The sequence below is a fragment of the Janthinobacterium sp. 344 genome (assembly GCF_900112025.1).
In the GTDB taxonomy this organism is placed as follows: Bacteria; Pseudomonadota; Gammaproteobacteria; order Burkholderiales; family Burkholderiaceae_D; genus Janthinobacterium.
Genome location: NZ_FOKL01000004.1, coordinates 188687 through 246357 on the forward strand (window position 1 = coordinate 188687; position 57671 = coordinate 246357).

Annotated in this window: 47 protein-coding genes and 1 pseudogene (2 of these 48 running past the window's edge); 21 read left to right on the forward strand and 27 right to left on the reverse strand. The window is 65.5% G+C overall.

All coding sequences use genetic code 11. The annotated features are described in order from the left end of the window. Positions 1–343, reverse strand: partial view of a malonic semialdehyde reductase gene (locus BM193_RS13180; protein ID WP_092796416.1) — the 5' portion only. 239 nt of this gene lie to the left of the window's left edge; only the first 343 of its 582 coding nucleotides appear in the window; it begins with the start codon at positions 341–343; the stop codon falls past the left edge of the window. 107 nt (positions 344–450) lie between these two features. Between BM193_RS13180 and BM193_RS13185 the strand changes: the two genes are divergently transcribed. From BM193_RS13185 to BM193_RS13200, 4 genes are read left to right on the forward strand one after another with little or no spacing between them, the layout of a single operon-like run. Continuing rightward, entirely contained in the window at positions 451–873 is a 423-nt protein-coding gene (locus BM193_RS13185) for a DUF1841 family protein (RefSeq protein ID WP_092796418.1), read from the forward strand. Positions 874–919: 46 nt separating this feature from the next. Beyond that, positions 920–2029: a saccharopine dehydrogenase family protein gene (locus BM193_RS13190; RefSeq protein WP_092796420.1), complete on the forward strand. Its 1110-nt coding sequence runs from the start codon at positions 920–922 to the stop codon at positions 2027–2029. Continuing rightward, positions 2026–2496, forward strand: a complete 471-nt coding sequence (locus tag BM193_RS13195) for a DUF2269 family protein (RefSeq protein ID WP_092796422.1) — start codon at positions 2026–2028, stop codon at positions 2494–2496. Before BM193_RS13190 ends, BM193_RS13195 begins: the two co-directional genes overlap by 4 nt. Further along, complete coding sequence (locus BM193_RS13200; RefSeq protein ID WP_092796424.1) at positions 2493–2876, forward strand: DoxX-like family protein; 384 nt, start codon at positions 2493–2495, stop codon at positions 2874–2876. The genes BM193_RS13195 and BM193_RS13200 overlap by 4 nt, the downstream gene beginning before the upstream one ends. 29 nt (positions 2877–2905) lie before the next feature. Here the strand turns inward: BM193_RS13200 and BM193_RS13205 are convergent, their stop codons facing one another. Continuing rightward, on the reverse strand, positions 2906–3247 hold the full coding sequence (locus tag BM193_RS13205) for a c-type cytochrome (protein ID WP_092796426.1): 342 nt from the start codon (positions 3245–3247) through the stop codon (positions 2906–2908). A gap of 11 nt (positions 3248–3258) precedes the next feature. Next, positions 3259–3588: a c-type cytochrome gene (locus tag BM193_RS13210; protein WP_092796428.1), complete on the reverse strand. Its 330-nt coding sequence runs from the start codon at positions 3586–3588 to the stop codon at positions 3259–3261. A 232-nt stretch (positions 3589–3820) separates the two neighbouring features. On the opposite strand from BM193_RS13210, the gene BM193_RS13215 reads away from it, so the two are divergent. The 8 genes and pseudogenes from BM193_RS13215 (at position 3821) to BM193_RS13245 (ending at position 13371) form a co-directional block, all read left to right on the forward strand. Further along, complete coding sequence (locus BM193_RS13215) at positions 3821–4690, forward strand: AAA family ATPase (RefSeq protein WP_092796430.1); 870 nt, start codon at positions 3821–3823, stop codon at positions 4688–4690. A 9-nt stretch (positions 4691–4699) separates the two neighbouring features. Continuing rightward, positions 4700–5338, forward strand: coding sequence for a GNAT family N-acetyltransferase (locus tag BM193_RS13220; protein ID WP_092796432.1), 639 nt, complete (start codon positions 4700–4702; stop codon positions 5336–5338). Continuing rightward, on the forward strand, positions 5332–6501 hold the full coding sequence (locus tag BM193_RS13225) for a vWA domain-containing protein (RefSeq protein WP_092796434.1): 1170 nt from the start codon (positions 5332–5334) through the stop codon (positions 6499–6501). The genes BM193_RS13220 and BM193_RS13225 overlap by 7 nt, the downstream gene beginning before the upstream one ends. A 306-nt stretch (positions 6502–6807) precedes the next feature. Then, positions 6808–7995 carry a cation:proton antiporter gene (locus BM193_RS13230; RefSeq protein WP_175533272.1) on the forward strand — a complete coding sequence of 396 codons (1188 nt, stop codon included), beginning with the start codon at positions 6808–6810 and terminating at the stop codon, positions 7993–7995. Continuing rightward, entirely contained in the window at positions 7996–9126 is a 1131-nt protein-coding gene (locus BM193_RS13235) for a YbdK family carboxylate-amine ligase (RefSeq protein ID WP_092796438.1), read from the forward strand. It begins immediately after the preceding gene. Between the two features lie 362 nt (positions 9127–9488). After that, positions 9489–9971, forward strand: a pseudogene (locus tag BM193_RS29120) (sigma-70 family RNA polymerase sigma factor); the annotation flags it as partial. Between the two features lie 81 nt (positions 9972–10052). Beyond that, positions 10053–10805 (forward strand): FecR family protein, encoded by a 753-nt coding sequence (locus BM193_RS29125; RefSeq protein WP_302847641.1) that lies wholly within the window; start codon positions 10053–10055, stop codon positions 10803–10805. A 94-nt stretch (positions 10806–10899) separates the two neighbouring features. Next, on the forward strand, positions 10900–13371 hold the full coding sequence (locus tag BM193_RS13245) for a TonB-dependent siderophore receptor (RefSeq protein WP_092796440.1): 2472 nt from the start codon (positions 10900–10902) through the stop codon (positions 13369–13371). Here BM193_RS13245 and BM193_RS13250 read toward each other — a convergent pair whose 3' ends face one another. Further along, entirely contained in the window at positions 13372–14451 is a 1080-nt protein-coding gene (locus BM193_RS13250) for an alginate lyase family protein (RefSeq protein WP_092796442.1), read from the reverse strand. It abuts the gene before it with no gap. After that, the gene (locus BM193_RS13255; RefSeq protein ID WP_175533274.1) at positions 14448–15452 is read right to left on the reverse strand and encodes a gamma-glutamyl-gamma-aminobutyrate hydrolase family protein; all 1005 of its coding nucleotides are present in this window, start codon (positions 15450–15452) and stop codon (positions 14448–14450) included. The genes BM193_RS13250 and BM193_RS13255 overlap by 4 nt, the downstream gene beginning before the upstream one ends. Before the next feature lie 218 nt (positions 15453–15670). Here BM193_RS13255 and BM193_RS13260 point away from each other — a divergent pair, with 218 nt between their 5' ends. From BM193_RS13260 to BM193_RS13270, 3 genes are read left to right on the forward strand one after another with little or no spacing between them, the layout of a single operon-like run. Next, positions 15671–15982, forward strand: a complete 312-nt coding sequence (locus BM193_RS13260) for a hypothetical protein (protein ID WP_254786109.1) — start codon at positions 15671–15673, stop codon at positions 15980–15982. Then, a complete protein-coding gene (gene dapA / locus BM193_RS13265; protein ID WP_092796444.1) occupies positions 15979–17010 on the forward strand; it encodes a 4-hydroxy-tetrahydrodipicolinate synthase in 1032 nt (343 codons plus the stop codon). Before BM193_RS13260 ends, dapA begins: the two co-directional genes overlap by 4 nt. Beyond that, entirely contained in the window at positions 16988–17539 is a 552-nt protein-coding gene (locus BM193_RS13270) for a division plane positioning ATPase MipZ (protein ID WP_092796446.1), read from the forward strand. Before dapA ends, BM193_RS13270 begins: the two co-directional genes overlap by 23 nt. Before the next feature lie 91 nt (positions 17540–17630). On the opposite strand, the gene BM193_RS13275 is transcribed toward BM193_RS13270, so the two are convergent. From BM193_RS13275 to kdpF, 7 genes are all read right to left on the reverse strand, one after another. After that, positions 17631–18380, reverse strand: coding sequence for a TorF family putative porin (locus BM193_RS13275; protein ID WP_092796448.1), 750 nt, complete (start codon positions 18378–18380; stop codon positions 17631–17633). Positions 18381–18512: 132 nt separating this feature from the next. Next, positions 18513–19211 (reverse strand): two-component system response regulator KdpE, encoded by a 699-nt coding sequence (gene kdpE / locus BM193_RS13280; protein WP_092796450.1) that lies wholly within the window; start codon positions 19209–19211, stop codon positions 18513–18515. Continuing rightward, a complete protein-coding gene (locus BM193_RS13285) occupies positions 19208–21955 on the reverse strand; it encodes a DUF4118 domain-containing protein (protein WP_092796452.1) in 2748 nt (915 codons plus the stop codon). The genes kdpE and BM193_RS13285 overlap by 4 nt, the downstream gene beginning before the upstream one ends. Before the next feature lie 76 nt (positions 21956–22031). Further along, a complete protein-coding gene (kdpC, locus tag BM193_RS13290) occupies positions 22032–22607 on the reverse strand; it encodes a potassium-transporting ATPase subunit KdpC (RefSeq protein WP_092796454.1) in 576 nt (191 codons plus the stop codon). 10 nt (positions 22608–22617) lie between these two features. Further along, entirely contained in the window at positions 22618–24696 is a 2079-nt protein-coding gene (gene kdpB, locus BM193_RS13295) for a potassium-transporting ATPase subunit KdpB (protein ID WP_092796456.1), read from the reverse strand. Between the two features lie 9 nt (positions 24697–24705). Further along, complete coding sequence (gene kdpA / locus BM193_RS13300) at positions 24706–26511, reverse strand: potassium-transporting ATPase subunit KdpA (RefSeq protein WP_092796458.1); 1806 nt, start codon at positions 26509–26511, stop codon at positions 24706–24708. After that, entirely contained in the window at positions 26511–26600 is a 90-nt protein-coding gene (kdpF, locus tag BM193_RS13305) for a K(+)-transporting ATPase subunit F (protein ID WP_034746483.1), read from the reverse strand. Before kdpF ends, kdpA begins: the two co-directional genes overlap by 1 nt. Before the next feature lie 463 nt (positions 26601–27063). Here kdpF and BM193_RS13310 point away from each other — a divergent pair, with 463 nt between their 5' ends. From BM193_RS13310 to parC, 4 genes are read left to right on the forward strand one after another with little or no spacing between them, the layout of a single operon-like run. Next, complete coding sequence (locus BM193_RS13310; RefSeq protein WP_092796460.1) at positions 27064–29061, forward strand: DNA topoisomerase IV subunit B; 1998 nt, start codon at positions 27064–27066, stop codon at positions 29059–29061. Further along, positions 29061–30770 carry a molecular chaperone HscC gene (locus BM193_RS13315; RefSeq protein WP_092796462.1) on the forward strand — a complete coding sequence of 570 codons (1710 nt, stop codon included), beginning with the start codon at positions 29061–29063 and terminating at the stop codon, positions 30768–30770. Before BM193_RS13310 ends, BM193_RS13315 begins: the two co-directional genes overlap by 1 nt. Positions 30771–30782: 12 nt before the next feature. Next, entirely contained in the window at positions 30783–32654 is a 1872-nt protein-coding gene (locus BM193_RS13320; protein ID WP_139176041.1) for a J domain-containing protein, read from the forward strand. A gap of 48 nt (positions 32655–32702) precedes the next feature. Continuing rightward, entirely contained in the window at positions 32703–35057 is a 2355-nt protein-coding gene (gene parC / locus BM193_RS13325) for a DNA topoisomerase IV subunit A (protein ID WP_092796466.1), read from the forward strand. A gap of 75 nt (positions 35058–35132) precedes the next feature. Here parC and BM193_RS13330 read toward each other — a convergent pair whose 3' ends face one another. From BM193_RS13330 to BM193_RS13390, 13 genes are all read right to left on the reverse strand, one after another. Then, positions 35133–35498: a hypothetical protein gene (locus BM193_RS13330; protein WP_139176043.1), complete on the reverse strand. Its 366-nt coding sequence runs from the start codon at positions 35496–35498 to the stop codon at positions 35133–35135. A 31-nt stretch (positions 35499–35529) separates the two neighbouring features. After that, positions 35530–37875, reverse strand: a complete 2346-nt coding sequence (locus BM193_RS13335; RefSeq protein WP_302847635.1) for a DUF8189 domain-containing protein — start codon at positions 37873–37875, stop codon at positions 35530–35532. Between the two features lie 164 nt (positions 37876–38039). After that, positions 38040–38516 (reverse strand): hypothetical protein, encoded by a 477-nt coding sequence (locus BM193_RS13340; RefSeq protein WP_092796470.1) that lies wholly within the window; start codon positions 38514–38516, stop codon positions 38040–38042. 213 nt (positions 38517–38729) lie between these two features. Continuing rightward, on the reverse strand, positions 38730–39947 hold the full coding sequence (locus BM193_RS13345; protein WP_092796472.1) for an acetate/propionate family kinase: 1218 nt from the start codon (positions 39945–39947) through the stop codon (positions 38730–38732). Next, positions 39944–41359 carry a bifunctional enoyl-CoA hydratase/phosphate acetyltransferase gene (locus BM193_RS13350; protein WP_092796474.1) on the reverse strand — a complete coding sequence of 472 codons (1416 nt, stop codon included), beginning with the start codon at positions 41357–41359 and terminating at the stop codon, positions 39944–39946. The genes BM193_RS13345 and BM193_RS13350 overlap by 4 nt, the downstream gene beginning before the upstream one ends. A gap of 9 nt (positions 41360–41368) precedes the next feature. Next, entirely contained in the window at positions 41369–43609 is a 2241-nt protein-coding gene (locus tag BM193_RS13355) for a DUF3141 domain-containing protein (protein WP_254786162.1), read from the reverse strand. A 102-nt stretch (positions 43610–43711) separates the two neighbouring features. Next, on the reverse strand, positions 43712–44836 hold the full coding sequence (locus tag BM193_RS13360) for an ABC transporter permease (protein WP_092796478.1): 1125 nt from the start codon (positions 44834–44836) through the stop codon (positions 43712–43714). Between the two features lies 1 nt (position 44837). Beyond that, on the reverse strand, positions 44838–47585 hold the full coding sequence (gene rbbA / locus BM193_RS13365; protein ID WP_092796480.1) for a ribosome-associated ATPase/putative transporter RbbA: 2748 nt from the start codon (positions 47583–47585) through the stop codon (positions 44838–44840). Continuing rightward, entirely contained in the window at positions 47582–48655 is a 1074-nt protein-coding gene (locus tag BM193_RS13370; protein ID WP_092796482.1) for an HlyD family secretion protein, read from the reverse strand. Before BM193_RS13370 ends, rbbA begins: the two co-directional genes overlap by 4 nt. A gap of 17 nt (positions 48656–48672) precedes the next feature. Continuing rightward, complete coding sequence (locus BM193_RS13375) at positions 48673–50106, reverse strand: efflux transporter outer membrane subunit (RefSeq protein ID WP_092796484.1); 1434 nt, start codon at positions 50104–50106, stop codon at positions 48673–48675. A gap of 10 nt (positions 50107–50116) precedes the next feature. Next, positions 50117–50884 (reverse strand): enoyl-ACP reductase FabI, encoded by a 768-nt coding sequence (gene fabI / locus BM193_RS13380; protein ID WP_092796486.1) that lies wholly within the window; start codon positions 50882–50884, stop codon positions 50117–50119. Next, positions 50881–51066, reverse strand: a complete 186-nt coding sequence (locus BM193_RS13385) for a hypothetical protein (protein ID WP_092796488.1) — start codon at positions 51064–51066, stop codon at positions 50881–50883. Before BM193_RS13385 ends, fabI begins: the two co-directional genes overlap by 4 nt. Positions 51067–51501: 435 nt before the next feature. Then, the gene (locus tag BM193_RS13390; RefSeq protein ID WP_092796490.1) at positions 51502–52956 is read right to left on the reverse strand and encodes an IgA Peptidase M64; all 1455 of its coding nucleotides are present in this window, start codon (positions 52954–52956) and stop codon (positions 51502–51504) included. 206 nt (positions 52957–53162) lie between these two features. On the opposite strand from BM193_RS13390, the gene BM193_RS13395 reads away from it, so the two are divergent. Together BM193_RS13395 and BM193_RS13400 are read left to right on the forward strand one after the other, a co-directional pair. Further along, positions 53163–53765, forward strand: coding sequence for a TetR/AcrR family transcriptional regulator (locus BM193_RS13395; RefSeq protein WP_092796492.1), 603 nt, complete (start codon positions 53163–53165; stop codon positions 53763–53765). Next, the gene (locus BM193_RS13400; protein ID WP_092796494.1) at positions 53762–54973 is read left to right on the forward strand and encodes a DUF418 domain-containing protein; all 1212 of its coding nucleotides are present in this window, start codon (positions 53762–53764) and stop codon (positions 54971–54973) included. The genes BM193_RS13395 and BM193_RS13400 overlap by 4 nt, the downstream gene beginning before the upstream one ends. Here BM193_RS13400 and BM193_RS13405 read toward each other — a convergent pair. Both BM193_RS13405 and BM193_RS13410 read right to left on the reverse strand, forming a co-directional pair. Continuing rightward, on the reverse strand, positions 54964–56217 hold the full coding sequence (locus BM193_RS13405; protein WP_092797153.1) for a cyanophycinase: 1254 nt from the start codon (positions 56215–56217) through the stop codon (positions 54964–54966). The genes BM193_RS13400 and BM193_RS13405 overlap by 10 nt on opposite strands. A 162-nt stretch (positions 56218–56379) precedes the next feature. Further along, positions 56380–57671 carry the 3' end of a TonB-dependent receptor gene (locus tag BM193_RS13410; protein ID WP_092796496.1) on the reverse strand. The gene runs 1504 nt beyond the window's last position, so 1292 of the gene's 2796 nt are visible here — the last part of the coding sequence; the start codon falls outside the window, past its right edge; its stop codon occupies positions 56380–56382.

Below are 57671 nucleotides of genomic sequence, written 5' to 3' on the forward strand. Positions count from 1 at the left end.
CGGATAGCGCCGGGTTGCCCGCGAACCAGGCACGCGCGTCGACGTGCGGCGACAGCTTGGGCAATTGCTCATAAAACGCCATGTCCATGCCGATGATGGCCGTCACGGGCGCCTGCGCCACCTTGGCCGCATTGCCGGCCGACATGCACTCGACCAGGGTCGCCTTCGCCTCGGGCGATTTGACGAAGACAATGCGGATGGGCGAGCCATTGGCCGCAGTGGGCGCCCACTTCAATGTATCATACAGTTGCTTGAGCAAGTCATCGCTGACGGGGCGGTCTTGCCAGCCGTTGTGCGTGCGGGCGGCATAGAACAGGGTATCGAGGGCGGCGTCATTCAACATCGGGCAATCTCCAGGCAATTGGTGGAAGGATAGAAAAAGCTGGCTCAGGGTACACACATTGCGTACGCGGTACAATGCCGGCTGCCCTTTAGCCACTTCATCCAGCCATGTTCAACCCTTCTTCCGACGATGTACGCCGCTTCTTTTGCGAAACATTGCGCAAGCACCGAGCCCACGACATCCTCACGCCCATGGAAGCCATCGCGCTCGACTGGATCCTCGAACATCCCGAATACGAAAATGAACTCTCCGACGTGGAAGCGGCGCTGGCGCGCGATTACTCCGTCGAAGGGGGGCAAGCCAATCCCTTCCTGCACCTGTCCATGCATCTGTCGATCACGGAGCAGGTGCAGGTGGACCAGCCGCGCGGCATCCGCCCGGCCGTGCAGCAACTGACGCAGCGCCTCGATTCGGCCCACGCGGCCCACCATGAAGTGATGGAATGCCTGGGCCAGATGATCTGGGCTTCGCAGCGCTCGGGCTTGCCGCCGGACACGGACGCGTATATCGACTGCGTGCGCCGCCGCTGATCAGCTAGTATCATGTTGCCAAGACACGCATCAAGCGAAGGATATCTTGGCCCATCACACCCTCCTTGTACTCGGCGGTTACGGCTTTTTCGGCACGCGCATATGCCATGCGCTGGCCGGCAATAAGCATATTCATCTGCTGGTGGCCGGGCGCGATGCCGCCAGGGCCAGGGCATTGACGACGCAATTGGGCTTGCCTCCACGGCAAGCGCTGGCGCTCGACGCCCATGCGCCCGGCCTGGCGCCGCGCCTGGCCGAACTGGGCGTCGATACGCTGATCCATACCGCCGGTCCGTTCCAGGGCCAGGATTACCGCGTCGCCTGCGCCGCAATCGACGCCGGCGCCAACTATATCGATCTGGCCGACGGCCGCGATTTTGTCGCCGGCATCGCCAGCCTCGACGCGCGGGCGCGCCAGCGCGGCGTCTTCGTCACCAGCGGCGCCAGTTCGCTGCCGGCGCTGTCGTCGGCCGTGGTGGACCGCTACCTGCCGCGCTTCCGCCAGCTCACCTCGATCCGCCACGGCATCGCCTCCGGCGCCCGGGCACCGGGCCTCGCCACCATGACGGGCATCTTCTCGTATTGCGGCAAGCCGTTCCAGCGCCTCGTTGCCGGCCGCCAGGCACGCACGCACGGCTGGCTTGACCTGCAGCGCCACCGCTTTGCCGCGCCCGTGGGACGGCGCTTGCTGGGCAGTTGCGACGTGCCCGACCTGGCGCTGTTCCCGCAACGCTATCCGGGCCTGGAAACCGTCACGTTTCACGCCGGCTTTGCCGGCGCGCCCGGCCATCTGTTCGTCTGGGCCGCCGCGCAGCTGGTGCGGCTGGGCCTGTTGCGCAGCCTGGTCCCGCTGGCCAAGCCGCTGCACGCCATCAGCCACTGGCTGGAACCGCTGGTCAGCGACAAGGGCGCCATGTTCGTGACGATGCAAGGCGTGGGACTGGATGGCTTGCCCCTGACCTTGACATGGCAGTTGCTGGCGGCGCAAAACCACGGTCCGCACATCCCGTGCGGCGCGGCCATCGCGCTGGCGACACAACTGGCCAGCGATGGCGCGCCAGCACCGCGCGGCGCCATGCCCTGCGTCGGCCTGCTCACGGTGGAAGCTTATCTGGCCGCGCTGCAGGGCTACGACGTGACCGAGGTGCCGGCATGAGCTGCTACCTGTTCGTCAAATGGCTGCACATCCTCAGCGCCACCATCCTGTTTGGCACCGGCATCGGCATCGCCTTCTTCAAGTGGATCAACGACCGGGGCGGCGAGGTGCGCGCGATCCGCCTGTCGGCCGAAAAGACCGTGCTGGCCGACTGGCTGTTCACCACGCCCGCCGTCATTGTCCAGCCGCTGTCCGGACTGGCGCTGGCGCACCTGGCCGGCTACCCTATCCTCTCCGGCTGGGTCTTCGCCTCGCTGCTGCTGTATGCGCTGGCCGGCGCCTGCTGGCTGCCCGTGGTGTGGCTGCAGATCCGCATGCGCAGCCTGGCCCGCGTGGCCGACGACACGGGCGCGCCGCTGCCGCGCCTGTACTGGACCTATGCGCGCTGCTGGTTCTGGCTCGGCGTGCCGGCCTTTGTAGCGCTGATGCTGGTCTACTGGCTGATGGTGGCCAAGCCCACGCCATGACGCCGGCGAACCTGCAGCGGCTGTACTGGGCCATGCGCCTCGGCATGGCCTTCCTCTGGCTATGGACGGCATTTGTGTCCTGGTACCTGTATCCGCATGCGGAGTCGCTCGCCTGGCTGCGCCGCAGCGGCGTCACGCTATATGCCGAACAAGTGTTTGCCGCGTCCTGCCTGGCCGACCTGGCCATGGGCATCGCCTCGCTGCTCCATGCCAGGCCGTGGCTGTGGTGGACGCAGTGCGCGCTGGTGGCCGGCTATTCGCTGGTGATCGCCGTCTTCCTGCCGGAATTCCTGCTCCACCCTTTCGGACCGCTGACGAAAAACATCCCCGTGATCGCCGGCCTGGCATTCCTGGCCCTCTATGAGAAAAGCCACGGCTAGCGTGGCTTCGGCATGGGCATCGGGAACGCTCAGCGGTGAATCACCAGGGTCGTCGGCAGGCTGTGGAAATAGGCGGCCAGGTCCTTGATATCCTGGTTGCTCAGCGGCTTGACCTGGCCCGTCATGATGGCGTTGTTGCGGCCGTTCGGCTTGTCGCCCCGCTTGTAGGCGGTCAGCGCGTGTTCCAGATAATCCTTGTGCTGGCCTGCCAGCTTCGGATACGAAGGGTCGATGGGCGAGCCATAATCCTTGCCATGGCAGGTGGCGCAGCTGTATTTTTCCGCCAGGGCCTTGCCCGTGTTGATATTGCCGGCGGCGCTGGCGCCGAACGAGACGGTGGCGCAAACGAGGGCGGCGAGTAGTGTTTTCATCTGGCTAGTCCTCAGTTCGGCTTGGCTTGTTGCGCATAATAGGCGGCGACATCGGCGATATCCTGGTCCGACAGGCTGCTGGCGATGCCCTTCATGCTGGGGTGCTTGCGGTCGCCCTTCTTGTAGGCTTGCAGCGCGTTCTCGATATATTTGGCGGGCTGGCCGCCGATCATCGGCACCTGGAATACTTCGGGAAAGGTTGCCTTGTAGCCCGGAATGCCGTGGCAGCCGATACACATTTCCACCTTGGCAGTGGCTGCCTTGGCGTTTCCTACAATGTCAGCCGCTGTGACGGCATTGGCGATGCCGGCAAGCACGAGAAGTGCAAATATTTTTTTCATAGTGGCAAAGTGAACAAAGGTAATCGGAGAAACGCCAGAGCTGGTTTTTTTTGATTTTATGTGTTGACTTTAAATGTTGACAATTAAACTGTTGATTGCCGATTCTAACCAAGATGTTCTTGCAAGTCCACTCACAAAAAATCCACTGTCGCAGACGGGCACAGGCCGCCCGCGTGGCAGTGCGCCACAGTTCTGTTTATACTTGCCCTTTCCCTACTTTGGCAGACCGCTCATGCAAGCACAGCACCCCCAGCAAGGCCAACGCTTCGAAGGTTCCGACAGCTATGTCGCCACCGCCGACCTGAAACTGGCCGTGAATGCGGCGCTGACCCTGCAGCGCCCGCTGCTGATCAAGGGCGAGCCCGGCACGGGCAAGACCATGCTGGCCGAGGAAGTGGCCGCCGCGCTGAACATGCCGCTGATGCAGTGGCATATCAAATCGACCACCAAGGCGCAGCAGGGCCTGTACGAGTACGATGCCGTCTCGCGCCTGCGCGATTCGCAGCTGGGCGACGAGCGCGTGCGCGACATCCAGAACTATATCGTCAAGGGCGTGCTGTGGCAGGCGTTCACGGCGCCGGAGCCGGTGGTGCTCTTGATCGATGAAATCGACAAGGCCGACATCGAATTCCCCAACGACCTGCTGCGCGAATTGGACCGCATGGAATTCTATGTGTATGAAACGCGCGAAATGGTCACGGCGCGCCATCGCCCGCTCGTCATCATCACCTCGAACAACGAGAAGGAACTGCCGGACGCCTTCCTGCGCCGCTGCTTCTTCCATTACATCAAATTCCCCGACAAGGACACGATGGAGCAGATCGTCGCCGTCCACTACCCGCACCTGAAACAGGAGCTGCTGGCGCAGGCGCTGCAAACCTTCTATGCCGTGCGCGACGTGCCGGGCCTGAAGAAAAAACCGTCGACCTCGGAATTTCTCGACTGGCTCAAGCTGCTGCTGGCCGAAGACATTCCCGTTGAGGCGCTGCGCAGCCAGGACAACAAGACCATCGTGCCGCCCCTGCATGGGGCGCTGCTGAAAAACGAACAAGACGTGCACCTGTTCGAGCGCCTGATGTTCATGTCGCGCACCAACCGCTAGGACGCGTCGATGAACGACATCGTCCCGGACAAGGTCTTCGTCCCACTGGAATTGCACGGCATCCGCCTCGAAGCGCTGGCGCCGCATCACGCACCCGGCCTGCGCGCGGCCGCCGCCGATGGCGAACTGTGGAAGCTGCGCGTCACCTCCGTGCCCGAGCCGGACCAGGTGGAGCAGTACATCTTCAAGGGCATCGAGATGCGCCCTTCGCGCTTCGCCTTTGCCGTCATCGACAGCGCCAGCGGCGAGGTACTGGGCACCACCAGCTATCACGACGTGGTGCCCAGCATCGGCCGCCTGGAAATCGGCTACACCTGGTACGCCAAACGCTGCCAGCGCAGCCATGTCAACACCACCTGCAAATTGCTGCTGCTGACGCACGCCTTCGAGACGCTCGGCTGCGCGCTGGTGGGTTTTCGCACCGATAATTTCAACCACGCCTCGCAAGCGGCCATCGAGCGCCTGGGCGCGAAAAAGGATGGCGTGCTGCGCCACCACGCACTGCGCCGCGACGGCACCGTGCGCGACACGGTCATGTACAGCATCACGCGCGGCGAATGGCCGGAAATCGCCGCCCACCTGCGCTACAAGCTGGCGCAGCGGCCGATTCAAGCGCTGCCGCGCGCGGCAGAGGCGCCGCCATGCTGATCGACTTTTTCTTCACGCTCAAGGATGCCAAGATCCCCGTCTCGATCAAGGAATTTCTGACCTTGCTCGAAGCGCTGCAAAAGAATGTCATCGGCGCGTCGATGGATGATTTTTACTATCTGTCGCGCCTGACCCTGGTCAAGGATGAAGCGCATTTCGACAAGTTCGACCGCGCGTTCGCGCAGTACTTCAAGGGCGTCAATGCGGCCTTCGAAACGAATGCGGCGATTCCGCTCGACTGGCTGCTCAAGCGCATGCAGCGCGAGCTGTCCGACGAGCAGAAGGCGCAGCTGGAAAAATTCGGCTACGACAAGCTGATGGACCGCCTCAACGAGCTGCTGAAGGAACAGAAGGAACGCCACGAGGGCGGCAGCAAATGGATCGGCACGGGCGGCACTTCGCCGTTCGGCAATGGCGGCACGAATCCGGAAGGCATCCGCATCGGCGGCAAGGGCGGCAACCGCACGGCCGTGAAAGTATGGGAAGCGCGCAGCTACCAGGATTACGACGGCGAACGCGAGCTGGGCACGCGCAACCTGAAGGTGGCCTTGCGCCGCCTGCGCAAGTTCGCGCGCGAAGGCGCGGAAGACGAACTGGCGCTCGACGCCACCATCGCCGCCACGGCCAACAACGCGGGCTACCTGGACATCAGGATGCGGCCCGAGCGCAAGAACCGCATCAAGGTGCTGATGCTGTTCGACGTGGGCGGCAGCATGGACGACCATATCGAGCGCACGGAAGAACTGTTCTCGGCGGCGAAGACGGAATTCAAGAACATGGAATTCTTTTACTTCCACAACTGCGTCTACGACACCCTGTGGAAGAACAACCGGCGCCGCAACGCCGAGCGCTTTTCCACCTGGGACGTGCTGCGCAAATACCCGCCCGACACCAAGCTGATTTTCGTCGGCGACGCCACCATGAGCCCCTACGAGATCCTGCAGCCGGGCGGCAGCGTCGAATACAACAACGAGGAAGCGGGTTCCGTCTGGCTGGCCCGGTTTACCAGCGCCTTCCCGAAATTCATCTGGCTCAATCCCGAGCCGGAAGGCCTGTGGCAGTACCGCCAGTCCATCGGCGTGATGCGCCAGCTGATGAACGACCGCATGTTCCCCCTGTCGATCGACGGGCTGGAACGGGGCATGCGCTTGCTCAGTAAATAAAGTCGCGCAACAAAAAGTCCATGGCGGCATGCCGCCGCCATGTCGTACACTGCGGTAGAAACAAGCGTGCGGAGCATCTCCGCCACGGGCGGCGCGCCATCGATACCGGCATGCCCGCCCCGCTGCATCTTGTGGCCGGCCGCCATGGCCGTGGCACTGTTCGATTGCGCACATCGTGCGCGCCATCTGCTCCGGTAGAATCGGCGCATCGCGCTGCGCAAACAATGCACCATCGCTGCACCATGCCGTTGCCGCGCCAGCCTCCATGCTGCCGGCCGGTGCCAGCGCAATTTCAAAGGAATGAGCATGCAAAGTCTAATCTCGATCGCCGCCGACCTGTCCTGGCCGTTCGCCATTACCCTGGCCTGGGTCGTCGGCGAGTTCGGTCACCGCTGGACTGGTCTGCCGCGCATCAGTTTTTATGGCGTGATCGGTTTCATCCTGGCGCAAACCCAGGTCGGCATCCTGCCGCAGACGGACGCCGGCCCCATGCTCGTGCTGGCCGACGTGGCCTTTGGCCTGATCCTGTTCGAGGTCGGCTACCGCATCAACCTGCGCTGGCTGAAAAACAATCCCTGGATCGCCGTCACGGGCCTGGTCGAATCCTTTCTGACCTTTGGCGTCGTCTACTTCATCGGCATCGAATTCGGTTCCACCTCGATGACGGCGCTGCTGCTCGCCTCGCTGGCCATGTCCACTTCGCCCGCCACCATCATGCGCGTGATTAACGAGGAACGCAGCTCGGGCCAGGTCACGGAACGCATCGTCCACCTGACGGCCCTGAACTGCGTGCTGGCCGTCTTCATGTTCAATATCATCGTCGGCTTCTGGATGTTCCAGAGCTCCACGGACATGATCGAGGCGACCAGCAGCAGCGCCGCCGTGCTGGCCGCGTCCGTGGCCGCCGGCACCGTCTTCGGCATCGTCGTGCCGGCCATGCTGCGCCGCCTGGGCAACATGGCGCAGGATGCCACCGTGGCGTTCGCGCTGTCGGTGATGCTGCTCGTCGCCCTGACCTACACCACCAGCCTGTCGCCGCTGCTGGCCACCCTCACCTTCGGCCTGGTGGCGCGCCACCGCCGCGTCGCCTTCAGCCAGGCGCAGCGCAACTTCGGCGCGCTGGGCGAACTGCTGACGGTGCTGCTGTTCGTGTATGCCGCCTCGACCCTGGAATGGGCCAGCGTGACGGCCGGCGCGGGCCTGGCCCTGGCCGTCGTCGGCGGCCGCCTGCTGACGAAAGTGGTCGGCGTGGCCGCCTTCTCGCACGTCAGCGGCATTTCCTGGCGCAAGGGCGTGCTGACGGGCGTGGCGCTGACGCCCGTCTCCGTCTTCATCATCCTGCTGCTCGAACACGCGCGCCAGCACGGCGTGAACTTCGGCGACGAATTGAATGCGCTGGCCGCCGTCACCCTGGGCCTGGAACTGGTCGGCCCCGTGCTGGTGCAGCGCGTGCTGATGCTGGCAAAAGAAACCCACGAAATCAAGGAGCGCTAAATGCCGCTGGAACCCTTTGGCCAATCGGCCGCCCTGACGTTCGGCGTCGAACTCGAACTGCAACTGGTGAACCTGTCGGACTACGACCTGACGGCCGCCAGCCCCGACCTGCTGCATCTGCTGAACAAGAAACCGTTCCCCGGCAATGTCACGCCCGAGATCACCGAGAGCATGATCGAAATTAACTCGAGCGTGCATACGCATCACGGCCCGCTGCTGGAGCAGTTGCAGGAAATCCGCGACACCCTGGTGACGGCCGGCGACAAGCTCAATATCGGCATCGCCGGCGGCGGCACGCACCCGTTCCAGCAATGGTCTTCGCAAAAGATCTTTTCCAAGCCGCGCTTCCAGGAAATCTCGGAACTGTACGGCTACCTGGCCAAGCAGTTCACCATCTTCGGCCAGCACGTGCACATCGGCTGCGCCTCGGGCGACGACGCCATGTTTTTGCTGCATTCGCTGAACCGCTACATCCCTCACTTCATCGCCCTTTCGGCGTCCTCGCCCTACGTGCAGGGGCGCGACACCCTGTTCGATTCGGCCCGCCTGAACTCCGTGTTCGCCTTTCCCATGAGCGGCCGCGCGCCATTCACCCTGAGCTGGGAACAGTTCTCCAACGAGTATTTCGCCAAGATGGAGAACACGGGCATCATCAAGAGCATGAAGGATTTTTACTGGGATATCCGGCCCAAGCCGGAATTCGGCACCATCGAGCTGCGCGTGTGCGACACGCCGCTGACGGTGGAGCGGGCCGCCGCGCTGGCCGCCTACCTGCAGGCCCTGTGCCGCTATCTGCTGGAACAGAAGGAAGCGCCGCCCGTGGAAGACGATTACCTCGTGTACAACTACAACCGCTTCCAGGCCTGCCGCTTCGGCCTCGATGGCGCCATCACGCATCCGAAAACCTACGAGACGATGTCGCTGCGCGAAGACATCATGACCACCTTGCGCAAGATGGAGCCGCACGCCGAGGCGCTGGGCAGCACGCAGGCGCTGAAGCACCTGTCGGACGTGGCCAAGCAATGGAGCGACGCGCAATACCTGCGCAAGCAGCACAGCTTGCAGGGCAGCGCCGAAGGCATGGTCGATGCGGCGATCCGCTGCTTCCGAGGCGAACCCATGAATTACTGAAGATGCCTGGCCAAACCTGCTGCGCGTCGGCATAGGCGGCCTGCGATGCTCACCGTACCTGCGTACGGTTGCGCTTCTCAGCCACCTCTCCCTTCCGCTCGCGACGGTTTTGCCAGTCATCGTGACCTTTACCCCAGCAACGTGGCCCGTTCACTCCCGCCCCTCAGGGTCCGACCCCAGATCTTGCTTTTGGGGTGCAATCAGGCGCAACCACGCCAACCACGTCAACCCAAAAAACCACACCGCGTCTTCCCGTCATTTACAGCGCCCACCCCCGCTTGTTACAATAAGTGAGAATGATTCTTATTATTGTTTAAACCAACGATCCAGCCCAGCCGGGCCGGCCATGCAAGGGGAACGCGATGCCGCTGGCAGAGCCGCTACACCGCCAGGAAATCGCGACACTGTACGCCGACCACCACGGCTGGCTGCAAGGCTGGCTGCGCAAGAAGCTGGGCAGCACGGCGTGCGCGGCCGACGTGGCGCAGGACACCTTCGTGCGCCTGCTCGACCGCGAAGACGCCGTCGCCGCGCGCGAGCCGCGCGCCTTTCTCGCCACCGTCGCGCAGCGCGTGCTGTTCAACCACTACCGGCGGCAGAAACTCGAGGAAGCCTACCTGGAGGTGCTGGCCCAGTTGCCGCCCCTGCACGCCCCGTCGCCCGAGGACCGCGCGCTGCTGCTGGCGACCGTGTTTGAGCTCGACCGCATGCTCGATGGCTTGCCGCCGCCCGTCAAGCGGGCCTTTTTATTGCGCCAGCTCGACGAACTGCCGCAGGAGGACATCGCGCGCCAGCTCGGCATCTCGCTGGCGACCGTCAAACGCCACCTGCAGCGGGCCGGCAGCGCCACGCAGGCGTGGCAGCAGCTGCAACTGCAGCACGAACACCTGCCGCCCGCCCTGCACGCGACTTTGCTGCGCGCCTGCGTGCAGGCGAATGCGCCGCGCCGCCATGCCGTCAAGACCCTGGCACTGCTGCTGGCCTGCGGCGCCTCGCTGTACGCGTTCGAACGCCGCAGCCCGTGGCGCAGCTGGACGGCCGACTACCGCACCGGCATCAACCAGCGCCGCGTGGTAGCCCTGGCCGACGGCACGCAGCTCACGCTCAACACGGATAGCGCCGTGAATGTCGATTACAGCGGCGACCGGCGCCAGATTCAACTGCTGGCCGGCGAAATCTTCATCGCCACCGGCAAGGATGCGGCGCAGCGGCCGTTCTTCGTCGGCACGCCGCATGGCGGCCTGCAGGCGCTGGGCACGCGCTTCACGGTGCGCCTGCACGAACAATACGCCAGCACCGGCGTGCTCGAAGGCGCCGTCGCCGTGCTGGCCGGCGACGGCAGCGCGCGCCTGGTGCTGCGTCCCGGCGAAGGCGCGCATTTCGACAGTGACGGCTATCACCGCCAGGCCCTGGCGCCATACGGCGGCGCGTGGCTCAATGGCATGCTGGTGGCGCGCGACATGCGCCTGGCCGATTTCCTCGCCGAGCTGTCGCGCTACAGCGCTCATCCGCTGGGCTGCGCGCCGGCCAGCGCCGGCTTGCGCGTCTCCGGTTCCTACCCGCTGGCCGACGTCGATGCCGTCCTCGACGCCGTCAGCGCCAGCCTGCAGCTGCGGCGCCATACCGTCACGCGCTTCTGGGGCCGGCAAGTCGTCCGGATCGAACTGGCGCAGCGCTAGGAATATTTTCCGCAAAGTGAGCTGTTTGAGCGTGCTCGCGTGACCTGGAAGATAGGCAGTCTCCATCTTGCGCATCCACGAAAGGTTTTAGTCCATGCATCACGCTTCGCGTTCCCTCCTTACCCGCACCGTCCTCGCCTGCGCCCTGTCGCAGATCGGCATGGCCCTCACACTGCCGGCGCAGGCCCAGGCACAAAGCCAGCAGGTACGCGCCTACAGCATCCCCGCCGGCGCGCTGGGCGACGTGCTGACGCGCTTCGGCAGCGACAGCGCCATTTTATTGTCGTTCTCCAGCGAGGCCACGCAAGGCTTGCGCAGCGCCGGCCTGCAAGGCAGCTATGGCGTGCAAGACGGTTTCCGCGTGCTGCTGGCCGGCAGCGGCCTGCAAGCCGTGCCGCAGCCGAATGGCGGCTACCTGCTGCAGAAAATCCCCGCCAGCGCGGGCGCATCCACGGCGGACAGCCGCGGCGTGGCCGTCATGAGCGGCGTCACCGTGGTGGCGGCGGCCGAGCGCAGCGCCGCCACCAGCGGCACGGGCAGCTACACGGGCGGCCCCGCCAGCGGCGCCACGGGCCTGGCCCTGACGCAGCGCGAAACGCCGCAATCGCTGACCATTGTCACGCGCCAGCAGATGGATGACCAGAACAGCAACGCCGTGTCCGACGTCATGAAAAACGTCAATGGCGTGAGCGTGCAAAACTATGACAGCGACCGCTGGAGCTTCCAGGCGCGCGGCTTCGCCGTCACCAATTTCCAGTACGACGGCGTCTCGGCCATCTATGACGGCGTGTACGACTGGGGCACGACCAACAGCGACATGGCCATCTATGACCGCATCGAGGTGCTGAAAGGCGCCACGGGCCTGATGAGCGGCACGGGCGACCCGTCGGCCACCGTCAACATGGTGCGCAAGCGACCCACCGCCGAATTCGCGGGCGCGGCCACCCTGGGCGCCGGCTCGTGGGACAACTACCGCGGCGAGGTCGATGTCTCCGGGCCCTTGAACGCCAGCCGCACGGTGCGCGGCCGCCTGGTGGGCGCCTACCAGGACAGGCATTCCTACCTGGACCGCTACAAGCAGCGGAAGGCGGTCGCCTACGGCATCATCGAGGCGGACCTGACGCCCGTGACCCTGCTGACGGCCGGCTTCACGCACCAGGACTACAAGCCGCGCGGCTCGACCTGGACGGGCTTCCCCGTGCTGTTTTCCGATGGTTCGCGCACCGATTTCCCCACCTCATGGAACCCGGCCACGGACTGGAGCCGGCGCGACATGCAGAACACCACCCTGTTCTCGTCGCTGGAACACAGTTTCGCCAACGACTGGAAAATCAAGCTGAGCGCCAATCAGCTGCGCAGCAAGCATGACAGCGTGCTCGGTTCGGCCAGCGGCGGCAATCCCGACCCCGTCACGGGCGAAGGCGCGTATTTCTTCATGGGCAAATACAAGGGCGACCGCCGCCAGACCACCGTCAACGTGGATGCCAGCGGCCCGTTCACCGCCTTTGGCCGCCAGCATGAAGCCATGTTCGGCTACTCCCATTCCAGCGCGAAGCAGGATGGTCCGGTCTACGAATCGATCTATCCGCCCGTCGAAGGCAGCTATTTCGACTGGCGCGGCCAGTACGCGGAACCGGCCTTCAAGCGCCTGGGCAATGACAACGACAGCACGCGCCAGAGCGGCCTGTATGGCGCCGTGCGCCTGCATCCCGTCGATGCGCTGTCCGTCATCGTCGGCGCGCGCGTGAGCAGCTACCAGCAGGACCAGGACCGCAGCTTCTTCGACGGCACGACCAGCGACATCACCTCGCGCATCAAGGAGAGCAACGTCATCACGCCATATGCGGGCGTGGTCTACGATCTCGACAAGACATACTCGGTCTTTGGCAGCTACACGAGCATCTTCGCGCCGCAGAGCAACCGCGACGTGAACCGGCGGTTCCTCTCGCCCGTGCGCGGCAAGGGTTTCGAGGCGGGCGTCAAAGCTGAATATTTGGACGGCAAGGTCAATGCCAGCGCGGCCGTCTTCCAGATCCGCCAGAGCAATGTGGCCAGCTATGTGGGCAGCGTGAATGGCGAGGAAGCCTACGAGGCCATCGACGGCATCACCAGCCGTGGCCTGGAAATGGAAGTGACGGGCGAAGTGGCCAAGGACGTGAAACTGAGCGCCGGCTACACGTATTCGCACGTGCGCGATGCGGATGGCAAGGACGTGTTTTCCACCATGCTGCAAACCACGCAGCCGGCCCACCTGGTGCGCGTGCAAGGCAGCTGGCGCCTGCCCGCCAGCCTGGACAAGCTCACCGTGGGCGGCGGCATCAACTGGCAAAGCAGCTATTACGGCAAGCTGTGGAATCCGGCCGCCGAAGACTACACGCACGTCAAACAGGGCAGCTACGCGCTGGTCAACCTGCTGGCCCGCTACGAGATCAGCAAGAACGTCACGGCCAGCCTGAACGTGAACAACCTGATGGACAAGAAGTACCTGACGGGCCTGGGCCTGTTCGAAACGGGCTTCTACGGCGAACCGCGCAACGTGATGTTCACCGTGCGCACGAAGTTTTAATCAACTTGCATACAGCGCCAGCGCCCAGGCTGGCGGGCGCAGTTCCAGCGCCAGGGACAGGTAAGCGGGGTCGAAGCGCGCCGCCAGCAGGTAGACGTTGGCGGCGCCCTTCGGCTCCCAGTTCCCCGTAAAACCCTTTTCGCCGGCCGCCGCCCGCTTGCGGTCGAACGGCACGACGCTTTTCGCAAATTCCTCGTGCGTCTTTTTGCCCTGCGCATACGGCGACAGCCAGGCCAGCGCCTCGGCCAGGCGCTTCGCTTCCGGCGCGCCATACCAGTCATCGCCGTGCGCCTGCGCCATCAGCGCCGTCGTCAGCAGCGGCTCCAGGCTGTAGGTGGTGTAATGCAGGGCGTCGCGCTGCTCGAAGTCGAAGGGCACGCCGCCGGCGCCGATATTGCGCGGTATGTGCGCCAGGAAGCGCTCCCTGGCGCGCGCGATCAGCAGCGCCTCGCCCGTGGCATAGGCGGCGGCCGTGCCGATCTTGATGCGGTGGCTGTGCCAGTTATTGCGCGCTGTCGATGGCCCGCCCACCTTGACGGGATCACTGAGGTAGCCCTGTGCCAGGGTGCGGCAAAAGGCCCTTACCTGTTCGCGCTCCACGCCGTTCAGGCGTTCCTGTATCAGGTCAAAGCCCATCAGCAGGCTGGCCAGCTCCGTCTCGTCGACGGGACTGAACGAAGGTGCATAGCCGCTGCTCCAGGCCAGCACCAGCTGGCGCGCGCTCTCGAAGTACGTCATGTCGCCCGACAGCCGCCAGGCCAGCGCCTGCAGCCGCGCCTGGCGCCAGTCTTCCTGCGCCTGCTGGCTGGTCTCGCGCCCGCCCTCGCCCTTCAGCAGGCCGCCCGTGCGCACTTCCGCCATCAGGTGCACGGGCCGCGCCACATCCTTGCGGGCCGCCTTGAGCACCTGTCCGGCGATGGCCGGTTCCACGCGCGCCTTCAGCGTGCGGGCGCGCGCGGCGGACGTCAGCGCGAACGCCAGCGCTTCCTCGTGCGGGCGCGGCGCGGCGCGCAGCCCGGCCAGGGGCAGCGCCAGCAGGGCGGCCAGCACGGAGCGCCGGCGGAGCAGGTGCGCGCTCAAAACCGCGTCTCCCGCGCCGCGCGCAGAAAATTATCAAGGATGGGCGTGCAGTCGAGCAGCTCGACGCCGCCCGCCGAATGGAATTCCGGGTGCCACTGCAAGCCCATGACGAAGCGCGCCCGCTGGTAGCGGATGGCCTCGACGATATTGTCCCCTTGCGAATACGCTTCCACCGTGATGTCGCGCCCCAGGTCTTTCACAGACTGGTGGTGGATGGAATTGACCAGCGCCTCGCCCGTCTTCGGGAACAGGCCGGCCAGCGACGAGCCTTTCGGGAAGACGATGCTGTGGCGGTGGCGGGCATACAGGGCGTTGACGTGCGAGGTGGCGCCCTCGACGTCCGAGGCGATGTCCTGGTACAGGGTGCCGCCGAAGCCCACGTTGATCAATTGGCAGCCGCGGCAAATGCCCAGCACGGGCTTGCCCGCGTCGACGAATTCGTGCAGCAGTTCCAGCTCGTACAGGTCGCGCGCGCGGTCGCCGCTCCATTCGGGCCGCGTGGCCGTTTCGGAATACGTCTGCGGCGAGACGTCCGCGCCGCCCTGCAGCACCAGGCCATCCAGGTGGCGCGCATAGTGGCGCAGGGTGATGTTACTCGGGTGTAGCAGGCCGCTGGTATTGACGGTCGGGATCATGAACACCAGCACGTCGCGCGACATGACCCACTGGGCGATCGACTCTTCCAGGTACTGCAGATTCTTGCTGCGCAGGCCAGTGGCGCCCGGCTCCGGGTGGAAAATGCGCGCCGAGATGCCGATGCGCAGGGTGCGCCGCATGAAGTCGCGGCTGGCCTTGTCGCGCATGGAGCGGTAGCGCGAGGTGATCACCCGCCAGGCCAGCGCCAGCGGCGTGTCGTTATCCTTCAGGTAGCGCGGCGCCGCGTCGCGCGCGCGGTGCTCGTCATCGGTGGCGCGGCCGACCCGGTCGGGCCGCGCCGCTGCCGGCTCTGGCGCGGCGGGTTCGGGGGAAGGAGACAGCGGGGGATCTTTTTCGTCTGACATGGCGGGGCTGACTGAAAGCGGAGACGGTTTCAATATAAACCCCCGCCTTCGAAAGCACGATTCAATTTTGTAACAAAAGCGTACCCGCGGGGCATCCGCGCAACAGGCCAGCGCCCCCTGCATACAGCCCGTTTACGCCGGCGGCCGCGCTTTTTAGAGAATCTTTACGCCCCCGCTGCTAATCTTGAACGTACCTCAACCACCGCTGCAAAGCCGCCATGGAACCCGATACACGCCAAGCCATACGCCACACCGCCAGCCATCCTTTACCCCACCGCCATCCCCGCCTGCCCGTCTTTCTCATGCATATCACCGTCGACACGGCTTGCCTGGCCCAGCTGCGCCAGCTCGTCGTGCAGACCTGCGGCAGCATGCTGTCGTTCATGCGCGTCGAGGCGGTCGACCATGCCGAACGCATGAAAGTATGGCTGTGCGTGCCGGAACCGGCCCTGCGCCTGACCATGGATGCCGTCATGCGGCTGTTGCCAGCGGCGGAATTTGGCCGCATCAGCCAGGGGAAATCCGCATGAACCAGTACGCCAGCGAACATGCCATGTCCTGCTCGCGCATCACCGCGCACTTCCAGGGCATCTGGGTGCCGATGGTCACGCCATTCCGCTCGGGCGAACTCGATCTCGATGCGGCCCAGCAGCTGGCCAGCGACCTGGCCGCCAGCGGCATCGACGGCCTGGTGGTCTGCGGCACCACGGGCGAAGCGGCCATGCTGGACGCGCGCGAACACAGCCTGCTGTTAGACAGCGTGCTCGAAGCCGTCGGCCCCCGCCTCCCCGTCGTCATGGGCGTGGGCGGCAGCGATACGCGCCAGGTCGTCGCCACGGTGCAGCGCTACAACGACCATCCGCTGGCCGGCCTGCTGATCTCCGCGCCCGCGTATGTGCGCCCGTCGCAGGACGGCATCGTGCGCCACTTCCAGGCCATCGCCGGCGCCACCGACCAGTCCATCGTGCTGTACAACGTGCCGGCGCGCACGGGCGTGCAGATCATGCCGGCCACGGCCGCCCTGCTGGCGCGCGACTCGCACTTCGTCGCCATCAAGGAAGCGGGCGGCTCGCTGCAGCAGTTCGCCGAACTGCTGCTCGAGACGCGCCTGGACGTGCTGTGCGGCGACGATGCGCTGCTGCTGGCCAGCCTGTCCATGGGCGGCCACGGCGCCATGTCGGCCGCCGCCCAGGTGCGCCCCGACCTGTATGCGCAGCTGTACCACCTGGTCAGGCACGGCCGCCACGGCGCCGCCGGCGCCCTGTTCAAGGCCATGCTGCCCGTCATCCGCCTGCTGTTTTCCGAACCCAATCCCGCTCCCGTGAAGGCGGCGCTGGCCATGCAGGGCAAGGTGCGCGACGAGCTGCGCCTGCCGATGACGCCAATGTCGGCCGCAGGCCAGGCCGCGCTGGCCGACGCGCTGGAGCCGCTGATGGAGCTGCCCTTCTGGACGGCCAGCGACAAGGAGGAAGCACGCGAAGGCTGCCTGTTGCAGCTGGTTTCCGCCGCCAATATCATGCCAGCCGTGCGCCAAGATGATCATCGCCATCACGGATGAACGGGGAGGGATGGAAAAATCCATCATTGCCGGACGGCTGGCCGCCTCGCGCGCGCTGGCCGGACGCAAGGTGCTGCTGCTCGACGCCGATCCGCGCCAGACAGCCCTGGCGCAGGCAGGGACCCTGCGCGCCGGCGGCATGCGCGGCAGCGTGACGTCGCCCCGCCTGATGGCGCGCGCCATCAGCGCCAAGGGCTTGCAGCCGGAACTGGAGCACCTGGTGCACTGCTACCACGACATCGTCATCGACAGCGAAGGCCGCGACTCCATGGGCAGCCGCTCGGCCCTCTGCGCCGCGCGCGTGCTGGTGGTGCCGCTGGACGGTGCCGCGGACGCCGCCGCGCAGGCTGGCCTGGCGCGCCGCATCGCCCATGCGCGCAGCGTCAACCCGGACCTGCGCGTGCTGCTGGCCACCGACACGCACCCTGCCGCCGCCCATGCGCTGGCCGCGCGGATTCCGGCGGCCCGCGTGGTCGGCTTCGGACAACTGTATTGTGCCGTCTTCGACAACCATCACCGCGCAGCATAGCTCTCGACAGCTGGGGTCAGAACCGACGGGTCTGACCCCGTGGTGCAAAAAAAGGCGGCGCATGCGCCGCCTCCCGTCTCATCTCAGTCAGTTAAAACGTCTTGCTCACCGTCAGCTGCAACGCCGTCTTGCCCATGAATTTGCCATTCACGGGCGAGGCATAGGCGGCCTTGCCCGCGTTCGTGCCGATCACGGCCATCGCGCCCGAGACAAAACCGAAGTCGCGCGTCACGCCCACCTTCCAGTCCGTGTAGCTCGATGCATCATTGTTTTTGACCTTCTGGTGGCCCGCGTGCAGGTTGCCGGTCCAGCCATTCGTCAGGTCGATATTCGCGCCGATATCCAGATAGCCGCTGTTCTTGCTGTTGACGATGCCGAACAGGTTCGAGATGGCATGCGAATACTTGACGTAGGCGGGGCCGTACGACAGCTGGCCGTAGATTTCCTGCGTGTCCGCGTCGGCCAGGCCGGCGATATGCTTCAAGCCGTTGTCCGCATACACGTACGCCAGCACGCCCACGTCATAGCCGATCGCCTCGTTCAACTGGCCGCGCTTGCCCGCATACAGGTCCACTTCCACGTCGCCGCTGCCGCCCGCGTCCTTGGTCCACTTGATGGTCGAGGCCCAGGCGCCCGCATACAGGCCCGTCGGGTTGTTGACGTAATCCACGCCGCCCTGCAGGGCAGGCTTCAGGCGCGTCTGCGAAATGCCCCGATAGCGGTAATCGGACACGCCGGCCACGTTGAAACTGATTTCATTGTCCGGCTTGGCCTCGTCCGCGTGGGCCAGGCTGCCGGTAAAAGCGGTGGCGACGGCAAGTGCAAGTAGCATTTTGTTCATGGTTTTTCTTCTTCATGGGTGGTATGGGCCTTTGCCAACATGGCGCAGCTGGCCCGCCGCTGCAAAAAAAAGAGGTAAAGCGTCCCCCTGGCGCGCGCGGCGCCTGTTTGCAAACAGGGGAAATAAAAGGGGTTAGAGCGGCAGCAGCAAGCGGTAGCCGACCGCCGTTTCCGTCAGCAGGTACTGCGGCTGGGCCGGATCGGCTTCCAGCTTCTGGCGCAAATGCCCCATGTAGATGCGCAGGTAGTGGCCATTCTCGCCGTTCGACGGCCCCCACACCTCGCGCAGCAGCTGCGGATTGGTGACGACCCTGCCGGCGTTTTTCACGAGCACGGACAGCAGGCGGAATTCCGTCGGCGTCATGTGCACCAGTTGCTTGTTGCGCGTCACCAGGCGATCCTTCAGGTCCACGCGCACGTCGCCGAACTGCACCACGCCATCGTCGCTGGCGGCAGGCTGGCGCTGGCGACGCAAGGTGGCGCGCACGCGGGCCAGCAGTTCACCCACGCCGAACGGCTTGGTGAGATAGTCGTCCGCGCCCGCGTCGAGCGCGCGGATCTTGTCTTGCTCGTCGACGCGCGCCGACAGCACGATGATGGGCACGGCCGACCATTTGCGGATGTCGCTGATGAAATCGATGCCATCGCCGTCGGGCAAGCCCAGGTCCAGCACGATCAGGTCGGGCCGGCGCGTGCCCGCGTCGATCAGGCCCCGCTGCATGGTGGCCGACTCGAAAATCTGCCAGCCCTCTTCTTCCAGCGCGGCGCGCACGAAACGGCGGATTTGCGGTTCATCCTCGACCAGCAGGGCAGTGGCGGAAGGTTCATTCATGATGGTTTTCCTGTTTCAAAGTCGTTTGCCTCGTCCGGCTCCGTTTCCGGCAAGGCCGGAGGAGTCCCCAGCGGCAAGGTAAATACCAGGGCGGCGCCCTGTCCCGGCGCCGGCGGCTGCGCGTGGATGGTGCCGCCATGGGCCTCGACGATGGCGCGGCAAATGGCCAGTCCCAGCCCCACGCCCGGCTTGTTCGATTCGCGCTCGCCGCGCGTGAATTTTTCAAAAATGGCCTCTTCGCGGCCCGCTGGCAGGCCGGGGCCATCGTCAAGCACCGTCACCTGCAAAAACTGGCCGTGCGTCCTGGCCCCGATGGTGATGGTGCTGCCCGGCGGCGTGTACTTGGCCGCGTTTTCCAGCAGGTTGCACAGCACGCGCTCGACCAGCACGGCGTCATAGCGCACCAGCGGCAAGTCCGGCGCCAGCTGCGTCTGCACTGTGTGCTGCTGCAGTTGCGGACGGCTGGCGCGCAGCGCGCTGCCCACCACTTCCTCCAGCGCCTGCCATTGCAGGTTCAAGCGCACATTGCCGCTCTCGATGCGCGCCATGTCCAGCAAGTTCGCCACCAGGGCGCTCATGCGCACGGTCTCGGCCTGCAGCGAACGCGCCATGTCCAGCTGCGCGGGCGACAAGGCCGGCCGCGACAGGGCCAGCGATTCGGCCAGGCCGACCAGCGACGTCAAGGGCGTGCGCAAGTCGTGCGACAGGGCCGCCAGCAGCGAATTGCGCAGCCGTTCCGATTCCATCTGCAGCAGCGCGCCTTGCGCCACGTCGATGTAGTGCACGCGTTCGAGGGCGATGGCCGCCAGCGCGGCGAAGGTGTCGAGGTGCTGGCGCTGTTCCGGCACCAGCAGCCAGCGTCCGTGCTGCGGCGCCTGCAAGGGCAGCAGCGCCAGCACGCCGCGCGTGCGCATGGGCGCGATCAGCGGCAGATAGAAAATCGGCGAAGCGGGCAAGGTGTCGGTGCCCGTGCCGGCCGCCTGCGCATGGTCGAAGGCCCACTGGGCGATACCCATGTCCAGTTGCTCCGCACCGCCAGTGGACTGCAACCGTCCTTCATCGTCGGGCAGCAGCAGGGTGGCGCGCGCGCGGAAGGCCCGCTCGATGGCGTTTTTCGTGATGTCGAAGATCTGCTCCGTCTGCAGCACGCCGGACAATTCGCGCGAAAACTCGTACAGGGCACGGGCACGCGCTTCGCGGTGCGAGGCCACGCGCGCCTGGAAGCGCAGTCCCGCCGTCAGGTGGCCCGTGATCAGGCCCACGGCCAGCATCACGCCAAAGGTGATCACGTACTGGAAATCGCCGACGGCAAAGGAAAAGCGCGGCGGCACGAAGATGAAATCGAAGCAGGCCACGCCCACCAGGCTGGCCAATGCCGCCGGCCCGCGCCCCAGGCGCACGGCCACCAGCACCACCGTCAGCAAGGACAGCATGGCGATGTTGGCCAGGTCAAGATAGGGCTGCAGCGGCACGCAGGCGATGGCCGTGGCCAGGCTGGCGCCCGCTGCCAGGATGTAGCGCCAGTGGCGCGAAGGCCGGCGCGCGGCAGAGCCATCCGCGTCCGCACCGGGCCGGGGCGCACTGTCGGCGGGCGGCAAGCCCACTTCGACCAGGTCGATATCGGGCGCCAGGCTGGCCATGCGCACGGCCGGCGGCGCACTCCACAGGCGCGCCAGCGCACCGCCGCTGCCACGGCCACGTCCGACGATGACTTTCGAGATGTTCGCATTGCGCGCATACTCGACCACGGCGGCGGCGATGTCGCCCGCCGGTACAATGGCCGTGCGCGCGCCCAGGTCCTGCGCCAGCTTCAGGGTTTTCAGGATGCGTTCGCGTTCGGGCGCCGGCAGGCGCTGCAGACGCGGCGTTTCCACGTACAGCGCATGCCATTCGGCGTTCAGCTGGCTGGCCAGGCGCGCCGTGCTGCGGATTACGTGCTCGCCCCCGGCGCGCGGCCCCACGCAGGCCAGCAGCGCGGCGCCCGTCTTCCACACGGGATTGATCGATTTCTCGACGCGGTAAGCCTGCACGTCGTCCTGCACGCGGTCGGCCGTGCGACGCAAGGCCAGTTCGCGCAGGGCGATCAGATTGCCTTTGCGGAAAAAGTTTTGCGACGCCCGCTCGGCTTGCAGCGGCTGGTACACCTTGCCCTGCTTCAGGCGGCGCAGCAGTTCATCGGCGGGAATATCGACCAGCACCACTTCATCGGCGCGGTCGAACACCGTGTCGGGCAAGGTTTCGGCCACGCGCACGCCCGTGATCCCGCCCACCACGTCGTTGAGGCTTTCCAGGTGCTGCACGTTCACGGTGGACAGCACGTCGATGCCGGCGGCCAGCAATTCCTCGACATCCTGCCAGCGCTTCGGATGGCGCGAACCGGCCACGTTCGAGTGCGCCAGTTCATCCATCAGTATCAGGGGCGGCGCGCGGCGCAGCGCTTCGTCGAGGTCGAACTCGAACAGGGTCTTGCCGCGGTACTCGATGGCCTTCAAAGGCAGCACGGGCAAGCCATCGAGCAGGGCCGCCGTATCCTGGCGCCCGTGCGTCTCCACCACGCCCACCAGCAAGTCCTGGCCGTCGGCCAGCAGCTTGCGGGCGGCAGCCAGCATCGCGTAGGTCTTGCCCACGCCGGCCGAAGCGCCGAAATAAATGCGCAGCCTGCCGCGTGAGGCTTTCTTTTCCTGCGCCTGCACCTGTGCCAGCAGGGCGTCAGGGTCGGGGCGTTGGCTGTCGTTGGGGAGCATGGGGATCTTATAATTTTCGATTGGCCCAAGAACAAGGGCCGGGGTCAGACCCGACGGGTCTGACCCCGGTATCATCTTACTTTGCGGCCGCATCGAGCGCCAGATTCAATTCCAGCACATTCACGCGCGCTTCGCCGAAAAAGCCGATATACGCGGTTTTCTGCACCTTGGCGATGGCATTTTCCACCTGCGCCAGCGGCATGGCGCGCACGCGGGCCACGCGCGGCGCCTGGTACAGGGCGCCTGCCAGGCTGATTTCCGGGTCCAGGCCGCTGCCCGACGCCGTCACCAGGTCGACGGGAATCGGGTTGCGGTTGCCCGGATCGGCCGCCTGCAGGGCGGCGATGCGCGACTTGACGGCGTCCACCAGGGCCGGATTCGTCGGCCCCAGGTTGGAGCCGCCCGAACCGGCGCCATTATTCGCCATCGGCGCGGTGGCCGACGGGCGGCCCCAGAAGTACTTGGGCGAGGTGAACGACTGGCCGATCAGCAGCGAGCCGACGGGCTTGCCCCCGCGTTCGACGATGCTGCCATTGGCTTCGTCATGGAAAGCCAGCTGCCCGATGCCGGCCGTGGCAAACGGATAGACGACGCCGCAGATCACGGTCAGCGCGGCAAACAGGACCAGGGCGGGACGTACGATGGTGCTCATGATGGTTCCTTTAGACGAGATTGAGTGCGGACAGCAGCATGTCGATCAGCTTGATGCCGATGAAGGGCAGGATGATGCCGCCCACGCCATACACCAGCAGGTTGCGGCGCAACAGGCTGGCCGCGCCGATGGCCCGGTATTGCACGCCTTTCAAGGCCAGCGGGATCAGCACGACGATGATCAGCGCGTTGAAGATCACGGCCGACATGATGGCCGAGGCGGGGCTGGCCAGGTGCATGATGTCCAGCGCCTTCAATTGCGGATAGGTGCCGACAAACGCCGCCGGGATGATGGCGAAGTACTTGGCGATGTCGTTCGAAATCGAGAACGTCGTCAGCGAACCGCGCGTCATCAGCATCTGCTTGCCGATTTCGACGATTTCCAGCAGCTTGGTGGGATTCGAATCGAGGTCCACCATATTGCCCGCCTCCTTCGCCGCCTGCGTGCCCGAGTTCATGGCCACGGCCACGTCGGCCTGGGCCAGCGCGGGCGCGTCATTGGTGCCGTCGCCCGTCATCGCCACCAGCCGGCCTTCGGACTGGTAGCTGCGGATCAGTTTGAGCTTGTCTTCCGGCGTGGCCTCGGCAAGGAAGTCGTCCACGCCCGCCTCGGCGGCGATGGCGGCGGCCGTCAGCTTGTTATCGCCCGTGATCATGACGGTCTTGATGCCCATGCGGCGCAGTTCGGCGAAGCGCTCCTTGATGCCGCCCTTGACGATATCCTTCAGTTCCACGGCGCCCATGACGCGGCCATCGTCGACCACCACCAGCGGCGTGCTGCCGCGGCGCGCGATATCGTCGACGGCGCGCGCCACTTCGTCCGGATAGGCCTGGCCCAGCGCTTCCACGTATTTTTTCATGGAGTCGGCCGCCCCCTTGCGCAGCTGGCGCACCTGCTGTTCGCCCGCGATATCCACGCCGCTCATGCGCGTCTGCGCCGTGAAGGGCACGAAGGTGGCGTGCAGGCTGGCCATCTCGCGCTCGCGGATATTGAACTTCTGCTTGGCCAGCACGACGATGCTGCGCCCTTCCGGCGTTTCATCGGCCAGCGAGGCCAGCTGCGCCGCATCGGCCAGCTGCTGCTCCGTCACGCCGGGCGCCGGCACGAAGCTCGACGCCTGGCGGTTGCCCAGCGTGATGGTGCCCGTCTTATCGAGCAGCAGCACGTCGACGTCGCCGGCCGCTTCCACGGCGCGGCCCGACGTGGCGATCACATTGGCCTGCATCATGCGGCTCATGCCTGCCACGCCGATGGCGGACAGCAGGCCGCCGATGGTGGTCGGGATCAGGCACACCAGCAGCGCGATCAGCACGGTGATCGTCACCGGCGTGCCACTGCCTGCCGCCGCCACGGAAAACAGCGAATACGGCAGCAGGGTCACGGTAACGATCAGGAACACGATCGACAGGGCCACCAGTAAAATCGTCAGGGCGATCTCGTTCGGCGTCTTCTGGCGCTTGGCGCCTTCGACCATGGCGATCATGCGGTCGATGAAGGCTTCGCCAGGGTTGACGGAAACGCGCACCAGCAGCCAGTCCGACAGGACGCGGGTGCCGCCCGTGACGGCCGAAAAATCGCCGCCCGATTCCCGGATGACGGGCGCCGACTCGCCCGTGATGGCGCTTTCGTCGACGGAAGCCACGCCGGCCGTCACTTCGCCGTCGGCGGGAATCACGTCGCCCGCCTCGACCAGCACCGTCATGCCACGGCGCAGGTCGGTGGCCGGCGTGGGCAGCCAGGAGGTGCCGTATTTCGGCGTCTGCATTTTCTTCGCCATCACCGTCTGCTTGAGGGCGCGCAGCGAGGCCGCCTGGGCCTTGCTGCGCCCTTCGGCCAGCGCTTCGGCGAAGTTCGCGAACAGCACGGTAAACCACAGCCACACGGCGACGGCGACGATGAAGCCGAACGGCGCTTCACCCTGGCCATTCAGCGCCTGGATGGCCAGCAGGGTCGTGATGATGCTGCCCACGTAGACGACGAACATCACGGGGCTGCGCCACTGCGTGCGGGGGTGGAGCTTTTTGAACGCATCGACGACGGCGGGGCCGATCAGTGCGGAATCGAACAAAGTCAGGCTTGTGCGTGACATGGTAGCCTCTTATTTGATGAAAAGTTGCAGGTGTTCCACCACAGGGCCCAGGGCCAGCGCGGGAACGTAATTCAATACGCCGACCAGCACGACAACGCCGATCAGCAAGCCGATGAACATCGGGCCATGCGTGGGCATGGTGCCGGCATTGGCCGACAGGCGCTGCTTGCCCGCCAGCGAACCGGCCACCGCCAGCACGGGCACGATGACGGCGAAGCGGCCGAACCACATGGCGATCGCCAGCATCACGTTATAGAACGGCGTGTTGGCGGACAGTCCGGCAAATGCGCTGCCGTTGTTGTTGGCGGCCGACGTGAAGGCATACAGGATCTCGGAAAAACCATGCGCGCCCGGATTGGCCACGCCCACCGTGCCCGGTTCCACCATCACGGCGATGGCCGTACCCGTCAGCACCAGGGCCGGCGTCACCAGGATGGCCAGCGAGACCATCTTCATTTCATACGCCTGGATTTTCTTGCCCAGGTATTCCGGCGTGCGGCCGATCATCAGGCCGGCGATGAAGACGGCCAGGATGGCGAACATCAGCATGCCGTACAGGCCCGTGCCCACGCCGCCGAAGATCACTTCGCCGAACTGCATCAGCAGCAGCGGCACCATGCCGCCCAGGGGCATGTAGGAATCGTGCATGGAATTGACGGCGCCGCACGATGCCGCCGTCGTCACGGCCGCGAACAGGGTCGAGGAGCTGATGCCGAAGCGCGTCTCCTTGCCTTCCATATTGCCGCCCGACTGCAGGCTGCTGGCCTGCTGGTCCACGCCCAGCGCCTGCAGGGCGGGATTGGCTTGCTGCTCGGCGCTCATCACGCCGGCCGTCATGACGACGAAGATCACGGTCATGGCGGCCAGCACGGCCCAGCCCTGGCGCAGGTCACCCACCATGCGGCCAAAGGTGAAGCACAGGCCGGCGGGGATGAGGAAGATGGCCAGCATCTGCAGGAAGTTCGACAGCACGGTGGGGTTTTCATACGGATGGGCGGAATTGGCATTGAAGAAGCCGCCGCCGTTGGTGCCCAGCAGCTTGATCGATTCCTGCGAGGCGACGGGCCCCATGGCGATGGTCTGCGTGGTCGCCACTTGCGCTTCCATCACGGGCTTGCCGGCCGCGTCCAGCACGGCCTGGCCGTCGGCCTCGACCTTCGGCGTTGCATACGCCACCTGGTCGAGCAGGGTCACTTCCTTGTACGGGGAAAAATTCTGGATCATGCCTTCGCCCATGAAGACCACGGACAGGGCCAGGGAGAGCGGCAGCAGGATGTACAGGGTCGAGCGCACCAGGTCGACCCAGAAATTGCCGATCGACTTGCCCGAGCGCGAGGCAAAGCCGCGCACCAGTGCAAAGATCACGGCGATGCCGGTGGCGGCCGAGAAGAAGTTCTGGCACGCCATGCCCAGCATCTGCGTCAGGTAGCTCATGGTCTGCTCGCCGCCGTAGCCCTGCCAGTTGGTATTGGCGACGAAGCTGACGGTGGTATTGAACGAGGAATCGGGGCTGACGGCGCCCAGGCCCTGCGGGTTCAAGGGCAGGAAGCCCTGCAGGCGCTGCAAGCCATACACAAAAAAGGCGCCCACGGTGTTGAAGACGATCAGGGCGATGGCGTAGCTTTTCCAGCCCATGGCCTTGTCGGCAGACAGGCCGCACCAGCGGTACAGCATGTTTTCAAATGTTTGCAGCCAGCCCAGGCCGCGCACGGGGCCGTCGCCGGCCACCTTGGCCATGTACAGGCCCAGCGGATAGGCGGCGGCCAGCAGCACGAGCAGGAAAGCGGCCAGTAACAGCATCGATTGCGTCGTCATCACAGTTCCTCCGCCTTCAGCAGCGCCACCAGCAGATACACGAGCAGGCCGGCCGAGACGACGGCGCCCAGCACATAAAACGCATTCATTTGGCGCTCCCCAGTTTGTCGCAGGCGACGGCAAAGCCGGCCACCACGACGAAAAAAACGGCAATCAAGCCGAGATACACGATGTCCATTCCCACCCTCATTCAGGTTTGTTTTGATAGTGAGCAGATTAGCCAAAAGGGTCTAAAAAATTCGTAAAGACTGGGGAGGCGGCTGTAAACAAGATGTAAAAACGGCGGCTTTACCGCATAAAATCCTTCACAATGGGCGCCAAACCACGCGCGCGGCGCACTGTTGTTGCCCTGGAGTAGCGCTATTGCTCGCGGGACAAGATAGAATGCGCGAGCGTCCGCACAAGGACGCCTAGCCTGCCGCACTGCCCTCCCCCAGTGACGCTGGACGGGATATACTGTATATTCATACAGTTATCGCCGCCGCTGTCACTGCGCCGCGCAGTGCCCCGGCCTGGCGTTCCAACCCTAGTCTTTATTTAGCTTGAACACGTATGGCCACTAAAAAACCAGCATCCGACTACAGCGAATCATCCATCCGTGTCCTGAAGGGACTGGAACCCGTCAAGCAGCGCCCGGGGATGTACACCCGCACTGAAAATCCGCTGCACATCATTCAGGAAGTGATCGACAATGCCTCCGACGAGGCGCTGGGCGGTCATTGCACGCATATCGCCGTGACGCAAAACACGGATGGCAGCATCACCGTCGAAGACAATGGCCGCGGCATTCCCGTCGGCCTGCACCCGGAAGAAGGCGTGCCGACGGTGGAAATCGTGTTTACGCGGCTGCACGCGGGCGGCAAGTTCGACAAGGGCTCGGGCGGCGCCTACGCGTTCTCCGGCGGCTTGCACGGCGTCGGCGTGTCCGTCACCAATGCGCTGTCCTCGCGCCTGGAAATCACCGTCTGGCGCAAGGAAAGCGACGGCAATGGCCTGCATCACATGGTGTTCGCCAACGGCGACGTGATCGAGCCATTGCATTCCCGCCCGGCCCCGCGCGACGGCAAAAAATCGGGCACGCGCGTCACCGCCTGGCCCGATCCGAAGTATTTTGACTCGCCGAATATCTCGCAAACGGAACTGCAACGCCTGCTGCGCTCGAAAGCCGTGCTGCTGCCCGGCGTCACCGTCACCCTGACCAATGCAAAAACAGGCGATACGCAGACGTGGCAGTACGCGGAAGGCTTGCGCGGCTACCTGACCGAAACGCTGGCGCAGGTATCGAACGGCGAAACCCTGATTCCCCTGTTCGAAGGCGCGCAGTACGCGGGACCTGACTCCGAAGGCTTTGCCGAAGGCGAAGGCGCGGCCTGGGTGGTGGCGTGGACGGAAGAAGGCGCCATCGTGCGCGAATCGTATGTCAACCTGATTCCTACGTCGAATGGCGGCACGCACGAATCGGGCTTGCGCGACGGCCTGTTCGGCGCCGTGAAAAACTTCGTCGAGATGCACTCGCTGCTGCCCAAGGGCGTGAAGCTGCTGCCCGAAGACGTGTTCGCGCGCGCATCCTTCGTGCTGTCGGCGAAGGTGCTGGACCCGCAATTCCAGGGCCAGATCAAGGAACGCCTGAACTCGCGCGACGCCGTGCGCCTGGTCTCGACCTTCACCAAGCCGCCGCTGGAACTGTGGCTGAACCAGCACGTCGACTATGGCAAGAAGCTGGCCGATCTCGTGATCAAGCAGGCGCAGTCGCGCCAGCGCTCGCTGCAAAAAGTGGAAAAGAAAAAATCCTCGGGCGTGGCCGTCCTGCCGGGCAAGCTGACCGACTGCGAATCGTCGGACATCACGCGCAATGAACTGTTCCTCGTCGAGGGCGACTCGGCTGGCGGTTCGGCCAAGATGGGCCGCGACAAGGAATTCCAGGCCATCCTGCCCCTGCGCGGCAAGGTGCTGAACTCGTGGGAAACGGACCGCGACCGCCTGTTCGCGAATAACGAGATCCACGATATTGCCGTCGCCATCGGCGTCGACCCGCACAGCATCGGCGACACACCCGATTTGTCCGGTCTGCGCTACGGCAAGATCTGCATCCTGTCGGACGCGGACGTGGACGGCTCGCACATCCAGGTATTGCTGCTGACGCTGTTCTTCAAGCACTTCCCCGCGCTGATCAACAAGGGCCATATCTGCATCGCCCGTCCGCCCCTGTACCGCGTCGACGCGCCGGCGCGCGGCAAGAAGCCGATGCAGAAAATCTATGCGCTCGACGACGGCGAACTGCTGGCCATCGAGGACAAGCTGCGCAAGGAAGGCGTGAAACAGGGCGCCTGGTCGATCTCGCGATTCAAGGGCCTGGGCGAGATGAACGCGGAGCAGTTGTGGGAAACGACGATGAACCCGGACACGCGCCGCCTGCTGCCCGTGACCCTGGGCGAAATCGACCACATGACGTCGGCCGCCCGCTTCAATATGCTGATGGGCAAAGGCGAGGCGGCAGGGCGCCGCGCCTGGATCGAGGAACACGGCAATGAGGCGGAGGCGGATATCTGATGATCATCGGCATCGACCTTGGCACCACCAACAGCCTGGCCGCCATCTGGCGCGACGGCAAGGCGAGCATCATCCCGAACGCCCTGGGCGAACACCTGACGCCGTCGTGCGTGAGCATCGATGACGATGGCACCGTGCTGGTGGGCCGCGCCGCGCGCGAGCGCCTGCAGACGCACCCGCAGCTGACGGCGGCGGTCTTCAAGCGCTACATGGGCAGCGAAAAGAAGATCACGCTCGGCACGCAGCAATTCCGCCCGGAAGAGCTGTCGTCGATGGTGCTGCGCGCGCTGAAGGAAGATGCCGAGGCCTTTTTGGGCCACAAGGTCGAGGAAGCCATCATCACCGTGCCCGCGTATTTCAGCGATGCGCAGCGCAAGGCCACGCGCATCGCCGGCCAGCTGGCGGGCCTGCGCGTGGAACGCCTGCTAAACGAGCCGACGGCCGCCGCGCTGGCCTACGGCATCCGCGACAAGGAACAGGAAAGCAAATTCCTCGTCTTCGACCTGGGCGGCGGCACCTTCGACGTGTCGATCCTGGAGCTGTTCGAAGGCGTGATGGAAGTACGCGCCTCGGCCGGCGACAATTTCCTCGGCGGCGAAGACTTTGTCAGCGTGCTGGTCGACGCCTTCATGGAAGGCAGCGGCTTGCGCAGTGCCGTCGGCAGCCGCCTGCTCGACCCGCGCCAGCAGCAGTTGCTGCGCGACGAGGCGGAACGGGCCAAGCGCCTGCTGTCGGAGCAGCCGTCCGTGCGCATGGCCACGCGCTACCTGGAGCAGGAATACAGCTGGGAGATCGGCGAAGACAAGCTGGCGCAGTTGTGCGAGCCGCTGCTGGCGCGCCTGCGCCTGCCCGTGGAGCGCGCGCTGCGCGACGCCACCATCCGCGCGGCGGAACTCGATGAAGTGGTGCTGGCCGGCGGCGCCACGCGCATGCCGCTGGTGCGCAAGCTCGTTTCGCGCATGTTCGGCCGCTTCCCTGCCATTCACCTGGACCCGGACGAAGCCGTGGCGCTGGGCGCCGCCGTGCAGGCGGGCCTGAAGATGCGCGACGCGGCCCTCGACGAAGTGGTCATGACGGACGTGGCGCCGTATTCGCTGGGCATTTCGATTTCGCGCCAGGTCGGCCCGAACCAGTATGAAGGCGGCCATTACCTGCCCATCATCGAACGCAATTCCGTGGTGCCCGTCTCGCGCACGGAAAATATCGTCACCATCCACGATAACCAGAAGGAAATCAACGTCGCGATCTTCCAGGGCGAATCGCGCCTGGTGGCCGATAACGTCTTCCTGGGCAAAATCAGCTTCCCGATTCCGGCAAAAAAAGCGGGCGAGATCGGCATCGACGTGCGCTTCACCTATGACATCAGCGGCGTGCTGGAAGCGGAAGTGACGGTGCTGGCCACCCAGGAAAAGCACAAGATGGTCATCAGCGACAACGCTGGCGTGATGACGGCCGAGCAGATCGAGCAGCGTTTTGCCGAACTGGCCGACCTGAAGATCCACCCGCGCGAACAGATGGAAAACCGCACGCTGATTTCGCGCGCCGACCGCCTGTACGAACAGTCGCTGGGCGACGTGCGCCAGTACCTGGCCGCGCATACGGCCAACTTCCAGGCCGCGCTCGAATCGCAGGACCCGTCCACCATCCGCAAGGCGCGCCATGCATTGGACGACGTGCTGCGCCAGGTCGAGAGCGAGAGTTTTCTCTAAATGGACGGCGGCATGCACAACGCGACGCGTGGTCTGTGGGAGATCCTGGGCACGGAACCGACGGGCGACGAGCGCGCACTCAAGCGCGCGTATGCGAAGCGCCTGAAAGTGACGCGCCCCGAGGACGACCCGGCCGCCTTCCAGGAACTGCGCGACGCGTATGAATATGCGCTGCGCCATGCGCACCTGATCGCCGCCGACCTGCAGGAGCAGGAACAGGAAGAAGGCGACACCGCGACGGCCGATGCCGGGGCGGCTCCAGCGGCCGCGCCTGAAGCGCCGGCCGATACCCCGCCAGGGCGGCCGGCCGAACTGTGGGGCGTCATCGCCGACGCGCGGCGGGAGGAAGCGGATGCGCCAGAAGCCCCGGCGGAACTGTGGGGCGTCATCGCGCAGGAACAGCAGCCGGAGCCGCGCCCCCCGGAACAATGGGGCGTGGTCGCCATCGATCCGGCGCAGGAAGCGGCCAATCTGTGGCAAGGCTGCCTGGCGCTGACGCGGCACGCCGATGCCGGCGAAGTGCTGGCCCGCATGCTGCAGGACGACGCCATGCTGAACCTCGACGTGCGCGAGGAATTCGACCTGTGCGCGCTGCGCTACTGCGCCAGCGCCGGCTATGACCTGTCGCTGCGCCAGGCCCTGTTCGAACAACTGGGCTGGGAGCACGATTTTTCCTACCTGGCGCGCAGCCACGCGGACCTGGTGCGCGGCGCCGTGCAACGCTACCGGGCCGACCGCTCGTTTGCCCATTTCAGCGACCACCGCGACAGCTATCCTGGCCTCGATTGCATCATGTCGCAGCAATCGCCATCGGCCTACACGCGCCAGCTGTTCGATCAGAAATTCAACCAGCAGCTGCGCGAGCTGCTGCAGGCGATACGCTGGCAGCATGGCGAAATGCTGGCCTATAAACTCGATATGGCATTGTTCGAGCAATGGGAGCAGGCGGTTTTCTCCAGGCGCTACTTCAAGCAGACGGCGCTCGCCTCGTGCGGCCTGGGCTTCGCGCTGCACTTCATGCTGTCCGGCGTGCTCGATGCGGCCGGCGTCACACTGGGCGACATGGGCGCCTATGCCAGCCTGCTGGGATTCCAGGCGCTGGCATTCCTGCTCCTGGCCATGCACGCATGGCAGAAGCCGGCGTCCGCCTATGCCTGGATGGCCTCGTTGCGGGAGGAACTGCATGCCTGCCTGCCGGTGCTGCGCACGCATCCCGGCCTGGGGCAATTGGGCTGGCTGATGCCCTTCCTGTGCCTGGCGCTATTGCTGTTCATGCCCGCGCCGGCCGCGCCGCTGCGCATCGCCACCTCGGTGGGGCTGTGCATCACGGCGCTGCTGGCGGTAAAAGCCAACCACGCGCTGCTGCGCGGACGCCTGCTCGCCTGCATCCTGATCGCCTTTGCGGCAAGCATGGTGTTCACGCTGGACAAGGCCGATACCGGCCTGGCAATGAGCGACGGCATCATGCTGCTGTTCTGCGTGCAGGTGCTGGCGCTGCGCTCGATGGCCGGTTTGTATCTCGATTGCGGCGGTCCCGCGCACCTCCTGCCGCGCCTGCGCGCCGCCTGGATCATCGGCTGCGCCGTCGCGTTCCTGGCCATCCACCTGCATGCCGCCCCTGCGCATATGCTGGGTGCCATGCTGTTTGCCTGGTCCTGCATCGGCATGCTGTTTGCGCCTTTCGAACTGAACTGGCGCGCCGCATGGCCACTGGTCATCACGCCCGCGGCCGCCACCTTCCTGCTCGCCGGCCAAGCCGGCGGGCCGCCAGTCCAGGCGATCATCAAACTGAGCGCCGTACTGGCGCTGTCCGTCCTGTATTTCACCGTGCGTCACCTGTATCTGCAGCAGCGCAGGTCCGCACCAGCAAGCGGGCTGTCATAATCGGCCCCAAGAATTCAAACGCCACTACTTCATACTGAAACAAGCGCCATGTCCACACAAACCAATTTATTTGACGATGCCCAGCCTGAGCCGATCGAGCCGGATGAACCGGTATTCGACGGCGAAGCGCTGACCCTGTCCACCTTTGCCGAGCGCGCCTACCTCGACTACGCCATTTCGGTGGTCAAGGGCCGCGCCCTGCCCGACGTCTGCGATGGCCAGAAGCCCGTGCAGCGCCGCATCCTGTATGCGATGAATGAGCTGGGTCTCAACTCCACGGCGAAGCCGCGCAAATCGGCGGCCGTGGTCGGCGACGTGCTGGGTAAATTGCACCCGCACGGCGACCAGTCCGTGTACGACGCGCTGGTGCGCATGGCGCAGGATTTCTCCTTGCGCTACCCGCTGATCGATGGCCAGGGCAACTTCGGCTCGCGCGACGGCGACGGCGCGGCGGCCATGCGCTACACGGAAGCGCGTCTGACGCCGATCGCCAAGCTGCTGATGGATGAAATCGGCATGGGCACGGTGGACTTCCAGCCCAATTACGACGGTTCGACGGAAGAACCGAAGCTGCTGCCGGCACGCCTGCCGATGGTGCTGCTGAACGGCGCCTCCGGCATCGCCGTGGGCCTGGCGACGGAAATCCCGTCGCACAACCTGACGGAAGTGGCCAAGGCGGCCGTCGCCATGATCCGCGATCCGAAAATCACGCACGCCGAACTGATGGCCATCATCCCCGGCCCCGACTTCCCCGGCGGCGGCCAGATCATCACGCCGCCTTCGCAGATCGCCGACATGTACGCAAGCGGCCGTGGCAGCATGAAAGTGCGCGCGCGCTGGAAGATCGAGGAACTGGCGCGCGGCCAGTGGCAAGCCGTCGTCACGGAACTGCCGCCCGGTACCTCGTCGCAAAAGGTGCTGGAGGAAATCGAGGAACTGACGAATCCGAAGATCAAGCTGGGCAAGAAAGCCTTGTCGCCGGAACAGGTGGCCCTGAAGGCGCTGATCCTCAATTCGCTCGATACCATCCGCGACGAATCGGGCCGCGCCGCGCCCGTGCGCCTGGTGTTCGAGCCGAAGTCGAAGAACCAGGACCAGACGGAATTCATGCTGATGCTGCTGGCGCACACGTCGCTGGAATCGTCGACCTCGATCAACCTGGTGATGATCGGCGGCGATGGCCGTCCGCGCCAGAAGGGCCTGGGCGACATCCTGCGCGAGTGGATCGATTTCCGCTTCGAGACCGTCACGCGCCGCACCGGCTACAAACTGGGCAAGGTCAAGGACCGCATCCATATCCTGGAAGGCCGCGAAGCGATCCTGCTCAATATCGACAAGGTGATCCAGATCATCCGCAATTCGGATGAACCGAAGGCGGCCCTGATCGAGGCGTTCAAGCTGTCCGAGCGCCAGGCCGACGATATCCTGGAAATCCGCCTGCGCCAGCTGGCACGCCTGGAAACGATCAAGATCCAGCAGGAACTGGCCGAGCTGCGCAAGGAAGAAAAGTCGCTGCAGGACCTGCTCGACAACCCCGGCTCGATGAAGCGCGCCATCATCCGCGAGATCGACGCGGACGCCAAGCAGTTCGGCGACGCGCGCCGTACCCTGATCGAGGAAGCGCAAAAGGCCGTGGCCGAGCAGAAGGTGGTCGACGAACCCGTCACCGTCATCATTTCGGAAAAAGGCTGGGTGCGCGCGCGCACCGGCATCGGCCACGATGCGGCGCAATTCACGTTCAAGGCGGGAGATTCCCTGCATGGCGCGTTCGAATGCCGCACGGTCGACACCCTGCTGGGCTTTGGCAACAACGGCAAGATCTATTCCGTTCCCGTCTCGGCGCTGCCCAACGCGCGCGGCGACGGCGTGCCGATCACCACCTTGTGCGACCTGAGCGGCGGCACGCCGGGCAATGCCGTGCGCATCCTGCATTACTTTGCGGGCAATGGCGCCACCAGCCTGCTGCTGGCGTCGAGCGCCGGCTACGGTTTCATCGCCAAGGCGGGCGACATGGTCAGCCGGCTGAAAGGCGGCAAGGCCTTCATCTCGCTGGACGAGGGCGACGTGCCGCTCGAACCGAAAGTCATCCCGGATGCAGCCAGCGCCGTGGCCTGCCTGACGGAAGGCGCGCGCCTGCTGGTGTTCGGCCTCGATGAAATGAAAACCCTGTCCAAGGGCGGCACGGGCGTGAAGCTGATCGACCTGGAAGGCAAGGACAAGCTGCTGGCCGTGCAGCCGATCACGCAGCGCGGCGTGGTGGTTTCCGGCATCGGCCGGGCATCGAAACCGCAGGATGCGTCGCTGGGCGCCACCGCGCTGGCCGACCACTTCGGCAAGCGCGCGCGCAAGGGCAAGCAGCTGGCGGCGAAATTGAAGCCTGTATCGATGGCGGCCATCGGCTGATGATGCGCTAAAAGTACGCTCGTAAAAAAAGACAGGCTTGCCTGTCTTTTTTTTTCGCCGGGCCGACATGGCGTGCTAGCGTTTGTCCTCCTGGCGCCGCGCCAGGCGCAGGATCTGCGGCGTCGCCTCGACGATTTCAATCACCTCGCGCGGCGCCGCCGGCGTGCCGGCCAGGGCATACCGGCCCATGCCCAGCGGCTGCAGTGGCGCGGCCGGCGCGGCGCGGGGGCGGTCGTCGGGGCCTGGCGCCATCGACGTCAGGGTGGCGCTGGCGCCCGCCATCGCGCCGTTGTCCGTGCCGAACTCCAGCACCTTGCGTCCCTTGCGGCTGGGTGGAAAGGCGAACGTGGCCGTGGGCCGGTACACCTCGATGCCATCCGCATCTTCCTCGAACGAGTGCGTCCAGCTGCCTTCAGGCAGCGCGCCTGTCATGTCGTGCATGGCCATCCCTCCCTCATCTTCCTCACCTTCCTCAGAAGCACGATACCACGCCGCCCAGGCTTTCATAGCCGGTGACGGAAGGCGACCAGGCCGTGCCGTTCCACGCCTTGTGGAACAGGGCGCCATTCGTGCCCGTGACAAAGACGTCGAGGCGGTTGGCCGCCCACGCCGTGGCGCGCGGACGCGAAGTGCAGATGCCGCCCAGGCTTTCAAAGCCCGTCACCGATGGCGTCCAGGCCGAGCCATTCCACGCCTTGTGGTACAAGGCGCTGTCCGTGCCGATGACGAAGACGTCGAGCCGGTTGGCGGCCCACGAGACGGCTTCCACCTCGCCCACGCAGATGCCGCCCAGGCGCTCGAAACCGTCGACGGACGGGCCCCACTTCGCCCCATCCCACCACTTGTGGTACAGCGCGCCGTCGGTGCCCGTCACAAACACGTCGAGACGGTTCGGCCCCCATGCCACCACTTTGGGCGACGAGGTGCAGATGCCGCCCAGCCGTTCATAGCCCGTCAGCGACGGTCCCCAGGCCGTGCCGTTCCACCATTTGTGGTACAGCGCATGGTCGGTACCGATGACGAAGACATCGAGCCGGTTCGGTCCCCACGCCACGGCTTCGGGCTGGCCCAGGCAAATGCCGCCCATGGCTTCATAGCCCGTCAAGGACGGCCCCCAGGCGGCGCCATTCCACCACTTGTGATACAGGGCGCGGTCCGTGCCGACGACAAACACGTCCAGCCGGTTCGGGCCCCAGGCCACGGCGCGCGGATCGCCCACGCACAGGCCGCCCATGGCTTCATAGCCCGTCAGCGAGGGGCCCCAGGCCGTGCCATTCCACCACTTGTGGAACAAGCCGCTGTCCGTGCCCGTGACGAACACATCGAGCCGGTTCGGCGCCCACGACACCACTTGCGGCGCGCTGGTACAGATGCCGCCCTGTCCCTCATAGCCGGTGACGGACGGCGCCCAGGCCGTGCCATTCCAGGCCTTGTGGTACAGCGCGCGGTCGGTGCCCAGCACGAATACGTCGAGGCGGTTGGCGCCCCAGGCCACCACGGGCGAAGAACTCTGGCGCGGCGTGGCACCACCGCCGCCGCCACCCGTGCCGATGCTGGCGCGCGGGCCATCGAGGCAAGCCTGCATGCGCGCCACCTGCCCCGTGGTGAACATGAACATGGCGGGATCGTCCACGTAATCCATGTAGTTCATGAACATGTCGCCATTCGGCCCGTTGCTGCAGGAAACGTGCGGGAACGATGGCGTGCCCGTATTCGGCCCGCCCTGGTTGGGCGTATCGGCCACGTTGTCCGTGCCCGAACAACCGGTGCCATCGTCGCCCCAGATATGGTTCAGGTTGAGCCAGTGCCCCACTTCGTGCGTGGCCGTGCGTCCCAGGTGGAACGGCGGCGCGGCCGTGCCGATGGTGCCGAAGGCCGATTGCAGGATCACCACGCCGTCGGTCGCGGCCGGGCCACCGGGAAACTGCGCGTAGCCGAGCAAGCCGCCACCCAGCTGGCAGACCCAGATATTCAGGTAGGTGTCGGCCGGCCAGGCATTCATGCCGCCCGTCGCCTGCGATTTGACGGCGTCGTCGGCGCCAAACGAGGTCACCGTCGTCTGCCGCCGCTCGATGCCGCTGCTGGCCGCGCCATTCGGATCGGTCGTGGCCAGCGCGAATTCCACGCGCGCATCGGCCGTCAGTGGCAGGAAGGGCGCCGGCGTGCTGCCCACATCGGCGTTCGTGCGCCGGTAATCGCGGTTGAGCACATCGATCTGGCTGGCGATCTGCGCATCCGAGATATTCTGCGCGGCCGTGTTCCACACCACGTGCACCACCACCGGTATCTGCGTCACGCCCGAGCGCCCGGCGATGCCGCCGTCGGCCTCGTACAGGCCGGCCAAGTTCTCGATCTCGTCGCGCACGCTCGCATAGGCGGGGTCTTCGCTCAGCAGGCGGCGATGCACGTCCATCGTCGCGCAGGTGCGCACTTGCGGCGTGCCGCCCCCCTGCCCGCCACCGCCAGCGCCGCCCATGCCGCCGCCACTGCCGCCACTTCCGCCACTTCCGCCGCGCTCGCCGTCGTGTTCCGTCCCCATGCCGCCGGCATGCGCGGGCATGTTACTGCTTCCCGCCATGCCCTGCGATGCCTGTTCCTGCGGCATGCCGCCGCCGGGCATGCCGCCTGCCGCCTCGCCGGCCGCCTGATCCGCGTACGACACGCCCGGACGCTGTCCGGGCATGGCATCGCCGCCATCCGTGGTACCGCCAACTGCCTGCATGTCGCCTTCAACCGGCATGGGCAGCATGGAAGACGTGGCGGGCATGCCCGCGGCGGAACCGGTGGCCGGTGTCTTTTTCGTTTTAGGGGTGCTCATGATGTCTCCTTCGTCGATTTGCCAAGTCACTATGGCATGGCGAAAAGAGGAGCATTTGCGCCAGATCAAAACTGGCAAGCGACACCCGTGAAAAGTGACCGACGAAAAAAAAGACAGCCGAAGCTGTCTTTTGGATTTGCGGGCCGCAGCCCGCAAACGTGGAATTACTTGGCGGCGGCGGCCTTGACTTCAGCGTCGGCCTTGGCCTTGGCTTCTTCGGTCTTGGTGGCGGCGATGGCTTTGTCGGCGTTCGCTTCCACTTTTTCCTTGGCGACCTTGGCGTTGGCGTTCACGGCAGCCTTGTGCGCTTTCGCATCGGCCTTGGCAGCGGTTTTATCCGCCTTGGCTTCCGCTTTCATTTTGTCTTCCGGATCGGCGTCGGCCACTTTGTCGTGAGCCTTGGCCTTGGTCTTGTTGGCCTTGTGCTGGGCGTCGGCTTTCTTGTCGTCGGCTTTCATTTCTGCCTTGGCGACATTGGCGTCAGCCTTGGCATCGACTTTGGCTTCCTTGTTGACAGCCTTGTTGACGTCTTTTTGCGCGGAAGCCTGGGCTTTCACGACGGCTTCCGTCGCTGGTGCGGTTTGAGCGAAAGCGGCGGTAGCAAACAGGGTGGCGATCAGGGCGGCGAGTAATTTGTTCATGATGTGACCTTTCAATATGGATTCGAGTTATTTTTACTAAAGGCGGGCAAAATGTTCCAAATTTGCCAGGCATCGCGCTGTTGTTGTCAGCAACGCGATGGCATGACTTCATAGTAAAGATAAAGTGGAAACCACACAGTGCGTTAGCGCACTCAACGGGAAATATGTGCAATTCGGCAAATTTCCCCGCGAGCGCCTCAGCGTGTCTGGCCCTCATGCACTCACGGCCAGCGCCGCGTGGCGGGCCGCCACCCACTCCTCGTTGGCCGGCTCCACCCCCACCACGATGCGGCTGGCGGCGCTGGAAATGCGGCTGGCGTTGCGCGCATTCGCCTCGCCGTCGAGCACGGGGCCGATGAAGCCCAGTTCGGCGCAGATGCGCTGGCGCAGCTCCGCGCTGTGCTCGCCGATACCGGCCGTAAATACCAGCATGTCCAGCCCGCCCAGCACGGCCGTCAGCGCGCCGATCTCGCGCACGATGCGGCGGATATATAACGCCAGCGCGGCGCGGATGCGCTCACCCGTCGCATCCTGCCGGTCCTGCTGCGCCAGCAGGATGGGCGGATCGGCCGACACGCCCGAGACGCCCAGCAAGCCCGACTCGTGGTACAGCACGTGCGCCACTTTTTCCAGCGACAGCTTTTCGATTTCCATCAGGTAGATGACGGCGCCCGGGTCGAGCGAACCGCAGCGCGTGCCCATCATCAGGCCGTCGAGCGCGGAAAAGCCCATGGTGGTGGCCACGCTGTGCAGGTTCTCCATGGCGCACAGGCTGGCGCCGCTGCCCAGGTGGGCGACGATGACCTTGCCGCGCGCCACGGCGCCGAAGCGCCGCTCCAGCACCAGCGACTGGTATTCATACGACAGGCCGTGGAAGCCATAGCGGCGCAAGCCCCGCTCCCACGCATCGTACGGCAGGGCCAGCATCTGCTCGACCTGCGGCACCGTGTGATGGAAGGCCGTGTCGAAGCAGGCCACCTGGGCGATATCGGGACGCGATTCCAGCAGCACCTCGATCGCCTCCAGCGCGAACGGCTGATGCAGCGGCGCCAGCGGCACGAAGCTTTTCAGGTCCGCCAATACGCTGAAATCGATGCGCACGGGGGCGAAATACTTGCTGCCGCCATGCACCACGCGGTGCGCCACGGCGCGCAGCGGACGGCCCGCCAGGCGTTCCACGACTTTCTCGCGGATGTGCGCCAGGGCCGCATGGTGCGGCTGCGCGGGGTCCAGCGGCAAGGCCTCTGCCGGCTGGCCGCCGGCGCGGTAGCTGGCGCTTTCGCGGCCGATGCCTTCGACCTTGCCGCTCCATTCGGCCTGCTGCGGCAGCACGCCGCCGGCCTGCTCGAACAGGGCGAACTTGATGCTGGAGGAACCGCAATTGAGCACCAGGATCAGGCTGCCATCGGCAAGTTGGACGGCGGCGTTCATGGCGGCGTGCTCCGGTAATGGTTGGCCAGCATCACGGCGATGGCGCACGAGGCGATGCGGCTGGCGCGCGAATCGGCGCGGCTGGTGAGGATGACGGGCACCTTCGCGCCCAGCACGATGCCGGCGCTGTCCGCGTCGCCCATGTATTCGAGCTGCTTGGCCAGCATATTGCCGCTTTCCAGGTCCGGCACCAGCAAAATGTCGGCGCGCCCCGCCACCTCGGAGACGATGCCCTTGACGGTGGCGGCGGCGATCGACACGGCATTATCAAAAGCCAGCGGGCCATCGAGGATGGCGCCCGTGATCTGGCCCCGGTCGGCCATCTTGCACAGCGCGGCCGCGTCCAGGGTCGCCGGCATGTCGGCATTCACCGTTTCCACGGCGGCCAGGATGGCCACGCGCGGCTGGGCCACGCCGATCACGTGCGCCAGGTCGATGGCGTTGCGCACGATGTCGGCCTTCATGGCCAGGTTCGGCGCGATATTGATGGCGGCGTCCGTGATGATGAACGGACGCGGATACGCGGGTGTCTGCATCAGGAAGCAGTGGCTGATGCGGCGCTTGGTGCGCAGGCCGGCGCTGGCGGCCAGCACGGCCGACATCAGTTCATCCGTGTGCAGGCTGCCTTTCATCAAGGCCTCCACTTCGCCCTGGCCCGCCAGTTCGGCGCCGCGCGCGGCCGCCGCATGGCTATGCTCGACGTCCTCGATGGCGATGCCATCCAGGCTCAGGCCCGCTTCGGCCGCCACGGCTTCCAGGCGCGCGCGCGGCGCCACCAGCACGGGAATGATCAGGCCAGCCGCATAGGCGTCGAGCGCGCCCGACAGGCTCAGTTCATCGCAAGGGTGGACCACGGCCACCTTGATGGGACCCAAGGTGCGCGCATGCTCCAGCAGGCGGCGCGTGCCGTCGCCGTTATGCAGGCGCACTTCGGGCAGGGTGGCGCGCTGGCGTTCGATCTGCTCGGCCGGCGCGATCACCTGCGCCTCGCCGTCCAGCACCACGGCGCCATGCTGGTTGACGCAGCGGCAGGCCAGGGTCACGTGGCGGCTGCGCGGCTCCAGCGCCGTCACGGTGACGCTGATGGCCAGGGTATCGCCCACGCGCACGGGCTGCAGGAAGCGCAGGGTCTGGCCCGTGTAAACGGTGCCCGCGCCGGGCAGGCGCGTGCCCAGCACGGCGGAAATCAGGGCCGCGCCCCACATGCCATGCGCGATCACGCCCTGGTAGCGGCTGGAGGCGGCAAATTCCGCATCCAGGTGCTGCGGATTGTCGTCGCCCGACATCACCGCGAACAGGGCGATATCGTCCATGCTCAGGGTGCGCGTGATGCTGGCGGTATCGCCGATGGCGATCTGCTCGAAGGTGCGGTTGCGCACGATATTCAAATCATCGTCTTGGGTGGTGGTCATCTTGGCCTTCTAGGCAGTGGTTATGTTCTTGGCGGATGTGGCTGTGGGCTTCGCCGTCGCGACAGGTTCACGCTGCGCTTCTGCCACGGCGGGCGGCTGCACCTTGTCCTGCGTTTTGGCTTGCGCCCTGGCGGCGCGCTCGAAGACGCCCTGCATCTGCTGCAGGCTCGCTTCCTCGTCCGGCGTCGGCGCTTCGGGCACTTGCAGCACTTGCTGCAGCCAGTCGGCCAGCGCATGGATCGATTCCGGATCGGCGCGCGACAGCAAGGTCGGCAAGGCGGCGACGGCGGCGTCGAAATCATGCATCATCAGGCGCGCCTGCTGGCGCACGATGTGGCGGAATTCCTCCATGCTGACATCCTGCCGGTACTGCGGCTTGATCAATTTGAGCGCCAGGTTGACCCGGCGCTCATCGGCGATCATGCGGAAGCGGTAGATATAGAACAGCGCGCGCACGGCCGCTTCCACCAGGCCGCCCCTTTCCATGTCTTCGTCCATCTTGCGCGTTTCGCAGCGCACGTATTCGCAATGCTCGGGCGAGATGCCAGGATGCGGGCGCGGCGGCTTGGCGTCGCCGGGGCTTTGCCCCGTCAGGGCCTGCACCAGCGGCGAGCCGTACACCATGTCGAAGGTGGCTTCCTGCACGCTGTCGCGCCAGTCGCGCCAGCTGTTCAGGCCCGCCGTGATGGCGCCGGACACCGCCTCCTGCATGGCCAGCAAAGGATTATCTGGCGCCACCGGCTGGCGCTGGGCGCGCACTTTTTCCGCCTCTTTCGCCACCAGCCTGGCCAGCGGATTATGGTCGGTCCAGCGCTCGTACGACACGCGCAGCGGATGCGACAGCTGCAGCAAGCGCGCCGTCTGCGGCGTCACCATGGCGCGCACCCACGGCTGCGCGAAGGTGCGGTACAGCGCCAGGTTCACTTCGGAGACGCGCGCGGCGGCGGCGAACTTGCGGTCGTTTTCCACGCTCGGCTGCACGATGGCGCGCACGTCCTCGATGCCGCGGCGCTCCACCTGCAGCACATAGTCGCCGCTGGCCAGGTCGGCGTTCGGCGTGTCGGGCGTCTTGTCGACGATCAGCGCCTGGTAGATACCGGCCGGCAGCAGGTTGATCAGGTCGATATTGCTGGCGAATTTCTGGTGTTCCTTGCGCCCCACCTTGGCCGAAACGAAGATGCCCAGGTGGCCGATGCTGTCATGCACGGCATACACGATGGTCTGGTCGTGCATCAGCACATCGTTGTCGTCGCGGTACAGGTCCGTGATCCAGCCCAGCGCCTGCGGCGGCGGCGTGATGTTGTCGCCGTTCGAGCAGAACACGACGATGGGCGAGCGGATATTGCGCAAGTCCAGGCGCACGCCGTCGGAGGTGATCAGTTCGGCCGTGGCGAGGCGGTTGCCGATGAACAGGTTGTCGACGATGTACTGCATCTCGACGTCGTTCAGGAAGACGTGGCCGCCCCAGTATTTTTCAAATTCCAGGTAGCGCGGCGCTTCCGTGTCGATGTTCGCGTACAGGTTGTACTGCTTGCTCCACAGGGTGTTGGCCGGGTTCAGGTTCTCGAAATTCTGCACCAGGCTGGCGCCGTCGAAACGGCCGTTGCCCAGGTCGCCCGCCAGCGCCGTCGCCCAGCTGCCGCCCATCAGGCCGCCCGAATAGCGCATCGGATTGCGGCCATGCCAGCCGGCCCAGTAGGACACGGGCGCGCCGGCGACGATGATGGGGCCGAACAGGTCCGGGCGCATGGCGGCCGTCATGAGGATTTGCCAGCCGGCCTGGCAATTGCCGATGACGACAGGCTTGCCTTCGCTGTGCGGATGCAGGGCGATGACCTTTTCCAGGAAGGCCGCCTCCGCATGCATCACGTCCTCCACCGTCTGCCCGGGCACGGGGTCGGGCAGGAAGCCGATGAAATAGCACGGGTGGCCGGCGCGCAGGGCCACGCCGATCTCGCTTTCCGCCTTGAAGCCGCCGATGCCGGGGCCGTGGCCGGCGCGCGGATCGACGACGACGAACGGCCGCCTGGTCGGATCGGGTTCCGGCGCGTCGGGCGTCAGGATGCGCGCCAGGCCGTAGTTGACGGGACGCGCCAGCTCCAGGCCGGACATCACCAGTTCGGCGGGAAAATCGAGCACGTTCGGCACTTCCTCGGCCAGGTGCTCCTGGTACTGGTTGCCGCGGCGGCGCATCACGTCCGCGTACAGCACGATGCGCTGCCAGGAGTCGCGCGCATAGTCGCCCAGCATGCCCAGCGGCGGCAGGCCGCCGGTGGAGAAAAATGGTGCAGCTTCGGTTGTCATGGCTATCCTTTTCATGCGTACAAGCGCCGGACCATTCCGGCGCGGGGTCTACGCCATCTGGCTGATGGTCTTGCGAAAACGGGCAAGGGCAAACGTGAACAGGGCCGTGCCGATCGCCAGCAGGGCCAGGAAGGGCTTCCACACCACGTCGATACCGGCACCGCGGTAGAGAATCGCCTGGCTCAATTCGACGAAGTGCGTGGTGGGCGCGATCAGCATGATGTTCTGCACCAGCTGCGGCATGCTTTCGCGCGGCGTGCTGCCGCCCGAGAGCATCTGCAGCGGCAGCAGCACGAGGATCAAGAGCATGCCGAACTGCGGCATGCTGCGCGCCACGGTGGCGAGAAAAATGCCCATCGAGGTGGTGGCAAACAGGTGCAGCGCCGCGCCGCACAGGAACAGGGCGATGGAACCCTCGATGGGCACATGCAGCATGCCGCGCACCACCAGATTCAGCGACAGCGCGGCGGCCAGCAGCACCACCAGGCCCATCGACCAGACCTTGCCCAGCATGATTTCGGCCGGCGTCACGGGCATCACCAGCAGATGCTCGATGGTGCCGTGTTCGCGCTCGCGGATCAGGGCCGCCCCCGTCAGGATGATCGACAGCATCGTCACCTGGTTGATGATTTCCATCAGCGAGCCAAACCAGGCCTGGCTCAGCGAAGGATTGAAGCGCGCGCGCATCACCAGTTCCACCGGCGAAGCCGTCGCGCCCCGGTAGCGCTTGGCGAATTCGGAGATTTCGCCGGCGACGATCTGCTGGATGTAGCCGCTGCCGCTGAAGGCCTGGCTCATGCGCGTGGCGTCCACGTTCAGCTGCAGCTCCGCCTGGCGCCCGCCCAGCACGTCGGCCTGCAGCTTGGGCGGGATCGTCAGCACGAAGGTGTACTGGCCCGCGTCGAGGCCCGCGTCGACCTGGCTCTGGTTGATCATGGCCGGCGGCGTGAACTGCGGCGGGAAGAAGGCCGAGGCGATGCCCCCGGACAGGGGCGAGCCATCCTCGTCGACGATGGCGATCGAGGCCATGTGCAGGGTTTCCGGCTTGGCCGTGGCGGCCACGTAGATGGCCAACGTGAAGGTGTAGAGGATCAGGATCAGCATCATCGGGTCGCGGATCAGGCTCCAGATTTCCTTCACGCCCAGGCGGTAGATGTTTTCAAGGTGTCGCAAATCAGCTCTCCTGTTTCTTCAGCAGCGCCACCGTCACGCCGAGGATCACGGGAATGGCGATGAGCAAGGGCCAGAACGAGGCGTGCAGGTCGCCGAAGCCCAGCGCCTTGTTGAACACGCCGCGGCTGATGTTGAGCATGTGCGTGGCCGGGTACATCAGGCCGATGGCCTTGCCCACGCCCTCCATCGACGAGACGGGATTGAGCAGGCCGGAAAACTGGATGGCCGGGATCATGGTGCCGATCATGGTCACGAACAGGGCCGCGATCTGGCTGCGCGTAAACGTCGAGGCGAACAGGCCGATGCCGGTGGCGCAGATATTGAAGATGAAGGTGGCGCCGATCAGGGTCGGCAGGCTGCCCTTGATCGGCACGCCGAAGGCGGTGACGGCCAGCAGGGCCATGAGGATGAAATTAAACATGGCCAGCACGACGTACGGCACCTGCTTGCCGAGCAAGAATTCCAGGCGCGTGACGGGCGTCACGTACAGGTTGATGATGGAGCCCAGTTCCTTTTCGCGCACCACGGACAGCGCCGCCAGCATGGCCGGCAGCATCAGCAGCAACAAGGGGATCACGGCCGGCACCATGGCCGGCAAGCTTTTCACGTCCGGGTTGTAGCGGTAGCGCGTCTCGATGGCGACGGGGTTGCTCATCGTGATGCCGTAGCGGTGCAGCGCCTGGTCGGCCAGCCACAGCTGGTGCATGCCCTGCACGTAGCCTTGCACGGTTTCCGCGCGCATCGGCATGGCGCCATCGATCCACGCGCCCACCTGGGCCGGCGCGCCGCGCTGCACGTCGCGCGCGAAGCCGGGCGGGATCTCGATGGCCAGCGACAGCTCGCCGCTGCGCATGCGCTTGTCGATATCGGCATAGTCGCGCAGGGGCGGGCGCTCGATGAAGTAGCGCGAGCCGGCCAGGTTGTTCGCGTAATTCTGGCTCAGGGTCGTCTGGTCGTGGTCGAGCACCGCGTACGTCAAGTCTTCGACGTCCAGGCTGATGCCGAAGCCGATGACGAACAGCAGCAGCACGGAGCCGCCCAGCGCCAGCGTCAGGCGCACGGGATCGCGCCGCAGTTCCAGCGTTTCGCGCCACATGTAGCTGAGCATGCGGCCCAGGCTGAAGCGGCTGCGATGATGCGCGGGCGCGGCTTTGGCCGCCTCGGCGGCAGGCGTGGCCAGCGCGCTTTGCGCCTCGGGCGGCGTGGCGCCGCCCGCCTCCTCCAGGTAGGAAATGAAGGCGTCTTCCAGCGTGGCGCTGCCGCGTTTTTTCACCAGCTCGGCCGGCGCGTCGCTGACCAGCACTTTACCCGCATGCATCAGCGAGATGCGGTCGCAGCGCTCGGCCTCGTTCATGAAGTGGGTGGAAATGAAAATGGTGACGTGGTCGCGCCGCGCCAGCTCGATCATCAGGCGCCAGAAATTGTCGCGCGCGATGGGGTCGACGCCGGACGTCGGCTCGTCGAGGATCAGCATTTCCGGCTTGTGCACCATGGCCACGGCCAGCGACAGGCGCTGGCGGATGCCCAGCGGCAGGCTGTCGGGCAAGTCGTCCATCACGGCGCGCAAATCAAAACGCTGCGCCATCTCGTCGACCCGTGCGGGGATCTCGCCTGCCGGCACGTGGAACAGGCGCGCGTGCAGCACCAGGTTCTGGCGCACCGTCAGTTCGCTGTACAGCGAAAAGGCCTGCGACATGTAGCCGACCCTGCGGCGCGTGTCGATATCGTTGGAATCGACCTCCTTGCCGAACAGCCAGGCCTTGCCCTCGGTGGCCGGCAGCAGGCCCGTGAGCATCTTCATGGTGGTCGACTTGCCGCAGCCGTTCGAACCGAGAAAACCGAAGATCTCGCCGCGGCCGATGCGGAAATTCACATGGTCGACGGCCGTGAAATCGCCGAAGCGCATGGTCAGGTCCTTGGCCTCGATGGCCACGTCCTGCGCGCTGGCCGCGTCCAGCGGCGTGATGATCACGGGCTGGTGGCCCGCGCGCTTGGCCTCGGGCAGCAGCTTGATGAAGGCCGCTTCCAGGTTGCCGCTGTCGGTGCGCGCCAGCAGTTCGGCCGGCGTGCCCGTGTCGAGTACCTTGCCGTCGTCCATGGCGACCAACCAGTCGAAGCGCTGCGCCTCGTCCATGTAGGCGGTGGCCACCATCACGCTCATTTGCGGGCGCTGCACGCGAATGCCGGCGATCAGGTCCCAGAACTGCGCGCGCGCCAGCGGATCGACGCCGGTGGTCGGCTCGTCGAGAATGAGCAGGTCGGGATCGTGGATCAGGGCGCAGCACAGGCCCAGTTTCTGCTTCATGCCGCCCGACAGCTTGCCCGCCGGGCGCGCCAGGAAGGGGTGCAAGCCGGTGCTCAGGGTTAATTGATCGATGCGGCGCCGGCGTTCGGCCGCGTCGTGGCCGAACAGGCGCGCGAAAAACTGCAGGTTTTCCTCGACCGACAGGGTCGGATACAGATTCTTGCCCAGGCCCTGCGGCATGTAGGCGATGCGCGGACAGACATCGTCGCGGTGGCGCGCGTCCTGCATGTCGCCACCCAGCGCCATGACCGTGCCCTGCTGCACGGCGCGCGCGCCGGCCACCAGCGACAGCAGGCTCGATTTGCCCACGCCATCGGGACCGATCAAGCCCACCATGCGCCCGGCCGGCACGTCCAGGTCGATGGCGTCGAGCGCCACCGTCTTGCCGTAATGCTGGCTGACGCCCTTGATGCTGACAACAAAGGAAGTGGCCGGTGCACTCACTGCGGAACCTTCGCCGTCAGTTCAGCGGGCCATGCCTGCTTGGCATCGAGGCGCACCCAGGCCACGCCGGGCAAGCCCACCTTGACCAGTGCCAGGTGCTTTTGCAGCAGCTCGCGGCTGATCTGCGCCTTCACGCGGAACATCAGTTTCTGCCGTTCGCTGGCCGTTTCCACCGTCTTCGGCGTGAACTGCGCGCTGGCGGCGACAAACGAGATCGTCGCCGGGATCACGTAATTGGGCGCCGCGTCGAGGATGATGCGCACTTCGCCGCCCAGGGCCACCTTGCCGGCCGCCGTTTCTGGCAGGAAGAAAGTCATGTAGACATCGGACAGGTCGACCAGGTTGAGCACCTTGCCGCCGCCGGCCAGCACCTCGCCCTGCTGCGCCACCAGGTATTGCACGCGGCCGTCGCGCGGCGCCGCCAGCTGGCCGTCGGCCAGGTCGGCATCGATGCGCGCCGTGGTCGCCTCGGCGGCCACGACGGCGGAACGCGAACCGACCACCTGCGCTTTTGCCGCGTCGATGGCCGCCTGCGCCGCCGTCACTTGCGCCTTGGCCGCGTTCAGGGCCGCCGCCACGCTGCGCACGCGGGCGCGGTCGTCGTCGAGTTCCTGCACCGAGGAAGCGCCCTCTTTCGCCAGGGTTTCGGAGCGCGCCAGGCGGCGCCTGGCCGCATCGAGTTCGCTTTCGCGCTGCGCCACCATGGCCAGCGCGGCCGCCTTGTCGCTTTCGCGCACGGCCACCTGCGCCTGCGCGCCCACCACCGCATCGGACGCCTGCTGCTGGCGCGCCCGCGCCTCGTCGCGCTGCGCCGTCAAGGAGTCGACCTGCATGGTGGCCAGCGGCTGGCCCGCCTTGACGAAGTCGCCCTCGCGCACGAGGATCTCCTTGACCCGGCCGGCCAGCTTGGTGGCGACGTCGATCTCGGTCGCTTCGATGCGGCCATTGCCGCTGACGAAACCGTCGCCGGGGCCCGTGGGACGCATTTTTTGCCAGGCCACATAGCCCAGCACGAGAACGGCCACGACCAGCGCGGCGGGGATGATTTTTTTCTTCAGTTGAACATTCATGGTATCGGCGATCGCAATTAATTGGTGAACGAGGCGGCTGCAGGGGCGCCGCCGCCCAGGGCGGCGTACAGGCTGACCTGGCTGGACAGCAGCGCGCGGCGCGTCTGCACCAGCTGCTGTTCCACCGTCAGCAAGTCGCGCTGGGCGTCGAGCACTTCCAGGTAGGGCGCGGCGCCATTGTCATAGCGCAGCTTGGCCAGGCGCGCGCGCTCGCTCTGCGCCGCCAGCGTGGTCTTGCCGATGTCGACCTGCAGCGCCAGCCAGCGCCGGTTCGACAGCGCATCGGCCACTTCGCGGAAGGCGCCCTGCACGCTTTTTTCGTAAGTCGCCACGGCCACGTCGCGGCGCACTTCGGCCAGGTCCAGGTTGGCGCGGATGCGGCCCGCGTCAAAAATCGGCAGCACCAGGCGCGGCGCGAAATTCCAGGCGCCGCTGCCCGAGTCGAACAGGCCGCTCAATTCCGCGCTGGCCGTGCCATAGGCGGCCGTCAGTGAAATGGTAGGAAAAAAGGCGGCGCGCGCGGCGCCGATATTCGCCTGCGCGGCGCGCAGCTGGTGCTCGGCCGCCACCAGGTCGGGCCGCTGCACGAGCAAAGCCGAGGGCAGGCCCGCATGCAGCGGCTGCAGCACGCTGGCGTCGTCGAAGCGGCGCGTGTCGGGCGCCAGGTCGACGGGGCCGCCCACCAGCTGCGCCAGCGCATGCGCCTGCACGGCGCGCGCCTGTTCCAGCTGGGCCGACAGGGACAGGGCCTGGCTGAGCAGGGTTTCCACCTGCGTCAGGTCCAGCTTGGAAATGGATCCCACCTCAAAGCGGCGCGTGAAGATGCGCAGCGATTCGGCGCGGCTGTCGACCGTGGCGCGCGCCAGCGCCACGCGCTCATCGAGTTCGCGCAAGCCCAGATAGCCATTCGCCACCTGCGCCACCAGGGCCACGCCGACGGCGCGGCGCGCCTCGTCGCTGGCCAGCAGGGTTTGCAGCGCGCTGTCCTTCAGGCTGCGCACGCGGCCCCAGAAATCGAGCTCCCAGGCGCTCACGTTCAGGCCCACCTGGTATTGCGCGCCCGTCATGGGACGGCCCGTCAGGCTCAAATCGCCAGGCACGCGCGTGCGGCTGCCTTCCGCGCCCAGGGCCACGGTGGGAAACTGCTCCGCGCGCTGGATGCCATACGCGGCGCGTGCCTCTTCCACGCGCAGGGCGGCGATGCGGATGTCGCGGTTGCTGGCCAGCGCCTGCGCGATCATGGCCTGCAGGCGCGCGTCGGCAAAATAGGCTTGCCAGGCGATGTCAGGCGCCGGCGCGCCGGCGCGATCGCTTTCCGGATACTGCGCCGCCACGGGCAGCGGCGGTGGCGCGTACGGCGGTGCCATCGAGGCGCAGCCGGCCAGCAGCATGCCGGCGGCCAGAGCGGCCATCCGGGCCCGCGGGGATAGAACGGGAACAGCCATGGTCATCATCTTCCAGTCAGTTCAGAATGTTGTAGCCGCCATCGACATACAGGGTGCCGCCCGTGATGGCGCGCGCGCCGTCGCCGGCGAGGAAGGCGCATAACGCGCCCACGTCCTCGATGGTGGCCAGGCGCCGCAGGGGCGAGCGTGCGATGGCGTCGGCCATCAGGCGGTCGAAATGGGCAATGCCGGACGCGGCCCGCGTTTCCAGTGGCCCCGGCGAGATGGCGTTGACGCGGATGCCGGCAGGTCCCAGTTCGGCCGCCAGGTAGCGCACCGATGACTCCAGCGCCGCCTTCACGGGCCCCATCAGGCCATAGTCGGCGATGACTTCCTCGGCGCCCAGGTAACTCATGGTCATCAAGCTGCCGCCATGCGGCATCAGGGGTTCGGCCAGCCTGGCCATGCGCATGAAGGAGTGGCAGGAAATGTCCATCGCCTGCGCGAAACCATCGGCGGAACTGTCCGTGACCCTGCCGTGCAGATCCTGCTTCGGCGCGTAGGCAATGGAATGCACGACGAAATCGATGCTGCCCCACTGCCGCTCGATCTGCGCGAACACGGCGTCGAGCTGGCCCGGCACGGAAACGTCGAGCGGCGCCATGATGGCCGCCTGCACCTGCAGGGCCAGCGGCTCCACGTGCGGGCGCGCCTTGTCATTGAGCCAGGTGACGGCCAGTTCGGCGCCAGCCGCGCGCAAGGCGCTGGCGCAGCCCCAGGCGATGCTTTGCGCGTTGGCGATGCCCACCACCAGTCCGCGCTTGCCCTGCAAGGGCGCCGTCATGCTTTATGCGGCAGCAGGGCGGGCCACGGCGTGGCGGCGTTCACGCACTGCACCGCGCCGGCGCACATGGAGGCGGCGCAGGTGGCGAGGGTGACGCCGCCGGCGCGCGCATACGGCAGCACGATGGGAGTGTCGGGATGGAGGGTGCTGCATGCGTCAGGCGCGGGGATCTGCATCTTCATGAATCTGGCTTCCGTCACTGAAAATTCGAGGCCAGTATCAGGCCAGGGGAAGTGGACTGGTACCGGGCGAAATTACTCTACAGCATTTAGACGCGTGATTTACGAAGAGTCCCATCCGCATGCTTCATGCCTTGAGCGAGGTCAACTATAAGTGCGATTGCGGCGATGCAACATTGATGTACATCAAATTCTACCCCAATATTATTTAAATGAAACAAATTGTAAGCAATCGAATCGCGGTATTTATATGATAACTATTGTGACCTGGCGAGAATGAAAGTGACTTTTGCAATGCGAATTGGTATTACGAGGGGAAACGGGGACGGGAATGGTGCGGCGCAGAGGGAATGTAGCTGTGGAAACAAAAATGGGGGCCATGCTATTGCGACGCAACATGGCACCCCATCAATGACTTGATTGCTACTATTGCCTTATTTAAATGGATTGCGCGGGGCGCGAATACAGGTCGATGATGGTGCTGATGCCGTCCTGGCACACGGAACAGAAAGTCTCGCTGCGGTCGAACATGATGCATTGCATCTCGGGCCGGTAGTAGCCGGACGATTCATAGTTCGCGCCCTCGAAGGCGCCTACCGCATGGCGCTGCGGCGCCTTGGAGAACAGCTGCTGCGTGTACGCCAGGTCGGCCTTGAACAAGGCGCTCATGTCGCTTTCCGGGCGGTTGGCCGCGCGCAGGGCGGCGCGCTGCTGCTGGTATTCGCGCGCATGGCTGTCGTACGCTTCCTTCGGCCATGGGGTCGGCAGCGGCGTGCCGGCCTTCACATGGTTTTTCCATTTCAGCCTGGCCGGGTCGCGCAGGGCCGTGGCGTTCGGCTCCCACGGTTCCTGCCGCTCGCCGTTCGACTGGTAGGCCACGGGCGAGGTGTAATACTCGTCGGCCAGGCCGGCGAAATGGTGGCCGAATTCATGCACGAACAGGTAGTTGGCCCAGTCGTTGTTGGCTGCGGCCGTGCTGAACTGGCCAAAGATGCCGCCACCGCCATAGGTATCGTTGTTGACGAGGATTTCGATGAATTCATACGGCGCGTATTGCGCCAGGTCGCGCAGCGCGCGGTTGTCCGTCGTCAGCACATAGCGCTCGCTGCCGAAGATATCGTAGCGCGTGCCAAGCGGCGAAGCGTGGTGCACGCCCGTCGACGGACGCGACACGCCCGACTCCTGCGTCGGCACGGCCATGGCCCAGACATTAAAATCATTGGCCCGCTCGCGGAACGGCGACACCGTGAACAGATGCTCGGCCAGCTTGCGCGCCGTCGCTTCAAACTTGCCCATTTCAGCAGCCGTGTAGCCGTCGCCCATGATCAGCAGATCCACCTTGTCGCTCGATGGGCCGCTGACGCGGATCGGAATGGGCTTGACGGGCGCCGGCGGCTGCTTGCGGATCACGTCCTGCGCCGCCGGATCGACATCGGTGCTCCACACGATGGAAAACAGGCCGCGCTCATCGCGCTTGAGGATGCGCACGCGCACGGGCTGCTCCGGCTGCGGGAAGCGCACCGATTCCTGGAACGCGCGCGTGGTGGTCTTGGATTCATCGGTGCTGGCCCACTCGCCAAAGATGGTGGAAAAGCCGCGCGAGTACAGCACCTTGCCCGATTGGATGTCGACCACTTCCAGCAGGTTGTTGCCACGGTTGCTGTCGTCGATGGTGCGCGCCATGTTGCCCGGCCATGGCAGCGGCTCGACCAGCACGCGCTCGACCGCGTAATGCTCGCCCAGCGCATTGCCGCTGTGCTGGTAATCGAGACGCATGGTGGCCGGCTGCGCCTTGGCAGCCAGACTCGCGGCCTGCGCGAAGGGCGCAAGGGGCGTCAAACCGGCGGCCAGCGCCAGCGCGCACAGGAGGGATCGGATCGGTGTCTGCTGCATGGCATTCCTAAAACGGTAGAAAAACAGGTGAAGGGAAGGGTTTTCCAAACAATCGGCGGCCCTGCCCACGGGCCGGCGAAAAACCGCTGCGGCACATTGTAGCGACAGGAAGGAAGCATGCAAAGCAGCGATTTTCCCTCGCGCTTGACCCGCTCACGGCCTTGCCTTATATTAGACTGACTAATCGATTAATTAATGGAAAAGTCATGCGCACCATCGATCCCGGCAAACACGCGGCCCGCCGCGACGCCATCCTGGCGGCGGCACGCCACTGCTTCGCCCGCAAGGGCTTCCACCAGACCAGCACCGCCGCCATCTGTGCGCAAGCGGGCATGAGTCCCGGCAACCTGTTCCACTACTTCCCCTCCAAGCAAGCCATCATCGCCGCCATCGTCGACCAGGAAGGCGCCGAGACAGCCGCCTATTTCGCCCAGCTGCAAGGCAGTGCCGATGCGTACGGCGCCCTGCTCGCGTTCATGGATGCGGTACTGGCACTGGCCGCCGATGGCGACGTTGCAGGCCTGGCGCTGGACATTGCCGCCGAGGCGCTGCGCGATCCGGATATCGCCGCCCGGGTAGCCCGCAACGACGCCACCTTGCGCGCCGGCGTGCAGGCGCTGCTGGAAAGCGCCGCCGCCCGGGGGCAAGTCGATGCGGCGCTCGATCCGGCGCAGACGGCCGGCTGGATCGCCGCGCTGGTCGACGGCATCTTCAGCCGGGTCGCCGTCGATCCGCATTACGCGCCGCTGGCACAGCGGGCCAGCCTGCACCTGCTGCTGGCCCGCTTCCTGCGTCCGGTCCAGGCATGAGCGGCGCGCCAGCCACCTCCTGCGCGCGCATCGCCGATGTCGATGCCTTGCGCGGCTGCGCCTTGTTCGGCATCCTGGCCGTGAATATCGGCGCCTTCGCCACGCCCTGGTTCGGCCTGGGCCTGACCGATCCCGCCTTTCACGGCGGCGTGGACCGCGCCACGCACTTCCTCGTCGCGCTGCTGTTCGAGACCAAGTTCTACCTGCTGTTCTCTTTTTTGTTCGGCTACAGTTTTACCTTGCAGATGCAGGCGGCCGCGCGCGCCGGCGCGCCGTTCGCGCCACGCATGCTGCGCCGCCAGGCGGGCCTGTGGCTGATCGGCGCCCTGCATGCGGTGATCCTGTTTCATGGCGACATACTCACCACCTACGCCGTGCTGGGCATCGTGCTGCTGGCGCTGCACCGCTGCGGCGAACGCACGGCGCTGGCCCTGGCCGCCATCCTGCTGACGGTCTGCGTGGCGTTCTGGGCATGGATGGCGTGGCTGCAAGGCCTGCAGCCACCAGGCGGGGCGGAACATGCCGTGGCGATGGCGCGGCAGGCGGCGGCCGCGCTGGCGGCCTATCGCGGCACGCCGGCCACGATCGTGGCGCAGCACCTGCGCGAACTGCGGGAAATCTGGATCGTCCTGCTGCTGGTGCAGGCGCCGTGCGCGCTGGCCATGTTCCTGTGCGGCCTGGCCGCCGGCAAGCGCGAGATGCTGCTGCACGCAAGCGATTACCTGCCACTGCGCCGCCGCCTGCTGTGGGCCGGCGCGCTGGCCGGATTGCCCGGTGCCGCCCTGTATGCGTGGACGTCCGTGTACGGGCAAAGCCAGGCATGGCAGGTGGCGGGACTGGCCACGGGGCTGGCGACGGCGCCGCTGCTGGCGGGCGCCTATCTGGCCTTGGCGCTGGCCCTGTTCGAACGGCTGCGCGACGGCATGCTGTTTGCCCTGCTGGCCGACACGGGGCGCATGGCCCTGTCGAACTACCTGCTGCAGTCGGCCATCTGCGCGCTGCTCTTCCTCGCCTATGGCGCAAGGCTGATGGGCGGCGTCTCGCCGCCGGGCGCGCTGGCGCTGGCCGTCGCCATCTTCTGCCTGCAGCTGCCACTGAGCCGCTGGTGGCTGCGTCACCACGCGTACGGCCCCGTCGAATGGCTGCTCAGGGCCTTGACGATCGCCGCGTGGCCCCGCTGGCGGCGATCGCCTGCCGGCTATTTGTAGCGGTACAAGGGCTGGCGCAGCTGGATGGGGCGGATGTCGAGGCGCAGCTTGAGCACCGAATATGCTTCCGCCTCGGTGGAGCTGTAGCCGACGCTGTTGACGGTCTTGCTGAACCGGAATTCAAAGCCCAGGTCCGGATACGGATCGCGCGGGTTGCCAAAGGCGATGCCGATGGCTTCCTGCTGCGCGTTGTCGATCAGGTTGCCCATCAGGTCGAGCACGGCGTTATTGCCGAGGATATCGTTGGTGAACACGGGTTCGCGCATGTCGGGCTGGTTCGGATCGAGCTTGTTGTCGGCCTTGTCCGGCGACGGCGTAAACACGCGCGTGACGAGGTTGAATTTGTCGCCCCGGTCCAGGTAGCTGATGGCGGCATTGCTGATATTGAAATTTTTCACGCCCCGGTCGCTGATGGCGCCCGACAGGTCGATCAGCAAAGCACCGCTGTAGCCGATGACTTCCACGTCGCGCATGGCGTCGACCACCATGGCGCTGTTTTCATCGATGCCCAGGCCCAGGTGATAGCCTTTTTTCAGCATCACGGGAATCATGCGCGCAAAGCGGCCGCGCACCAGCAAATGCTGGTCGACGAAGACATCGCTGCCGATGAAGCCCAGGCCCGGCGCGATTTCGCGGCCATCCGTGACGCCCATCTTGAGCATGTCGAGCACCGGCTTGGCATCGTAGAACATGGTGGTGCTCATGATGGCGGCACCGGCGCTGGAACCGGCGATGACGCCGCCATTGCGGTAGACCGACCAGATGGCTTCCAGCGCGGCCGTGCGGCTGCCGTCCGGGCGCAGCAAGGCTTGCGTGATGCGCCCCTGGTCGCCGCCCGCAAAATAGATGCCGGTGGCCGACTTGATCTGCGTGACGATGGACGGGTCTTCGGCCGCCTTGCGGTAGTCGCTATTGGGCAGCTTGACGGCCAGCGGCACGAAAAAGGCGTCGCCGCCGTACTGCTTGAGTTTCTTGATGATGCTTTCACCGGATTTCTCCGGGTTCATCGCGGCCGAGGCCAGCACGGCGATGCGCGCGCCTTGCCCGCCCGACAGCTTGACGATGCGCTGCCAGACTTCGGCATTATCGGCCCGCAGGCCGCCCCCGATGATGACGAGGGTGCCCTGCGGCGCGGTGCCGATGGCGCTGCCGCCCGGCGCCGCCCAGGCATGGATGCTGCAAAACGCCAGCGCGAACAGCAGCGCGGCGCACAGTTTCTGATACAGGCTTGCGGATGATTTCATGGTGCCTTTCGAATGCAAGAAAAGTGGCGCGCGCTTGTTGATACGGGCACGCGCCATTGCTGCCGATACTGCTGCCTGCCACCCAACTCCATCGAACTACGATACTACTTGCCGCATATGACAGCGTTATTGCGGTATCTCCGGGTTTCTGTGCAAAACTGCCTACTTGAAGCTGTAGCTGGCGCTGGCATAGAAGCGCCGGCCGCGCGGGTCCGAGTAGCTGGGGTCATAGCCGGACAGGAAAAAATAGGCCTGGTTCGAGTAGGGCGGACTGGTATTGAACATATTCTGTATGCCCGCGCGCAGCTTGAACTGCTTGCTGACAGCATAGGCAGCGGACATGTCCCAGAGCGAGTAGGCCTTGACGCGGTTGGCCGCCACCACGCTGCCATCGTCGACGTTGATGGCCGAGTTCTGGTCATCATAGCCGCTCGAATAGGTGTTCGACAGGCTGGCCGAGTACGGGCCATTGTCCCAGTCCAGCGTGATCGTGTGGCGCCAGCGCTGCACCACGCCGTCCGTGACGAATTTGTTCAGGTTGCTGATGAAGACGTCGCCAGGACTGGTCTGGATTTTCGAGTCGAGCACGTAGGTGCCGCTCAGGTGGCCGCCGAAGCGCCCCCATGCCGTTTTCACGCCATGCAGGTCGGCCGTGATATCGATGCCCGCGGCTTTTTGCGCGCCGCGGTTTTCCTTGCGCAGTTCGATATAGTCGATCAAGCCATCCTCGTCGCGGTGTACCAGGTCGCCATATTTGGACAGGTTGGCCAGGATGATGTCGTCGCCGATTTCGCTGATCAGGTCCGTGCGCTTGATGTTCCAGTAGTCGGCACTGAAGGTCCAGTGCTGGCTCGGCTCAAGCACCACGCCGGCGGAAAGCTGGCGGCTGCGTTCCGGTTTCAGCTTGTCATTGCTGTAGCGGCGCGTGTCCCAGTTATCGGCACACACGGAATAATCATTGCCCTCGGTCGCGCAATACACGGGATCGGGCAGGGTCGCCGTCTGGCTGTAGACCGTGGGCCGGTGCAGGTCCGACATCGACGGCGCGCGGAAACCCTTGCCCGCCGAGGCGCGCATCAGCACCTGCTTGCTGGGCATGTAGGTCAGGCCGATCTTCGGACTGAGGGCGCCGCCCACCTGCTGGTAATGGTCATAGCGGCCGGACAACTGTGCCTGCCACTGCTTGCTGAATGGCAGCAGCAGTTCGCTGTAGATGGCCTGCACATTGCGGCTGTCGCTGGTGGGGCCGCCACCTTCCGGTGCCGCATCGTTGTTGATATTGTCGCTCATCAGCAGCGCCGATGGACGGAACTCCGTGCGCTCGCGCCGCACTTCGCCGCCCACGGCCAGCGCCAGGTCGCCGCCGCCCAGCGCCATCAGCGCGCGCGATGCCTTGAAATCGAGCGAGTCCATGGTGCCGCGCGCATGCCGCACTTCGTCATTGACCTGGATGC

Excerpts from the sequence above, each read along its gene's own strand:
- BM193_RS13185 (WP_092796418.1), top strand. The coding sequence starts at position 451 with ATGTTCAACCCTTCTTCCGACGATGTACGCCGCTTCTTTTGCGAAACA.
- BM193_RS13195 (WP_092796422.1), top strand. The coding sequence starts at position 2,026 with ATGAGCTGCTACCTGTTCGTCAAATGGCTGCACATCCTCAGCGCCACC.
- BM193_RS13200 (WP_092796424.1), top strand. The coding sequence starts at position 2,493 with ATGACGCCGGCGAACCTGCAGCGGCTGTACTGGGCCATGCGCCTCGGC.
- BM193_RS13205 (WP_092796426.1), bottom strand. The coding sequence starts at position 3,247 with ATGAAAACACTACTCGCCGCCCTCGTTTGCGCCACCGTCTCGTTCGGC.
- BM193_RS13210 (WP_092796428.1), bottom strand. The coding sequence starts at position 3,588 with ATGAAAAAAATATTTGCACTTCTCGTGCTTGCCGGCATCGCCAATGCC.
- BM193_RS13215 (WP_092796430.1), top strand. The coding sequence starts at position 3,821 with ATGCAAGCACAGCACCCCCAGCAAGGCCAACGCTTCGAAGGTTCCGAC.
- BM193_RS13220 (WP_092796432.1), top strand. The coding sequence starts at position 4,700 with ATGAACGACATCGTCCCGGACAAGGTCTTCGTCCCACTGGAATTGCAC.
- BM193_RS13225 (WP_092796434.1), top strand. The coding sequence starts at position 5,332 with ATGCTGATCGACTTTTTCTTCACGCTCAAGGATGCCAAGATCCCCGTC.
- BM193_RS13230 (WP_175533272.1), top strand. The coding sequence starts at position 6,808 with ATGCAAAGTCTAATCTCGATCGCCGCCGACCTGTCCTGGCCGTTCGCC.
- BM193_RS13235 (WP_092796438.1), top strand. The coding sequence starts at position 7,996 with ATGCCGCTGGAACCCTTTGGCCAATCGGCCGCCCTGACGTTCGGCGTC.
- BM193_RS13245 (WP_092796440.1), top strand. The coding sequence starts at position 10,900 with ATGCATCACGCTTCGCGTTCCCTCCTTACCCGCACCGTCCTCGCCTGC.
- BM193_RS13255 (WP_175533274.1), bottom strand. The coding sequence starts at position 15,452 with ATGTCAGACGAAAAAGATCCCCCGCTGTCTCCTTCCCCCGAACCCGCC.
- BM193_RS13260 (WP_254786109.1), top strand. The coding sequence starts at position 15,671 with ATGGAACCCGATACACGCCAAGCCATACGCCACACCGCCAGCCATCCT.
- dapA (WP_092796444.1), top strand. The coding sequence starts at position 15,979 with ATGAACCAGTACGCCAGCGAACATGCCATGTCCTGCTCGCGCATCACC.
- BM193_RS13270 (WP_092796446.1), top strand. The coding sequence starts at position 16,988 with ATGATCATCGCCATCACGGATGAACGGGGAGGGATGGAAAAATCCATC.
- BM193_RS13275 (WP_092796448.1), bottom strand. The coding sequence starts at position 18,380 with ATGAACAAAATGCTACTTGCACTTGCCGTCGCCACCGCTTTTACCGGC.
- kdpE (WP_092796450.1), bottom strand. The coding sequence starts at position 19,211 with ATGAATGAACCTTCCGCCACTGCCCTGCTGGTCGAGGATGAACCGCAA.
- BM193_RS13285 (WP_092796452.1), bottom strand. The coding sequence starts at position 21,955 with ATGCTCCCCAACGACAGCCAACGCCCCGACCCTGACGCCCTGCTGGCA.
- kdpC (WP_092796454.1), bottom strand. The coding sequence starts at position 22,607 with ATGAGCACCATCGTACGTCCCGCCCTGGTCCTGTTTGCCGCGCTGACC.
- kdpB (WP_092796456.1), bottom strand. The coding sequence starts at position 24,696 with ATGTCACGCACAAGCCTGACTTTGTTCGATTCCGCACTGATCGGCCCC.
- kdpA (WP_092796458.1), bottom strand. The coding sequence starts at position 26,511 with ATGACGACGCAATCGATGCTGTTACTGGCCGCTTTCCTGCTCGTGCTG.
- kdpF (WP_034746483.1), bottom strand. The coding sequence starts at position 26,600 with ATGAATGCGTTTTATGTGCTGGGCGCCGTCGTCTCGGCCGGCCTGCTC.
- BM193_RS13310 (WP_092796460.1), top strand. The coding sequence starts at position 27,064 with ATGGCCACTAAAAAACCAGCATCCGACTACAGCGAATCATCCATCCGT.
- BM193_RS13315 (WP_092796462.1), top strand. The coding sequence starts at position 29,061 with ATGATCATCGGCATCGACCTTGGCACCACCAACAGCCTGGCCGCCATC.
- BM193_RS13320 (WP_139176041.1), top strand. The coding sequence starts at position 30,783 with ATGCACAACGCGACGCGTGGTCTGTGGGAGATCCTGGGCACGGAACCG.
- parC (WP_092796466.1), top strand. The coding sequence starts at position 32,703 with ATGTCCACACAAACCAATTTATTTGACGATGCCCAGCCTGAGCCGATC.
- BM193_RS13330 (WP_139176043.1), bottom strand. The coding sequence starts at position 35,498 with ATGCACGACATGACAGGCGCGCTGCCTGAAGGCAGCTGGACGCACTCG.
- BM193_RS13335 (WP_302847635.1), bottom strand. The coding sequence starts at position 37,875 with ATGAGCACCCCTAAAACGAAAAAGACACCGGCCACCGGTTCCGCCGCG.
- BM193_RS13340 (WP_092796470.1), bottom strand. The coding sequence starts at position 38,516 with ATGAACAAATTACTCGCCGCCCTGATCGCCACCCTGTTTGCTACCGCC.
- BM193_RS13345 (WP_092796472.1), bottom strand. The coding sequence starts at position 39,947 with ATGAACGCCGCCGTCCAACTTGCCGATGGCAGCCTGATCCTGGTGCTC.
- BM193_RS13350 (WP_092796474.1), bottom strand. The coding sequence starts at position 41,359 with ATGACCACCACCCAAGACGATGATTTGAATATCGTGCGCAACCGCACC.
- BM193_RS13355 (WP_254786162.1), bottom strand. The coding sequence starts at position 43,609 with ATGCTGGGCGACTATGCGCGCGACTCCTGGCAGCGCATCGTGCTGTAC.
- BM193_RS13370 (WP_092796482.1), bottom strand. The coding sequence starts at position 48,655 with ATGAATGTTCAACTGAAGAAAAAAATCATCCCCGCCGCGCTGGTCGTG.
- BM193_RS13375 (WP_092796484.1), bottom strand. The coding sequence starts at position 50,106 with ATGACCATGGCTGTTCCCGTTCTATCCCCGCGGGCCCGGATGGCCGCT.
- fabI (WP_092796486.1), bottom strand. The coding sequence starts at position 50,884 with ATGACGGCGCCCTTGCAGGGCAAGCGCGGACTGGTGGTGGGCATCGCC.
- BM193_RS13385 (WP_092796488.1), bottom strand. The coding sequence starts at position 51,066 with ATGAAGATGCAGATCCCCGCGCCTGACGCATGCAGCACCCTCCATCCC.
- BM193_RS13390 (WP_092796490.1), bottom strand. The coding sequence starts at position 52,956 with ATGCAGCAGACACCGATCCGATCCCTCCTGTGCGCGCTGGCGCTGGCC.
- BM193_RS13395 (WP_092796492.1), top strand. The coding sequence starts at position 53,163 with ATGCGCACCATCGATCCCGGCAAACACGCGGCCCGCCGCGACGCCATC.
- BM193_RS13400 (WP_092796494.1), top strand. The coding sequence starts at position 53,762 with ATGAGCGGCGCGCCAGCCACCTCCTGCGCGCGCATCGCCGATGTCGAT.
- BM193_RS13405 (WP_092797153.1), bottom strand. The coding sequence starts at position 56,217 with ATGAAATCATCCGCAAGCCTGTATCAGAAACTGTGCGCCGCGCTGCTG.